55 protein-coding genes, 2 tRNA genes and 2 pseudogenes (1 of these 59 cut by a window edge) are annotated in these 54,520 nt (G+C 66.8%); 26 read left to right on the plus strand and 33 right to left on the minus strand.

The genetic code is table 11. The features are described 5' to 3' along the window. Nucleotides 1-781: 781 nt before the first annotated feature. The 4 genes and pseudogenes from ACIBHY_RS50855 to ACIBHY_RS50870 all read right to left on the minus strand — a co-directional run bounded on the left by ACIBHY_RS50855 (nt 782) and on the right by ACIBHY_RS50870 (nt 5,776). On the minus strand, nt 782-2,446 hold the full coding sequence (locus ACIBHY_RS50855) for a DUF262 domain-containing protein (protein ID WP_397310582.1): 1,665 nt from the start codon (nt 2,444-2,446) through the stop codon (nt 782-784). 10 nt (nt 2,447-2,456) lie between these two features. After that, entirely contained in the window at nt 2,457-3,398 is a 942-nt protein-coding gene (locus ACIBHY_RS50860) for a hypothetical protein (protein ID WP_397310583.1), read from the minus strand. Then, the gene (locus ACIBHY_RS50865; RefSeq protein ID WP_397310584.1) at nt 3,388-4,647 is read right to left on the minus strand and encodes a DUF3696 domain-containing protein; all 1,260 of its coding nucleotides are present in this window, start codon (nt 4,645-4,647) and stop codon (nt 3,388-3,390) included. The genes ACIBHY_RS50860 and ACIBHY_RS50865 overlap by 11 nt, the downstream gene beginning before the upstream one ends. 358 nt (nt 4,648-5,005) lie before the next feature. Then, a pseudogene (locus ACIBHY_RS50870) lies at nt 5,006-5,776 on the minus strand (transposase family protein). Nucleotides 5,777-6,519: 743 nt separating this feature from the next. Between ACIBHY_RS50870 and ACIBHY_RS50875 the strand changes: the two are divergent. After that, on the plus strand, nt 6,520-6,894 hold the full coding sequence (locus tag ACIBHY_RS50875; protein WP_397310585.1) for a hypothetical protein: 375 nt from the start codon (nt 6,520-6,522) through the stop codon (nt 6,892-6,894). 48 nt (nt 6,895-6,942) lie between these two features. Here the strand turns inward: ACIBHY_RS50875 and ACIBHY_RS50880 are convergent. Continuing rightward, nucleotides 6,943-7,010, minus strand: a tRNA-Ala gene (locus ACIBHY_RS50880). A gap of 1,609 nt (nt 7,011-8,619) precedes the next feature. Here ACIBHY_RS50880 and ACIBHY_RS50885 point away from each other — a divergent pair. The 3 genes from ACIBHY_RS50885 to cutA all read left to right on the plus strand — a co-directional run bounded on the left by ACIBHY_RS50885 (nt 8,620) and on the right by cutA (nt 12,428). Next, entirely contained in the window at nt 8,620-9,546 is a 927-nt protein-coding gene (locus ACIBHY_RS50885) for a hypothetical protein (RefSeq protein ID WP_397310586.1), read from the plus strand. Between the two features lie 685 nt (nt 9,547-10,231). Next, complete coding sequence (locus tag ACIBHY_RS50890; protein WP_397310587.1) at nt 10,232-12,058, plus strand: hypothetical protein; 1,827 nt, start codon at nt 10,232-10,234, stop codon at nt 12,056-12,058. Nucleotides 12,059-12,143: 85 nt separating this feature from the next. Beyond that, nucleotides 12,144-12,428 (plus strand): divalent cation tolerance protein CutA, encoded by a 285-nt coding sequence (cutA, locus tag ACIBHY_RS50895; RefSeq protein ID WP_397310588.1) that lies wholly within the window; start codon nt 12,144-12,146, stop codon nt 12,426-12,428. A gap of 5 nt (nt 12,429-12,433) precedes the next feature. On the opposite strand, the gene ACIBHY_RS50900 is transcribed toward cutA, so the two are convergent. Further along, entirely contained in the window at nt 12,434-13,132 is a 699-nt protein-coding gene (locus ACIBHY_RS50900) for an HAD family hydrolase (protein ID WP_397310589.1), read from the minus strand. A gap of 142 nt (nt 13,133-13,274) precedes the next feature. Here ACIBHY_RS50900 and ACIBHY_RS50905 point away from each other — a divergent pair, with 142 nt between their 5' ends. The 3 genes from ACIBHY_RS50905 (at nt 13,275) to ACIBHY_RS50915 (ending at nt 15,392) form a co-directional block, all read left to right on the plus strand. Further along, entirely contained in the window at nt 13,275-14,480 is a 1,206-nt protein-coding gene (locus tag ACIBHY_RS50905) for a helix-turn-helix domain-containing protein (RefSeq protein ID WP_397310590.1), read from the plus strand. A 110-nt stretch (nt 14,481-14,590) separates the two neighbouring features. Then, nucleotides 14,591-15,106: an ATP-binding protein gene (locus ACIBHY_RS50910; RefSeq protein WP_397310591.1), complete on the plus strand. Its 516-nt coding sequence runs from the start codon at nt 14,591-14,593 to the stop codon at nt 15,104-15,106. Further along, nucleotides 15,099-15,392 carry a hypothetical protein gene (locus ACIBHY_RS50915; protein ID WP_397310592.1) on the plus strand — a complete coding sequence of 98 codons (294 nt, stop codon included), beginning with the start codon at nt 15,099-15,101 and terminating at the stop codon, nt 15,390-15,392. Before ACIBHY_RS50910 ends, ACIBHY_RS50915 begins: the two co-directional genes overlap by 8 nt. Before the next feature lie 554 nt (nt 15,393-15,946). Here the strand turns inward: ACIBHY_RS50915 and ACIBHY_RS50920 are convergent. Continuing rightward, a complete protein-coding gene (locus ACIBHY_RS50920) occupies nt 15,947-16,705 on the minus strand; it encodes a GntR family transcriptional regulator (RefSeq protein ID WP_397310593.1) in 759 nt (252 codons plus the stop codon). Between the two features lie 166 nt (nt 16,706-16,871). Between ACIBHY_RS50920 and ACIBHY_RS50925 the strand changes: the two genes are divergently transcribed. The 3 genes from ACIBHY_RS50925 to ACIBHY_RS50935 all read left to right on the plus strand — a co-directional run bounded on the left by ACIBHY_RS50925 (nt 16,872) and on the right by ACIBHY_RS50935 (nt 17,810). Then, nucleotides 16,872-17,222: a hypothetical protein gene (locus tag ACIBHY_RS50925; protein ID WP_397310594.1), complete on the plus strand. Its 351-nt coding sequence runs from the start codon at nt 16,872-16,874 to the stop codon at nt 17,220-17,222. Between the two features lie 6 nt (nt 17,223-17,228). Continuing rightward, on the plus strand, nt 17,229-17,447 hold the full coding sequence (locus tag ACIBHY_RS50930; protein WP_397310595.1) for a hypothetical protein: 219 nt from the start codon (nt 17,229-17,231) through the stop codon (nt 17,445-17,447). A gap of 174 nt (nt 17,448-17,621) precedes the next feature. Next, a complete protein-coding gene (locus ACIBHY_RS50935) occupies nt 17,622-17,810 on the plus strand; it encodes a hypothetical protein (RefSeq protein WP_397310596.1) in 189 nt (62 codons plus the stop codon). 64 nt (nt 17,811-17,874) lie between these two features. On the opposite strand, the gene ACIBHY_RS50940 is transcribed toward ACIBHY_RS50935, so the two are convergent. Continuing rightward, entirely contained in the window at nt 17,875-18,198 is a 324-nt protein-coding gene (locus tag ACIBHY_RS50940; RefSeq protein ID WP_397310597.1) for a hypothetical protein, read from the minus strand. Nucleotides 18,199-18,302: 104 nt separating this feature from the next. Here ACIBHY_RS50940 and ACIBHY_RS50945 point away from each other — a divergent pair, with 104 nt between their 5' ends. The 3 genes and pseudogenes from ACIBHY_RS50945 to ACIBHY_RS50955 form a co-directional block, all read left to right on the plus strand. Further along, the gene (locus ACIBHY_RS50945; RefSeq protein ID WP_397310598.1) at nt 18,303-20,024 is read left to right on the plus strand and encodes a cell division protein FtsK; all 1,722 of its coding nucleotides are present in this window, start codon (nt 18,303-18,305) and stop codon (nt 20,022-20,024) included. A gap of 335 nt (nt 20,025-20,359) precedes the next feature. Further along, the gene (locus ACIBHY_RS50950; protein ID WP_397310599.1) at nt 20,360-20,686 is read left to right on the plus strand and encodes a helix-turn-helix domain-containing protein; all 327 of its coding nucleotides are present in this window, start codon (nt 20,360-20,362) and stop codon (nt 20,684-20,686) included. A 62-nt stretch (nt 20,687-20,748) separates the two neighbouring features. Then, nucleotides 20,749-21,690: pseudogene (locus tag ACIBHY_RS50955) on the plus strand (recombinase family protein); the annotation flags it as partial. 619 nt (nt 21,691-22,309) lie between these two features. Here the strand turns inward: ACIBHY_RS50955 and ACIBHY_RS50960 are convergent. Further along, nucleotides 22,310-22,382 (minus strand) — tRNA-Ala (locus ACIBHY_RS50960). Nucleotides 22,383-22,459: 77 nt separating this feature from the next. Between ACIBHY_RS50960 and ACIBHY_RS50965 the strand changes: the two genes are divergently transcribed. Beyond that, a complete protein-coding gene (locus tag ACIBHY_RS50965) occupies nt 22,460-23,338 on the plus strand; it encodes an RNA polymerase sigma-70 factor (RefSeq protein ID WP_397241618.1) in 879 nt (292 codons plus the stop codon). 273 nt (nt 23,339-23,611) lie between these two features. Here the strand turns inward: ACIBHY_RS50965 and ACIBHY_RS50970 are convergent, their stop codons facing one another. From ACIBHY_RS50970 to ACIBHY_RS50995, 6 genes are all read right to left on the minus strand, one after another. After that, nucleotides 23,612-24,127: a Clp protease N-terminal domain-containing protein gene (locus tag ACIBHY_RS50970; RefSeq protein ID WP_397310600.1), complete on the minus strand. Its 516-nt coding sequence runs from the start codon at nt 24,125-24,127 to the stop codon at nt 23,612-23,614. Between the two features lie 3 nt (nt 24,128-24,130). Then, complete coding sequence (locus tag ACIBHY_RS50975; protein ID WP_379619285.1) at nt 24,131-24,346, minus strand: helix-turn-helix domain-containing protein; 216 nt, start codon at nt 24,344-24,346, stop codon at nt 24,131-24,133. Between the two features lie 33 nt (nt 24,347-24,379). Continuing rightward, nucleotides 24,380-25,207: a metal-dependent hydrolase gene (locus ACIBHY_RS50980; protein ID WP_397241612.1), complete on the minus strand. Its 828-nt coding sequence runs from the start codon at nt 25,205-25,207 to the stop codon at nt 24,380-24,382. After that, nucleotides 25,204-26,454: a CynX/NimT family MFS transporter gene (locus ACIBHY_RS50985; protein ID WP_397241610.1), complete on the minus strand. Its 1,251-nt coding sequence runs from the start codon at nt 26,452-26,454 to the stop codon at nt 25,204-25,206. Before ACIBHY_RS50985 ends, ACIBHY_RS50980 begins: the two co-directional genes overlap by 4 nt. Nucleotides 26,455-26,540: 86 nt before the next feature. Then, nucleotides 26,541-26,921 (minus strand): hypothetical protein, encoded by a 381-nt coding sequence (locus ACIBHY_RS50990; RefSeq protein WP_397310601.1) that lies wholly within the window; start codon nt 26,919-26,921, stop codon nt 26,541-26,543. Further along, a complete protein-coding gene (locus tag ACIBHY_RS50995) occupies nt 26,918-27,280 on the minus strand; it encodes a hypothetical protein (RefSeq protein WP_379619281.1) in 363 nt (120 codons plus the stop codon). The genes ACIBHY_RS50990 and ACIBHY_RS50995 overlap by 4 nt, the downstream gene beginning before the upstream one ends. Nucleotides 27,281-27,342: 62 nt before the next feature. Between ACIBHY_RS50995 and ACIBHY_RS51000 the strand changes: the two genes are divergently transcribed. Beyond that, nucleotides 27,343-27,837, plus strand: a complete 495-nt coding sequence (locus ACIBHY_RS51000) for a DUF523 domain-containing protein (RefSeq protein WP_397310602.1) — start codon at nt 27,343-27,345, stop codon at nt 27,835-27,837. On the opposite strand, the gene ACIBHY_RS51005 is transcribed toward ACIBHY_RS51000, so the two are convergent. Genes ACIBHY_RS51005 through ACIBHY_RS51015 form a run of 3 tightly spaced genes read right to left on the minus strand, consistent with a single transcriptional unit; the run spans nt 27,813 to nt 29,205 of the window. Continuing rightward, nucleotides 27,813-28,166 carry a hypothetical protein gene (locus tag ACIBHY_RS51005; protein ID WP_397310603.1) on the minus strand — a complete coding sequence of 118 codons (354 nt, stop codon included), beginning with the start codon at nt 28,164-28,166 and terminating at the stop codon, nt 27,813-27,815. The two genes, ACIBHY_RS51000 and ACIBHY_RS51005, sit on opposite strands and share 25 nt — an antisense overlap. Nucleotides 28,167-28,201: 35 nt before the next feature. After that, nucleotides 28,202-28,801, minus strand: coding sequence for a TetR/AcrR family transcriptional regulator (locus tag ACIBHY_RS51010; protein ID WP_379619275.1), 600 nt, complete (start codon nt 28,799-28,801; stop codon nt 28,202-28,204). After that, nucleotides 28,801-29,205 carry a hypothetical protein gene (locus ACIBHY_RS51015; protein WP_397310604.1) on the minus strand — a complete coding sequence of 135 codons (405 nt, stop codon included), beginning with the start codon at nt 29,203-29,205 and terminating at the stop codon, nt 28,801-28,803. The genes ACIBHY_RS51010 and ACIBHY_RS51015 overlap by 1 nt, the downstream gene beginning before the upstream one ends. Before the next feature lie 102 nt (nt 29,206-29,307). Between ACIBHY_RS51015 and ACIBHY_RS51020 the strand changes: the two genes are divergently transcribed. From ACIBHY_RS51020 to ACIBHY_RS51050, 7 genes are all read left to right on the plus strand, one after another. Beyond that, complete coding sequence (locus ACIBHY_RS51020) at nt 29,308-29,985, plus strand: response regulator transcription factor (RefSeq protein WP_379619271.1); 678 nt, start codon at nt 29,308-29,310, stop codon at nt 29,983-29,985. Further along, nucleotides 29,982-31,277 carry a sensor histidine kinase gene (locus ACIBHY_RS51025; RefSeq protein WP_397241600.1) on the plus strand — a complete coding sequence of 432 codons (1,296 nt, stop codon included), beginning with the start codon at nt 29,982-29,984 and terminating at the stop codon, nt 31,275-31,277. The genes ACIBHY_RS51020 and ACIBHY_RS51025 overlap by 4 nt, the downstream gene beginning before the upstream one ends. A 51-nt stretch (nt 31,278-31,328) precedes the next feature. Beyond that, nucleotides 31,329-32,321, plus strand: a complete 993-nt coding sequence (locus tag ACIBHY_RS51030; protein WP_397310605.1) for a lytic polysaccharide monooxygenase — start codon at nt 31,329-31,331, stop codon at nt 32,319-32,321. Between the two features lie 237 nt (nt 32,322-32,558). Further along, entirely contained in the window at nt 32,559-33,929 is a 1,371-nt protein-coding gene (locus ACIBHY_RS51035) for a Dyp-type peroxidase (RefSeq protein ID WP_397310606.1), read from the plus strand. A 78-nt stretch (nt 33,930-34,007) separates the two neighbouring features. Beyond that, a complete protein-coding gene (nhaA, locus tag ACIBHY_RS51040) occupies nt 34,008-35,804 on the plus strand; it encodes a Na+/H+ antiporter NhaA (protein WP_397241594.1) in 1,797 nt (598 codons plus the stop codon). A gap of 47 nt (nt 35,805-35,851) precedes the next feature. After that, nucleotides 35,852-36,553 (plus strand): hypothetical protein, encoded by a 702-nt coding sequence (locus ACIBHY_RS51045; protein WP_397310607.1) that lies wholly within the window; start codon nt 35,852-35,854, stop codon nt 36,551-36,553. A gap of 609 nt (nt 36,554-37,162) precedes the next feature. Continuing rightward, on the plus strand, nt 37,163-37,378 hold the full coding sequence (locus ACIBHY_RS51050; protein ID WP_397241590.1) for a hypothetical protein: 216 nt from the start codon (nt 37,163-37,165) through the stop codon (nt 37,376-37,378). Here ACIBHY_RS51050 and ACIBHY_RS51055 read toward each other — a convergent pair. Beyond that, the gene (locus ACIBHY_RS51055) at nt 37,375-37,827 is read right to left on the minus strand and encodes a hypothetical protein (protein WP_397241588.1); all 453 of its coding nucleotides are present in this window, start codon (nt 37,825-37,827) and stop codon (nt 37,375-37,377) included. The two genes, ACIBHY_RS51050 and ACIBHY_RS51055, sit on opposite strands and share 4 nt — an antisense overlap. 45 nt (nt 37,828-37,872) lie before the next feature. Here ACIBHY_RS51055 and ACIBHY_RS51060 point away from each other — a divergent pair, with 45 nt between their 5' ends. Then, nucleotides 37,873-38,841 carry a helix-turn-helix transcriptional regulator gene (locus ACIBHY_RS51060; RefSeq protein WP_397241586.1) on the plus strand — a complete coding sequence of 323 codons (969 nt, stop codon included), beginning with the start codon at nt 37,873-37,875 and terminating at the stop codon, nt 38,839-38,841. Between the two features lie 847 nt (nt 38,842-39,688). On the opposite strand, the gene ACIBHY_RS51065 is transcribed toward ACIBHY_RS51060, so the two are convergent. From ACIBHY_RS51065 to ACIBHY_RS51095, 7 genes are read right to left on the minus strand one after another with little or no spacing between them, the layout of a single operon-like run. Continuing rightward, entirely contained in the window at nt 39,689-40,666 is a 978-nt protein-coding gene (locus tag ACIBHY_RS51065) for an ABC transporter ATP-binding protein (protein ID WP_397241584.1), read from the minus strand. Further along, nucleotides 40,663-41,634 carry an ABC transporter ATP-binding protein gene (locus ACIBHY_RS51070; protein WP_397310608.1) on the minus strand — a complete coding sequence of 324 codons (972 nt, stop codon included), beginning with the start codon at nt 41,632-41,634 and terminating at the stop codon, nt 40,663-40,665. Before ACIBHY_RS51070 ends, ACIBHY_RS51065 begins: the two co-directional genes overlap by 4 nt. Then, nucleotides 41,631-42,458, minus strand: coding sequence for an ABC transporter permease (locus ACIBHY_RS51075; protein ID WP_397241580.1), 828 nt, complete (start codon nt 42,456-42,458; stop codon nt 41,631-41,633). Before ACIBHY_RS51075 ends, ACIBHY_RS51070 begins: the two co-directional genes overlap by 4 nt. After that, complete coding sequence (locus tag ACIBHY_RS51080) at nt 42,455-43,426, minus strand: ABC transporter permease (RefSeq protein WP_379619245.1); 972 nt, start codon at nt 43,424-43,426, stop codon at nt 42,455-42,457. Before ACIBHY_RS51080 ends, ACIBHY_RS51075 begins: the two co-directional genes overlap by 4 nt. Beyond that, on the minus strand, nt 43,423-45,024 hold the full coding sequence (locus tag ACIBHY_RS51085) for an ABC transporter substrate-binding protein (RefSeq protein ID WP_397310609.1): 1,602 nt from the start codon (nt 45,022-45,024) through the stop codon (nt 43,423-43,425). Before ACIBHY_RS51085 ends, ACIBHY_RS51080 begins: the two co-directional genes overlap by 4 nt. Then, nucleotides 45,024-45,716 (minus strand): PIG-L deacetylase family protein, encoded by a 693-nt coding sequence (locus ACIBHY_RS51090; protein ID WP_397241576.1) that lies wholly within the window; start codon nt 45,714-45,716, stop codon nt 45,024-45,026. Before ACIBHY_RS51090 ends, ACIBHY_RS51085 begins: the two co-directional genes overlap by 1 nt. Further along, complete coding sequence (locus tag ACIBHY_RS51095) at nt 45,713-46,654, minus strand: GNAT family N-acetyltransferase (RefSeq protein ID WP_397310610.1); 942 nt, start codon at nt 46,652-46,654, stop codon at nt 45,713-45,715. Before ACIBHY_RS51095 ends, ACIBHY_RS51090 begins: the two co-directional genes overlap by 4 nt. 173 nt (nt 46,655-46,827) lie before the next feature. Between ACIBHY_RS51095 and ACIBHY_RS51100 the strand changes: the two genes are divergently transcribed. Then, nucleotides 46,828-47,709: a hypothetical protein gene (locus tag ACIBHY_RS51100; RefSeq protein ID WP_397310611.1), complete on the plus strand. Its 882-nt coding sequence runs from the start codon at nt 46,828-46,830 to the stop codon at nt 47,707-47,709. 2 nt (nt 47,710-47,711) lie between these two features. Here ACIBHY_RS51100 and ACIBHY_RS51105 read toward each other — a convergent pair whose 3' ends face one another. Next, the gene (locus ACIBHY_RS51105) at nt 47,712-48,464 is read right to left on the minus strand and encodes an SDR family oxidoreductase (protein WP_397310612.1); all 753 of its coding nucleotides are present in this window, start codon (nt 48,462-48,464) and stop codon (nt 47,712-47,714) included. An 18-nt stretch (nt 48,465-48,482) separates the two neighbouring features. On the opposite strand from ACIBHY_RS51105, the gene ACIBHY_RS51110 reads away from it, so the two are divergent. Further along, on the plus strand, nt 48,483-49,016 hold the full coding sequence (locus ACIBHY_RS51110) for a hypothetical protein (protein WP_397241569.1): 534 nt from the start codon (nt 48,483-48,485) through the stop codon (nt 49,014-49,016). Between the two features lie 9 nt (nt 49,017-49,025). Further along, nucleotides 49,026-49,787, plus strand: coding sequence for a sulfite exporter TauE/SafE family protein (locus ACIBHY_RS51115; RefSeq protein ID WP_397241567.1), 762 nt, complete (start codon nt 49,026-49,028; stop codon nt 49,785-49,787). Here ACIBHY_RS51115 and ACIBHY_RS51120 read toward each other — a convergent pair. The 6 genes in view from ACIBHY_RS51120 to ACIBHY_RS51145 are tightly spaced (at most 49 nt apart) and all read right to left on the minus strand, a layout consistent with a single transcriptional unit that may run on beyond the window. Next, entirely contained in the window at nt 49,784-51,112 is a 1,329-nt protein-coding gene (locus ACIBHY_RS51120) for a dipeptidase (protein WP_397241565.1), read from the minus strand. The two genes, ACIBHY_RS51115 and ACIBHY_RS51120, sit on opposite strands and share 4 nt — an antisense overlap. Nucleotides 51,113-51,116: 4 nt before the next feature. Further along, a complete protein-coding gene (locus ACIBHY_RS51125) occupies nt 51,117-51,554 on the minus strand; it encodes a hypothetical protein (RefSeq protein WP_397310613.1) in 438 nt (145 codons plus the stop codon). A 10-nt stretch (nt 51,555-51,564) separates the two neighbouring features. Continuing rightward, nucleotides 51,565-53,028, minus strand: a complete 1,464-nt coding sequence (locus ACIBHY_RS51130; RefSeq protein WP_397310614.1) for an APC family permease — start codon at nt 53,026-53,028, stop codon at nt 51,565-51,567. A 49-nt stretch (nt 53,029-53,077) separates the two neighbouring features. Then, nucleotides 53,078-53,551, minus strand: a complete 474-nt coding sequence (locus ACIBHY_RS51135; protein WP_397310615.1) for an AAA family ATPase — start codon at nt 53,549-53,551, stop codon at nt 53,078-53,080. Nucleotides 53,552-53,570: 19 nt separating this feature from the next. Beyond that, entirely contained in the window at nt 53,571-53,993 is a 423-nt protein-coding gene (locus tag ACIBHY_RS51140) for a HEPN domain-containing protein (RefSeq protein WP_397310617.1), read from the minus strand. A 26-nt stretch (nt 53,994-54,019) separates the two neighbouring features. Beyond that, nucleotides 54,020-54,520: the 3' portion of a helix-turn-helix domain-containing protein gene (locus tag ACIBHY_RS51145; protein WP_397310618.1), read on the minus strand. Its footprint extends 81 nt past the window's final position; 501 of the gene's 582 nt are visible here — the last part of the coding sequence; its start codon lies off the right edge, out of view; its stop codon occupies nt 54,020-54,022.

Genomic DNA, 54,520 nt, shown 5'->3' on the forward strand with positions numbered 1-54,520 from the left:
CGCAGGCTTTTCCACGCGGATCGTTTCGGTCATGTGGTCATCTTCACATGTGCTAGAGCAGAACTAAGAGGTCGCGCGAGGATGAAAAAGGTTCAGTGCCTTCGACGACTTAGCATGCTGGCTGAACGCGCAAGCCGCGCGCCGAAGGCGCGGACAATCAAACGCCCGAGCGCAGCGAGGACCATCGTCCCGGGGCGGGATCCAACTGCCCAACCACCCAACTGGGCAACGGGTGGGGCCCCAGAAGAACGCGTGAAGCACCATGTCCTTGGTCAGAAAGAACGCCCGACCGGAGGGAGGACCTTCAGGGGTCGAGCTTCAGCTCGACTGGAGAAACTCCTGGAACCCATACGCGCGAAGCGCGCTGATGTGAAAGACCTTGCTTGTGGACCTAATTTCCGCTTACTCGAACACGGCGTCACAGGTGGCAGAGCTGCGTCACAAGATCGAACCCTCGGACAGGGCCAATCGCCTCTAGATCGTGCGGCTCGGCGACCCCTTCATTACGAGATTCTCCACGACTGTCCAGGGAGGTCTGCCGCTTACGTCCTGTACTGATCAGGGCGCTCCAACGGGCCTCGGTCGATCCACCGCCGTCCACGACCGTCTCAGACCGTTGTTAGCACAAGCGTTAGCAAGAGCTTGGCCCTCTACCCGGAAATCCGATGGCAAGAGGACCCGTACCGCAGGGTCTCCAGGCCCGAGGAGCGAAAGCCTCGCAGCAGAACACCGATGCAGCCGAGGTCCCCCTATGTACAGGCCATTCGTGGGATATCGGCACTCAGTCAGTATCGATGTCCGTTTCCCCCACACTTGCATCGCCACTTAGTTCAAATTCAGCCATAAAGGCCTGCTCGCGTTCAGCGAGAAAGTAACGCCGCATCTCGATGAATCCCTCGTCATCCCCAGCCGCAAGCCGCACCATGGCCTCCTCAGGGACCCCGTGACTAGCCAAAATGCGCTCACGAATGTCAGCAGGGAGATCGAGCAGGGTACCTCGAACCGAGATGCCTGGTTGCGTTGTCATAATTAGGCGGTTGGCGGGACTCGATGTGGTGGCCACGCCTCGCTTGCTTACAATGTGTCGATATGCAGTCGTGGCACCTTGGGCCAAGATGTCCACTGCTCTGATCCTGCTCCCGTCAGGTCCAAGACGTTCGGGAAGCTCCTTCAGCTCCCAGATGATGAACGCGCGTACACGTGCACTACGTAGATCAAATCGATCCGGGAAGGGACGCGCCTGAACATCAGGCGGCGTGATCGTCCCTTCTTCCTGAGCGAACCGCCTCATTTGTTGGATAGCTTGCTTGATCTGGGTGGTATTGGCTCCCGCAAAGAAACCTGACCAGGAGGTCACCCAGAACCAGCGCGTCAACTCCTCCAACTGGGTTGAACTCGGTTCAGGACGATGATGGAAGAACGTAGTGAGCAGCATGAGGTGTGCATCGTATGGGATCAGCCGCGCAAGTGGCACCCCGATTGTCTCGCGGAGGCAGACAATGGCACAAAGCAACGCTCTTTCCGTATCCATGGCTGCCTGCTCGAGCTTGTCTTGCACGCGCCTTGCCAGCACCGCCCAACGGACTTCCTGAACATTATCCTCGCCAGCCACAGCGAGAACGGCTCGAAAGACCGTGTCGACGGATACCTCTCCAAATCCAGTATCAGCGACCTTTTCCACCATCGTATCCAGTCGCTCCGCAAGGGACTGCTGCCCTTCTTTACGGTAAGTAAGCGCTGACACCATCTGGCTGGGTCTCATTGCCTGGCCGGTGCTATTGACCCGGGAAAAGACCTCCACGGCATCAGTTAGGTCGCCACCAACCAACCGAACGACTGCGATGCGATATGACTTGATACGCTGGGCAACAACTTCAGCCTCTCTGATCAACCGGTCGGGATCCATCCCCTCCGGCGGATCATCGATTAGCTCACGCGAGAAGGTCAGAAAATCACGAGTGCGCAGGGTCGCACGAAGTGGGAAGTAGTTCTTAGGTGGGCGGTCTGCGGACTTCCAGTGCCGATACCGGTTCAGGCTGTCGTCCACTTCACCCAGGACGCGGTAGGTCCACCACATCCAGTCATGTTGTGCCGATGAACGTCGGGCATCAGCCGGGCGTTGCAAGGTTGCATATAGAGCTGACAGGCGCTGGTGGCCGTCTAGTACGTAGGAGACCGGACGGTCCTGCCGGGGAGGCAGGGGCATGGGTAGATCACCGATGCTGTCGAAGGTGGCGTACTCGTCGTAGGTGTCCCAGAACAGCAGGCTCCCGATCGGATATCCACGTTCGATGCTGTCGAATAGGTCGAGAATCTGCTGTGGACGCCAGACGAACGGCCGTTGGTACCGAGGAACGCGAAGTTCTCCCTCGGCGAGAGGGGTTAGAACGTCCTCCATGAGGAGGATCTCCGGCTTGACGAAGATCTTGTGCTCGTCCGCTGCCATAGACATATCCCTACAGGATCTCTCTCAACATCGCGACCAAGCCACGCAGCTCACCTGGCACAGCCTCGCCGACGTCACGAGCAAGGTCCGCTTCGGTGAGCCGGTCGGCAGTGGACTCGAAGACCTTGAGCAGGTCTTGACCGAAGCCCTCGCTAAGTCCGTCGAGGACATCGGACGCTGCATCAGCAAACAGCTGTTGTTGCTGCTCGGGAACACCCTGCGTCTTCTTAAAACCATGCTTCATGTCGAAATATCCACGCTGATCTGGCGTAAGCCTTCTAAGATGGCCGAGCCGCACGGACGACTCCCTATGCGGCCTCACGGCGCGCAGCGTCTTGTTTGGAACGTAGTTTTCAGCTTCACGTAGTGCCAATACATGGATCTTAATGCCGAGGGCGCGGAGCTCCTGAACACGATGCGCATTCTTCTCGGGAGTTCCCGGAGCCCATCTATCACTATCAAGCAATGCTGCCGCACGCTTGACACGGCGAAACGACTCGTATTCTTCTCGTGCTCTTCGGCAGGTGTCGCCGCCGCCTCCGTGCCCGATTATCAGCCACTGGTTCTCGATCGCCTGCAGAATATCCACGGCTCCCAGGATTTTGGCGACGCCTCTGATGAACCGCCTGTCGGAGTCGTTGCTCTCCACGACAAGGACGGCTGGCCGATTGAGGTCCTCCACAAGATCCTCAACGTCTTCGGGTGAGACTTGCTCTATCGGCGGATCTGCTGTAGTCCGATAAGCGTATTGCTGCGCAGCTTTCCTTAAAAGCTGCTTATATATCGACCCGCGATGCGGCAAGTGTCGATCGATAAAAGACTCAGCGACCTCTACAAGCAGCGGGGTGACCGCCCACTCGTGCCGTCCCTTTCGAAAATGATGGAGAAGTAGGATGACCTCCTCTGCATGAGCGTCCAACTCAAGCAAAGCAGGCGTCAACTCAACGCGCATCGTCCATCCGGTCTTCCTGCGCCTCGGCAAGGGCTCGGACTTCTTCAAAGTTCTCTTCGAAGATCCCTTTTGGCCAATAATCCACATTGCCATACTCGTCTATATTAATCTGCTTAATTACTGATGACTCTCCGTCACTGTCTACGAAGTAGAATGCGATCATTTCTGCATTCAATGCTCCTTCGGCGACACGGCGGCGCAGGCGCAGCAAAAAGGTCTCACTATGCGTCTCAACCAGAAATCGGACACGTTCATTGCGAATGGCCCTGATATAGAGGTCGGCTAGCACAGACTGGGCGGATGGATGCAGGTGAAGCTCGGGTTCTTCGATGATCTCCAAAACGTCATGCTTAGGTGGATCGATCTCGTCCTGGGCGCGGCGGACCAGAAACGGAAGAAGCTGTGCAATGCCGGTCCCAGAATCGGTAGCCGCAACCCAGAGCTCGGGATTCTTCCGCGACCGAAGTCCCACTGCATAACCATCGAGGTGCGAGCGAACTTCCAGGTTCCATGCCGGCAACTGATCGCGCAGATATTGATTAATCTGCTTAATCAGACGACCTTTTCGACGTACGTGGTCATAGATGAGAATTTCCTCGGTTCGGCCACCCAATTCATTCTGCTCAGGTTCTCGTGCTGGCAGCCTCACCAAACGTCTTGGCTTCGCACGGAACGGGCCCAAGTAGCGGATGATGTCAAAAGCCGAACGGATGCGGTCCGGATCGTACCAGCCGATGCCGTCATCTTCTGGCAACGCAGTTGGCAACAGGCCCTTGAACTCCATCCATACAGGCTCTGCGACATTGTCTGGCCTCCGGTACGGCTGTTGCTCAGAATCCTCATTGTCCAGCCCGGTGAACCATTCGTACGTGACGCTTTTGGCGCCGGATTGTAGCGACCAGTCACGAATTCGCTGGGTATCCCACTCAACGACATTCTGGATCGTAGCTTGGAGGTCATATGACCGACCGTCAGGACCAACGAGATCGAGACCGACTGAGATGAAACTCAGCTCTAGACGCTGATGGACCAAGTCGATGAATTCTGGCGCGTCCTCACCAAGCTGGACGAGGTCAAGTGGCAGCGAGAAGTTGTTGCGGATCCCAGTGGCCATGACGATGGGTGCCCTGACCAGTGCACTCTTTCCAGAGTGATTCTTACCAAGGATCACAGTGATCGGACGCAGCTCAATCTGCTGCTTCGTCGCGAAGCACCGGTAATTGCGGAGCGAGATGCGCACCATGGCCATGACTGAGACCCTATATCGGGCCCAGCCTCTCCCGCCGACCGATGAGGCACTTTACATCCATCCATCGTAGTTCGCAGCATCAACGCACGGACAGAGCCCAAACCCTGGATTGCATGCTCCTCCGGAAGCTAAGCCTAATCGAGATGATCACCTCGGAGCCTGTGATCCTGGCGGAGGCATGGTCTGATCGCTACCAGCTGCGGCGGCGAACGTGGTGACCTTCAAGCGGATGACCTGTTCGCCGTTCCTGTTCGGCGCGTGGGCGGTGCTGGCCGCGACCGGCCGGAGAGCCGCAGCGCGGCCAGCGGCCGCCCGACGTGCGGCGGGCCGCCCCAGGCGGCACGCCCTTGAGCCTTTTTCATCCTCTCGTGAGCTGGTGATTCTGAAGGACCGCAATCGCCTTACACAGATGGCCGGCCTTGCTGGGGCTGCAGCGGAGCTTGCGGAGGATGCACCAAGCCTTGAGCTGTGCATTGGCTCGTTCGCCGGGGCCGCGAAGGCGGGCGTGTGAGCGGTTGGCCTGCTTTTGGGACTCGGGCTTGTTCCTGCCCTTGTAAGGGGTGCGGACCGGGCCTTCGGCTCCCTGGTAGCCCTTGTCGGCCAAGACGATGATCCCGGCCCGCTCGAACTCGCGCAGGATGCCCCAGATGCGGGCGGCGCTCAGGTCGTGTGTCGTGCCCGGCAGTGCGCCCGAGGTCCACAGGATCGTTCCGTCTGGGGAGGCGATGACCTGGACGTTCATCCCGTGTACGCGGTGCTTGCCGGAGAAGTACGGCCGGTCGGCCTTGATCCGGTCGGTACGGATCAGCGTTCCATCGAGTACCAGGTAATGCAGGCCGTCTCTTCGGGCCTTGCGCAGCGCTTGGCGGAGCTTCGGCGAGCGTGCCGACAGCAGCATCACCGCTTCTTCCACATACCGCCAGGCCGTCGCCGCAGAAAACCCCGAATCCCGCTCCGAGCTCGTAAAACGTCTCGCCCTTGCGCAGGTAGACCAGCACCAGCAGCGCCTGCTGCCCGGCGTTGAGCAGCAGCCAGGCCGAGCCGATCGCCTTGCGGCGCCGGCGGATCAGCCCAGCCACATAGTTCAAGGTTGAGCGCGACAATCGACGGCAGCGCGGTAGAACAGCACCCAGAGCTCCTGGTTGTGACGGGCGTGGTTGTGGTGATCAACCCGTCTACCAGGGGCTCTGCTACGTCATGAGGCAAACGCAGGATGCGCGATCATGCCGTGACCCCGCCCCTCTGCCGCAAGAGGATGAAAAAGGGCTCACTGTTGCGAGAATGAGGTCAGCTTCCGCGTGCCTCCAAGCCAGGCGGACGACCAGCTCGGAATCGTTGACGCATCAAGGCGGAACCGTGTCCGCGGGGTCGTATGTCTCCGACTGCCGCACGGCGTAGCGCGTTGGACGGTGCTCGTCGCGAAGACCGGAGAGCCGCAGCGCGGCTGGCAGACCGGCCGAGGCGCCTTTGACCACCTGGGCCTTCTGCTGGCCGTACCCATCCGATCGTTTCTCCCGATTCTCGACGCTCCTTCAACCGCCGGGCCGAGGAACTGGTCAAAGCGGAGCGTCCGGAGCTCAGCGAGGACGTATAACCTCGGCTGGCGACAAGAACCGCCAGGCTCTCGTCATCGATATCAGGAGTCTGGTGACGATCAATTGGTTCTACGTCCAGAATTGTGGAGATCGAGATGATACCTGGCTCCCGTGACGGAGGCTTGCTATGCCCGCTCTCCCCAGGCGGCCCCACTGGGACTACTTACGCTGGTGGGCAGTTGCGCTCTGCGCTTGTGTTTTGGGCTTTATATCACTCTGGACACCGTCGCTGCTCACTGGCGAGTCGGTCGGGTGCGCAGGCTACAGTCCGCTTCCAATGGGACTCTCAGCTCTCTGGTCCGACCTTGAGACGACCTGGTTGAACCTGCGGCAGCACCTCCAGCTCGTAGATCCGATGGTGGCCTACGCTTGGAACCTTCTGCCATCTGTAGTTGCTCTGCTCGGAAGCGCCCTGAGCGTGCCGTTCGGACGGAGACTCAGCATCGCGATCGGCGTCGTGGCTGCGCTGTGCATCTCGCTCGTCGCAATGGACTGGTTGTTCTGGTCGGTAACGTCGTTCATGATGGTCAACTGCGTTGGGTGGGAAGCCGACGCCGTTTGGGTGCTCTGGAAGACCCTGCCGATGCTCTGCTACGTCACGGCAGCGGGTTTCGTGTTCATGGGGATCAGGGAGCGGCGTCGTACGTCGTGATCGCTGCTGAGGTCCTTCCGGATCATCCAGAAGGGCCCTTTCCTGCGGAGCCGCCTTCGGGATTCGAACCCGAGACCCCTTCATTGCGAGTGAACGGCACCCCTCTGCCCGCAGGCTTGCCTCCCTCTCAAGCATGTGATGGTGACCGGTGTCGAGTGCTTGTTCGTGTCAGGTGCTGTACTTCTACGCTGCACAGCAGAGGCGTGAGGCGCTGCCGTATTCGCACCTTCCGGACGACTATCGGACGCGCGCCTATCTGCTGCCCCTCGCCTTCGAGTCGTCGCGCACGACGCAGCACCGCATGTCGGATCTCCTCCCCCTATGGCGCCTTCCAGACCTTGTTGAACCTTCGGCATTGACCACTGCCGAACTAGTCGGTAACGCGGTCCGCCACGCCATCGGACGGAGCGACGAAGCACTACCGGCACGGCTCCTGAACATCTACGCGGCGCGTACCCTGCGCATCGAGGTACGCGATCCCGACGCGCGCAACCTTCCGGTTCCTGCGCGCGCTCGAGGAACTGGCCACGTTCGGGTACGGCATGCAACTCGTACACGGCCATGCCAACCGCTACGGCGTGTGGGTGACCGATGCCGGCGCGAGCACAGCGTTCCGTGGCCGGGTCAAGGCTGCTCTTACCTCCATCGGTTCGCCTGACGCCATGCCGTACCTGCGAGCGGACGTCAACGACTTCGGCGCCGGATTCGTCGATTTGGGGCCGAGTGACGCCCCAGACTGCGGCGTTGATCGCACGACCGTGCGCCTATGCCCGCCTGAACCAGCGTGAAGATCAAAGCACTCCACCGCTGGTCCAAGATCGTGTCATCGACTCCGCGGCCTCGACGCGGTGATCGTGTACACGACCCACAGAGCATCACCACACGATCACCACATCAAGGGGCTCGCTCGTCCAGAGTCGCCACCCAGGCGGCTGGGAAGGACAGGCGTCCGCTGCATTCCGCCTCATCCGGCGACTACATACCTGCCAAGACGCGCTCCAGCCGACTCAGCCCCTCACCCCACGCGCAAGCCGCGCGCCGAAGGCGCGCCCGATCAAGACGCCCGAGCGCAGCGAGGACCATCGTCCCGGGGCGGGATCCAACTGCCCAACCACCCAACTGGGCAACGGGTGGGGCCCCAGAAGAACGCGTGAAGCACCATGCCCTTGGTCAGAAAGAACACCCGACCGGAGGGAGGACCTTCAGGGGTCGAGCTTCAGCTCGACTGGAGAAACTCCTGGAACCCATACGCGCGAAGCGCGCCGATGTGAAAGACCTTGCTTGTGGACCTAATCGCCGCTTACTCGAACACAGCGCCACACATGGTCGAGCTGAGAGCCATGATGATCAGTGGAGTCTCAACCTGAGAGTAAGAACTCAACCGAGAACACACTTCTGGCGGAGAGGTCTTACCTGATCTGCTCCTACACACCCTCTACGCCAGGGACACACTCGATGGCATCAGCATGAGACCGCGCAGCCGAGACGCGTAATGGCCTATCTCGATCGGCCAACTATCCACTTGGAGACTCAGATCGCCTCAGTAGCATGCGCCTGCTTCGCGGAACCACCCAGAGTCGCATCCGCCTTGATCGAACTGATTTTCGCTTCACAGCGTAGCCGCCATATCGCGCATTGAACCGCAAGCCACAACATGTAACGAATGCCGCCCGAGTGGGTATATACACAGATGTCATGGTTCCAGCATCTCGACGCGGAGGCGACATGGATCTTGATCTTCGGCCCGCGATAGATCCCGGAAATGCGTTTGAACAGACATGCTGGAACATTCTCCGCCGACGCTACCCTCCAGAGAAGCTCGCTTACATACCGGCGGACATGGGCGGCGATTGTGGCATCGAGGGATATTCGACAGACGGCATAGCCTACCAATGCTATGCCGACCGAGATTCTCTTACGCTTCGCGCGCGGACTGATAAACAAAAGGGCAAGCTATATGATGATACCGTAAAGTTGAAGAAATATAGTCGCCGACTTGAAAGCATCCTTAACGGATTAGTGCTTGATCACTATTTTCTCATGGTGCCAGAATATCATGCCGCAGAGCTAGTCGCCTACGCCCACGAACGAGCTTCCGCAGTGCGCAACTACGGGTTGAGCTTTATCAGTGATACGTTCGCTGTCCACATAAAAACACCACTCGACTATCCTGCCGAACTACGCGCAGCCTTAGCGGACGGAGCGGCAAAGGCTTCCATACCGCCACCCTCGGTTGACCTTGGCGAAGTGACACCCTTTCAATCAAACAAACCATATCTTGTATCCACTCTCGAAGGTAAGCTTGCACTCCTCGGGAGAAGCAATCCGAGCGCCAATTTAATGGCACTACGTGACCGATTCGTTCACGCATTCCTTCAAAAGGAAGAAATCATGGCTTCGCTACGCGATTGGCCTGATACCTGGGAAGCCGTCGAGCTTCGCCGACAACTACGCGAAGAGTACCTCGAGGTCGAAAGTGCGCTAAGCCCTGATGACCCTAATTCTCGAGTGCTCGTACTCGTAAAGACATATCAGGCCGACCTCGTAGCCAATGTTGCCGGCCTCCGTGAACCTGATGCTCAAAGGATAGCGATGGGACAGGTAGGCGACTGGCTAATGCGTTGCCCGATGGATTTCCAGGCGGCGCCATGAATGACCATCATATGCAAGATGTGGAAGAACTACTAAACGTCCCATTCCGCTTCACACGACAACCAGACCCGATCTCCGCCATGCTGCGACCGGAACGTCGGGTACCGCTAGCTCTTCTTCTTGTTGGTAAATGTCATGGCTCCGGAGCCAGCTGGAAAGTCTTACAGCTGCTCAGTTGGGCAATCCGGGACGAGAGGAACATTGCGCTCATCGTAGCTCTTCTCAACGGTCGTGATTTACCGGATCGGCCAGTGGTCCGCTTCGAGCCTGCGCTTGATCGAGCTCTCGACTTGGCCGTTGGCAGTGGGTATCTTGAACAGAAGTCTGCACGGAGCTTCAAGCTGACGCCCGACGGGAGGCGATTTGTCCAGGAAATTACATCAACAAGCGCCTTCGCGAAAGAGCGTGAACTGCTTACCTTGATCCCTGGCAAGCTAACAAAGAAGGATGCTGACAGAATATATAATTGGCGTACCGTATGAGCAGACTCCGATTCCGCAATCTCCGACTGCGCGTAGAGACAGGTCGGGGCCGATTCGGCGCCGATATAGCGCTGAACGATGGCCTTATGGTTCTATGGGCCGACAATTCCCGAGGAAAGTCCACTGCAGTACAAAGTCTACTATTTGCACTGGGCCTTGAGCGCATGATAACGACCCGGCCGATGAATGCCGTGACTTCTGCCATGCGTGATCGACTGATCTACGATGCCGATACCAAACAGGAGACGCCTGTACTCTCTTCTTGGGTTAGCGTTGAAATCGAGGGCGATAATCATAAAATCGCGACGATAACTCGCTGGGTAAAACACGAGGAGATCAACTCAAACCTGGTAAGAGTCATCGAGGGGCCAGCTCTATCCTCCCCAGGGAATTACCGGAGCTACGACCTGTACGTTGGTCGTGCCGGCGCCGCAGCAAATCCGCGCGGCTTCCATCATTGGCTCGCTCGATTCATTGGCTGGGAGTTGCCTACGTTGCCGGGGGCAGACGGACGACTTTCCCAACTGTATATGGAGCAGGTATTTCCGCTTCTTTTCGTAGAGCAGCGGCGTGGCTGGGGTGGAATCCAAGCTCAAATGCCCTACTTCACTGGTGTAACCGACGTCAGACGCCGATCGTTCGAGTTTCTCTTGGACCTAGATGTCGGCAAGATCGAGGCCGAGCGTTTGCGCCTGCGTGCGCAAGAGAAAGAGCTTCAGGATGAATGGCGAACTATTGTTCGCGCCTTTAGGGAGCTGGTTCGGGGTAGCGGACTTGTGCCCGTACGCTTGCCGGACGCGCTCACAGTAACTTGGCCACCCGAGGACCCGCCTTTCCTGGCCGAGGGGAGCGAGTCCAAGTGGATTTCGATTTCAGACTTACTGTTGCAGCTCGAGATCGAGCACCGCGACCTAGCAGACGCGATAGTCCCCCGTGTTAATGTCGCCGAACCCGAGACCGAGGAGCGTCTTTCCGCCTCCTTGCGCGATCTTGAAGACTTGCGCGAGACAAGCGGATACCTCAGAGATGACATCCTGCGCGACCGCAATGAGTTGCATTCTCTGCAAAGACGATTGGACGCGTTGAGAGAAGATCTTCGACAGCATCAAGACATCGTGACACTCCAACGTCTAGGGTCTGCGGATATCGATCGCCTGCACGGCGACTGCCCTGTATGCCATCAACAACTTCCAGCATCGCTTATTGGCGCCCCGTCCCCAGTGCATACATTGAGTCCCGAAGATACTGTCAATTATATCAAGCAACAAGTTGAGCTGTTCGAGGCAATGGCGGGAGATACAGAAAGAACATTAAGTGCTAAAGAAGAGCGATGGGCAGCTTTGCGGTCGAGAACATCGGAACTCAACTCGCTCATTCGAGCTCTACGCACAACACTCAATGCGCCCACTGGTACCCCTTCGATTGAACTGATTACGCGCCAGGTCCAACTTCGCGAGCGTATTGATCGTCTTCGCTCCATTAACGAGCGGTTCCTAGAGTTGATGGGCAATCTACATCGCGTGGCCGTAGAGGGGAGGTTGGTGCGCTCCGCTCTCAAAGAGTTGCCTGCGGACCGACTCTCCGCCGAAGACCGCGGGAAATTGAATCGGCTAGAAGCCTCGTTCGTGCAACAACTTCATGGCTACGACTTCGGTTCGTTCTCGGACGAGCGGCTGCGCATTTCTGATGCCGACTACTTGCCGAGGCGCGACGACTTCGATCTGCAGGCAGATATATCGGCTTCCGACTCCATCAGAGTCATTTGGGCCTATCTGCTGGGGTTACTAGAGGTTTCCAAGCAGGTTGACACTAACCATATTGGTCTTCTGGTGTTGGATGAGCCGAGGCAGCAAAGCGCGAAGCAGCTTTCCTTTCGAGCGCTACTTGAACGGGCGTCTGCGGACGCTAAGGATTGTCAAGTTGTTTTTGCAACATCAGAGGATTTGGAATCCTTGAAACGAATGCTTACGGGGCTGCCCCATACTCTAAATGCGATTGAGGACTATGTTCTCAAGCCTGTCACAGAGTAGCATTTCGCTAGGTCGTCATCGAAACCACCAAGTCAAACGGTGGCCGTGCGACGTCCCACCCCCGACCAGTCAACAGGATGGGCAGATGGCGGACGACGTCCAGATCCTTATTACTGCCGAGAGCCGTGAGGATGCGCATGCACTCGCTCACAACCTCATAGTTAACCAACTAGCTACGAGTGTCCAGGTCGCAGGTCCAATTGTGACGATCTTCATGCAGGACGGCGCCATGGTAGAGGCCCAACAATGGCAACTCGTCTTGCGGACAATCACAGCACAGGTAAGCGCAGTGCGAGAGATAGTCCCCGCAGCGGAATTTGTCGTGCTTCCGGTTCTCGGTGGAGACATGGAGCGAAACTGGGCCGATTAGTGCTCTCACTGGCTCATCGAGCTTTCCGATGGGGCAATTGCCCTAACTAGTGCTACGCCATCGGTCAGATCTAGCATCACGCTCTCGGCGCCAGCGTCCTTTAGATCTGTCCCGGTACTCTTGCCTGAGGCGACAGCAATAACGTGCGCCCCGCCTTGGTGTCCCGCGATCACATCTTGTGGCGTATCCCCGATGAGGATCGTCGTCTCACGAGTGAAGCTGTGGCCAAGCTTGCGTTGCGCCCGGTCCTGGGCAATGGACACCAGCTTGGCGCGAACCGGATCATCCTCTCCGTAGCTCCCGATCTCGAGATCGACGAGATGGCTCAGGCTAAAGATTCGGAGCTTGGCCTCCGCTGAGACTCTGGTGTTCCCTGTGAGCACGGATTGGACCACGCCCGGTATCCGACCCACATATTCAAGTGCAGTAGCCGCACCAGGCAATACGCGCCCTCTCAGACGCATCTCATGTGCCCGCTCCCCGTACCCACGTGCCTGTAGCTCGATGAAGCGTTGGAAGTGCTCGTCTGATCGCGGAATCCCGTGCAGATCGAGGGTCTCGCCAAAGATGACCAGTTCGGTTCGGCCGCTGGGGTCGGCCATCTCCTTCATGGGGACGCCTGTCGTCTGCTCGAAGGCGGCGGCGAACACCTCGCGCCCGACTCCCCCTGTCTCGATCAGGGTGTGGTCGATGTCCCAGAGCACGAGCCGGTGTGTGGTCACAGATCCGCCCTTCCCCTGACGAGATTGCGCATGCCAAGGCTCTCACGGGATTCGGCATTCCGGCCTACGGTGGAGAGCGGTGGTTCGCGGGCACGCTGGTGACGACGGATGTGCAGGAGGCCCCGTGGGTTCGGTGGAGATCCCAATCGGTGAGCGGGTTCGCTTTTACCGCACGGCGCAGAACAAGAAGCAAGCCGTCGTTGCCGGCCTGGCGGGTATGAGTGAGAACTACCTGAGTCAGATCGAGCGCGGGGTTCGGACGCCGACGATTGCCATGCTTCACCAGCTTGCCCGTGTGTTGGACGTGCCTGTCGCGGTGCTGATCGGTGAGCCGTCCCTAGAGGATGACAGCGTTCTCCACCCCGTCGCCGGCCAACTGCAACGCGTGCTCACCACCTATGACGCTCCTTCAAGTGAGAGCCTCGACCTGCCCGCGCTGCGAGCGCGGGTCGAGAGCGCATGGGGTCTTTGGCAGGGGTCAACGAATCGCTTCACTGAGGTGAGCACGCTCATTCCGGATCTCACGCGCGATGTCCAGGGGGCAGTACGCGCGCTCCGTTCCTCGACCGACGCCAGTTCGCGGCGGGAGGCGTACCAGATCTCGGCTGACCTGTACTTCCTGCTGAGAACCTTCACTAAGCGAGTGGGGCGGACGGATCTGTCGCTCATGGTCGCCGATCGCGCCGTGACCGCTGCGGAGAACGCGGATGACCCGCTGAGGATCGCCGCTGGCAAGTGGAACCTAGGCCAGATCCTCCTGTCCCAGGGCGAGGCCGAGGGCGCCGAGGACGTCGCGATGCGGTCAATCGAGGAACTGCGTCGCGAGATCCCCGAGCGCCACCCCGACCAAGCGGCTCTTGAGGGTGCGTTGTGGCTGGTGGCTGCCATCGCCTCCGGGCGTCGCCACGATCATTGGACCGCGAGGGAACGCATCCAAGGGCCCGCTACCGACGCCGCTCGTGACTCTGGTGAGGGCAACGTCTTCTGGACGGTGTTCGGGCCGTTGAACGTCGGCCTGCACCTGGTCAGTGTAGAGATGGAGGCCGGAGAGGTGGCCGAGGCTCTCCACATCGCCGACCAACTCGACGTGAACCACTCCCCCTCGCTGGAACGCCGGATGACGTTCGCGCTGGAAGTCGCCCGCTGTTACGACCAGCGCCAGGAGGACGCGGCGGTCATCCTTCACCTCATGAACGCCGAGGCCAGCGGGCCCGAGGACCTGCGGTACAACACCCTTGCACGCGATCTCGTGCGGTCCCTGCTGAAGCGCGCGCGGCCCACGTTCCAGCCACAGGTACGCGCTCTCGCCCGCCGGGTCGGTCTGCTCTAACCACCCGCGCTACCTGCTAACCCGCGCTCAGAGCGCGGGTAGCCGCCTCCATCCCCACCTAGTGTCGAGCGCACTCGACACCGGGTGAAGGGAAGGGAGGTGAAGGCCAGATGCGACGCGAGTTCCGGGTCGTCAGCAACCTTGAGGCGCTGCCGTACACGCAGCAACCGGACGACTATCGGACGCGCGCCTATCTGCTGCCTCTCACCTCCGAGTCGTCGCGTACGGCGCGGCGTTGCATGTCGGATCTGCTCCTCCTCTGGCGCCTTCCGGATCTTGTTGACCCCGCCGCATTGATCACGGCTGAGCTGGTCGGCAACGCGGTCCGCCATGCCACCGGGTGGAGCGACGAAGCCTTACCCGTAGGGCTCTTGGCCATCTACGCGGCGCGTACCCTGCGCATCGAGGTACGCGATCCGGATCCTCGCAACCTTCCGGTTCTGCGCGTCCCTGAGGAACTGGCCACGTTCGGGTACGGCATGCAGCTCGTACACGGCTATGCCGACCGCTACGGCGTCCGTGTGACCGATGCCGGCAAGGCCGTTTGGTGCGAGATCGATCGCCGCAGCGACGCTCCCTTCTCCCGCTCCGATCTGACGACGGAAAGGGGCGGTTCTCATGGGTGAGCTTTCTGAGACGCGCTGGGCAGAGGGGGATCCCGCCTTTCTGCTGGAAGAGGGAGTCGGCTACGTCCGTGAGTGGGCGCGAGCGCAGCATGCGGTGGCAGAGGTCAAGGATGCTCTCGCGGCTACCGGGTGCGTCGAGGCCATGCCGTACTTGCGAGCGGACGTCAATGAGTTCGGCGCCGGGTTCGTCGAGCTGGGACGGGTGACGCCGCAGACAGCGGCATTGATCGCGCAGGCTCTCGCCGAGATGGCCGCGCGCAAGTCTGTCGATGAGCGTGCGGCCTGAGCAGGAGCGTTGCTGTGGATAGCCCCTTGGGAAACACTCCCGCGCTTACGGCTGCGCAGGCGCTCGGGCAGGCTCTCGAACGAGATGGGATCACTGCTGATGTGTACGTCGGCTACGGGCTGGCGCTCATCCTCATCAACACAGATCTTGTCGTGTGGTGCAACGGGCACCGCTTCTGGTGGCGCACCGCGGGGAACGACCGGCGCCGTCGTCCCGTCTACGCTTGGCACCCCGCCATCGAGCCGTTGAAGGCCGCCAGCCGCGTTGCGCGTCAATACACCGGACAGCGAGCTTCAGCCCACGGTAGGGCCAGGTGGTCGCCGTGAGGCACGGGGATGCCTGGAACAACCAGCGGATTTCTGATCAGATCGAAACTGTCGCGTTGGTGCATGCCCAAAAGTCGGTCTGCATGTCCAGGGTGGAGTTCCTGGACTACTTCGACCTGGACATATCCCATGCCCGCACCCTGTACGGCATGTATCTCAGGGCGTGTGCCTATGCTCGCCTGAAACAGAGCGAAGTTCAGAACACTCCCCCGCTCATCAAGGGTCGTGTCATCGACTCCGCGGTTTCGACGCGGTGATCGTGTACACGGCCTCTAGCGCATCTCCGCAGACAACCACTTCGTCAAGGGCGATCGGTCGCTTGTCCAGGGTCGCTACGCGGGTGATGTGGAGGACCGGCGTTCCGGCCAGGGCTTTCAAGGTCTCCGCCTCATCGGGCAAGGGCATGCGTGCCCGAACGTACTCTTGCCAGCTCAGGCGGCCTTGCTGGTCGAAGTAGCCGTAGACCTCTGATGGCGCCGGAAGCGCGGGGTCGTCGGTCCATGGGGTGTCCTGAGCGACGCTGAAGGGCATGCTGAGCCGGCGCATGCGCGACGTCCCTTCGGCCCTCTCCAGCGTCAGCCGTACGAGCATCGGTTCCCCTGGAGGAATCGCGAGGAGTTCGGTCTGCGGGAGCGCGGCGTTGATGCGCAGGTGAGACGGTGAGTCCACTTCCTGCCATGCCGCCTGGTCGCTGTCTTCGTACGCGCCCGAGGCCGTTCGGGTGAGTCCGCGGTGGTCGACCCGTGCCGGGCGCGCGGAGAGCGAACGGACGAACGTGCCCTTCGGGCGCTGCACTTCGACCAGGCCCGCAGCCTTGAGTTCGTTGATCGCGTTGCGGATCGTCGGGCGGGAGAGGCCGAACTCTTCGGCTAGCTGCTGCTCGGACGGAAGAGGCTGTCCGGCGGGGAAGGTGCCGTCGAGGATACGTTCCCTGAGGTATTCGGCGACCTGCTTCCACCGGGAGACCGGCGCTTTGATCTCCACCACGTGTGGCTCCTAGCTGGGGCTTCGCGGCGCCCCTGAGGATTTCTGCGATTTGGGTCCCTGACCCGGTTGACACAACGTACTACGTTGGCCGTACAGTTGTAAACGTGCAACGTAGTACGTTGGCCTAATTGGGTCGGCGCTCCGCTCGCGAAGGGAGCTGATCCCCATGAACCACCTTCAGAACACCGCACGCCGCGCTCAGCTCATCGCGGACCTGCGCCAGTTCGCCAAGTACCTCGAAGAGCACCCCGCGCTGCCTGTCCCGCACCACGGCGTCGTCAGCCTCAGCTTCCATCCGGTCTGCGACACCGATGCTGAGGCGATCGCCGAAGTCGAGCGGGTCGCCGTGCTCCACGACCTTCCGGTACAGCGGCGTTCCGGCCAGCACTTCGCCACGCTCGCGCTGGGCTGCGTCGAGTACACGATCGTGGCCATCGAGCAGGAGGCCGTGGACGCCTACGACGCCCACCAGTCCTACCGCTCGAACTTCCGTCTCCACTACGGCTCAGGGGCGTGAGCGGACATGGACATCCCCCTCTTAATCGTTCTCGCCGCCCTGGTCCTGGCACTCGTCACGCTCGTGCTGTTCCTGATCGTGGTGATCGCCATCCGGGCCGAGGACGGCCGGCGTCACCTCGACCGCGACCAGGCGAGCCACGCCGAGCGGATGACACGACGCCTGATCGGCGCCTACTCCCACCACTGCGACCACCTCCCCGCCCTCTGCCCGGAGAGGAGGTGACTGCCCTTGAAGCCCCTTCCCCGATCACTCGTTGGCGGATGTCCGTGCGGCGCTGCCGTACTCCCTGGAAACCGCGCCTGCGTGAAATGTCGTGCTCGCGCCCGCTGGCGCCAGCGTAAGGCGTACCACGACGGCATCTGAGCCCGTCCAGACCGTGAAAGGAGGTGATGCGCCGTGTCGATTTCGGTTCCACTGGTCCTGCTCATGGGCGTAGCCGTCATCATCGCCCTGCGCTATCTGGGGCTGCGCCTGTGGCAGGCCATCGTCTGCACCCTGTTCGGGTTTCTGCTCGCAGCTACGGCACTGGCTCCCGACATCCGCCACGTGCTGCACGGACTACTCGACCTGACCACCACCCGATGAACCCTCAACCACGACCAATCAGCTCAGCACAGCAAAGGAAGCGCCCTTGGCCCGAACCACCGGCTCAGAGAGGTGATCGCCTATGACCCACCGACACCCATACCCACACACTGACCTTCTGGAGGTTCTCTCCCGCAATCACACCGCCGCCCACCTGATAACCACGCTCGCGCGTGCCACCCCCGCCCACGCTCCCGTCTGGGAACACCTGCACACCGTCCTGGCCGACGCCCGCACTCTGGCCGACGAACTCGACGAGCTTCGCGCCGAACTGGCCGGCATCCGCTACGAGCGTGCCAACCTGATAGCCGCAGCGGAGGCAACCCTGGCCGCTCACCGCGAGGGTGAACGCGACCCGCTGTGGTACCTGCGAGACGAACTCGCTCACCAGTCCCTCCCGCGTGGGGATGGTGCTCCGTGAGCCACCGCCGCACCTCGCGTCACCGGATACGCCGAGATGCCCGCCGCATGCGCCGATACGGCATCCAACCCGTGGCCTCCATCACCGATGACCTCGAATTCGCACCGCTGATCATCACCAGCATCGGGCGGTGGCTGTGGCGCTATCGCTCCGAACTGGCCCCCGTTACCGCGCTGGTCTGGCTTATGGGGGCAGCGCTTGTACTGCACCACATCTACCGGCCCTGGTGGCCTACCATCGCGGGCTCCACCGTCATTCTGGCTGGTGGACTGATCTACGCCGGACGATGGGTCAACCTCACCCGCCCGATCGAACGCTTCTACGCCGCCACCATCACCGTGTTCGCCGGCGGATGGCTCGCCACCGCCACGAACCACGGACCTCTAACCAAGCCATTGGCGCTCGTGCTCGCCATCGGGTGCATGGTGCTGGCCGTACCCTGGTGGGCACATCGCCGCCGCCGTGCCCGTGTACGCGTCGAACGCACCTTGGCCGCATGGCCCGACATCGCCCAGGCCGCAGGTCTGGCAGGCTCCCGCGTGCAGTCCGCGATCGTAGACCTGTGGGGCTACCGCTTCCGTCTCGGGCTTGGACTCGGGCAAACCGTTGAAGATGCCGTCGCCGCCGTACCCCGCCTCGAATCCGCGCTCGGCTCCACCCGCGGCGGGGTCCGTGTCCAGCCTGTGGCCAGTAAGAAGGCTAACCGCGCCGACGTACGGGTGATCGAAACCGACCCACACGCCAACGCCATCACCTGGCCAGGACCCTCCATCACCTCCATCACCCAACCCGCCAAGCTGGGACTCTTCGAGGACGGCACACCAGTCCGCGTCCCCCTGCTACGACGGCATAGCCTGTTCGGCGGCGTGTCGGGCGCCGGCAAGTCCGGAGGCGTAAACATCCTTCTTGGGGAACTGACTGCCTGCCCGGACGTGATCCTTTGGGGCATCGACCTCAAGCGCGGCATGGAACTACAACCGTGGGCCTCGTGCATCGATCGGTTGGCCACCACGCCGCAGGAGGCAGAAGCGCTCTTACGGGACGCGGTGATCGTTCTGGACGGACGCGCCGACGATCTCGCCCAACGAGGCAAACGCGTCTGGGAACCCTCCTCTGACCGGCCAGCGCTCGTGATCATCATCGATGAGTACGCCGAGCTGGCCAGCGAGGCGCCTCAAGCGATCGACCATGCCGACTCGATCGCACGCCGAGGACGCGCCGTCGCCGTGCAACTCGTGGCCGCCACACAACGCCCGTCCAAGGACGCGATGGGCAAGAGCGCGGTCCGCTCACAGATGGACGTCCGGGTGTGCTTCCGCGTACGGGAAGCCCGAGACGCGGACCTGATCCTTGGACAGGGCATGGTCAAGACCGGATGGCACGCTCACAAGCTCGACGCACCCGGCAAGTTCCTGATCTCCTCACCCGACCACGACATCCCCCGCCGCGCCCGCACCTACCTTCTCGACGATGACGGGGTCCACGTCACCGCCGAACGCCACTCCGCCCACCGCCCCGCCCTCGATGCCGTCTCCCTTCAAGCCCTCAAACGCGCGGCTGAGAGGCCCGCAGCAGAAGACACACCGACCCCTTCTCGGGACGCTGAGAAGGTCCTAATAGCCGCTCTCCGGCAGGCTCCCGCAGAAGGCGTCCGGATCAACGATCTGATGCGCGCAACACAGATGCGCCGCACTTGGGTGTACCAGCGACTCCAGGACATGGCCCGAACGCAGCAAGCCGAGCAGGTCAGTCGAGGGTTCTGGCGAGCCACTCCGGAGAAGCACGCTCAGTAATCATCCACGTCCATCGTCCATGTCCGTCCGCGCGTCTGCGCGTAGATATGCGCGACAGATGCGCGGACGGACGAACGGCGGACAATCACAATCCGTAGTTTCGACCATAGATCCCACCACGACGAAAGGACCGCCCCTGGACTCAACCTGAGGAGGTGGTGAGCCCTGGCACGCATCCACGTTCACGGCCGGCAACGCCGAAACATCGACATCGATCTCCTGACGCAAGCACTCGCCGCGATCACCGAAGACCTCGAAACCAAGCCCCACAGAGCCGCTCCAAAATCGGATCAGAAGGCGTATGGTGGAGATCCACCCATGCCACGGAGCACCGCATGACCGAGAGCTTGGGCCGCTACCTCGAGGCCGCCCGCGTTCAAGCCGGACACAGCCTGCGCCATCTGGCCCGTGTCACCGGCCTTTCGTTCTCCTCGCTCTACCGCATCCTCAACGACGAAGTAGAGCGCCCCTCCGCCGCCAACCTCGCGGCTCTCGCTCGCGCCCTCGACCTTCCGGTCTCCGAGGTCTTCGCCCGTGCGGGCATCACCGGGCTTACCGATCTCGACACCCTCCTACGTGTCGAGTACGGCCTGTCCGACCAAGCCATCGCCGAGATACACGCGATCATCGACGCCGACCGCCAGAAGGGAGAACAGCCATGACCCCGAAACCAGCCCCTCCCAAGCGCGGCCTTCTCTACCTGCGCGTCTCCTCGCGCGGCCAGATGGACACCGACTACGACCCCGAGGGAAACTCCGTCCCCGCGCAACGCTCCGCAGGCCACCGCAAGGCCGCTGAACTCGGCATCGAGATCGTTGACGAGTACGTCGAAGAGCCCCGCACCGCCACCACCACCGACAACCGCCCCGCATTCCGAACGATGATGGCGCGGATCAAGGCACGAAAGGACGTGGACTGCATCATCGTCTACGCCCGCTCCCGCATGCACCGCAACACCATCGATTCCGCGATCACCAAGCGTGACCTACGCGCCGCGGGCGTGCACCTCATCTCCGTCATGGACTACACCGAAGACAACGCGGTCGGTGACCTGGTCGGCAACGTGATCGACGCCGTGAACGAGTACCAGTCCAAAGCCCAGGGCGCGGACATCGCCTACAAGATGGGCCAGAAGGTCATCAACGGCGGCAGCATCGGACGCGCCCCCATCGGATACCTCAACGTGCGCGAACGCCATGAAGGCCGCGAGATCCGCACCATAGCCCTCGACCCCGAGCGCGCTCCCTTGGTTCACATGGCGTTCGAGCTGTACGCCACCGGACGGCACGGCTTCGAGGACATCGCCGACGCCCTCACAGACGCAGGCTTCCGCATGAAGCCCACCAAGAGACACCCCACAGGCGCCCTGATCTCCATCCACAAGATCGGCGACATGCTCCGAGACCGCTACTACCTGGGCTTCGTCACTCACCAGGGCATCGAGTACCGAGGCCGACACGAACCCCTGATCAGCGAAGACCTCTTCCACCGCGTGCAAGAGGTCCTGTTCGTCCAACGCGGCGCCGGCACCCGAGCCCGCAAGCACCACCACTACCTCAAGGGCTCCCTCTGGTGCCATCGCTGCAAGGCCAGACTCATCGTCACACCCGGCAGGAGCAAGGCCGGGACGGTCTACTTCTACTTCATGTGCCGCGGCCGGCAGCAACGCACCTGCGACCTGCCGTACCTGCCCGTCCTCGACGTCGAGAAGGCCATCGAAGCCCACTACGCCACGATCACGCTGCCCGCGAGCCTGCGCGAACGCATCACTGTCGGCCTCGACACGACCATGGCGAGCAACGCCGTGACCAGCAAGGCACTCGCCCGCGAGATCAAAAAACACCTGGCAGACCTCGACCGCCAGGAAGACACCTACCTCGACCTGGTCAGCGATCCCGACTGGCCGAAAGAGAAGATCGCCAAGCGACTTCGCGGTATCCGCGACGAGCGGACCAGGCTGGAATCACGGCTCAGCCGCGCCCAGCAGCCCGACCTCGACATGGGCCGCACCGCTTTGGAGAGCGTCCTCGACCTGCTGACGCGCCCACACGACCTCTACACGCTTGCGGACGAGCCCAACCGCCGTCTCCTAAACCAGGCGTTCTTTCACCGCCTCTACCTCGACGCAGACGGCGTAGCAAGCGACGCTCCGACACCACCCTTCGCACCCGTGCTTCACGTCCAACGCAAAAACGGCGGTGTCCCGAAGGACACCGCCGTTGATCAAACCTCCGCGCTACTCGCCACCGCCCTCGAAGGAGGGTGTTCGAGTAACACATCTTGGGTGGAGCTATGGGGATTCGAACCCCAGACCCCCTCCATGCCATGGAGGTGCGCTACCAGCTGCGCTATAGCCCCTTGCGGTACGGCCCAAGTGTATCGGAACTTGGAGGGGCTCATGTCACGCCAAACCCCGTGTGATACGTCTACCTTCTATGTTCGAGGAGTACCGCCATCTGCTGACCGGGGTCGCCTACCGGATCCTTGGCACCATGGCCGATGCCGAAGATGTCGTGCAAGAGGCGTGGTTGCGCTGGTCCGGGGTGGATCAGGCGGCTGTGGAGGATCCCAAGGCCTATTTGATCAGGGTTACCTCGCGGCTGGCGATCGATCGGTTGCGGTGGGCCAAGTCTCGGCGGGAATCCTATGTGGGGCCTTGGCTGCCTGAGCCGATCAGTACTGCGCCGGATGTGGCTGAGCATGTCGAGCTGGCCGAATCCGTTGAGCTGGCCATGCTGGTGGTGCTGGAGACGTTGTCTCCGCTTGAGCGGGCCGTGTTCGTGTTGCGGGAGGCCTTCGACATGCCGTTCGCGGAGATCGCCGAGATCATCGGACGGGCTGAGCCGGCCACTCGGCAGCTGGCTCGCCGGGCTCGTGAACATGTCCAGGAGAAGCGGCCTCGGTTCGCCACGGATCGGGGCGAGCGGCGGGAGATGACCGAGCGGTTCATCAACGCCTCCATGAACGGTGATCTCGACGATCTGATCGCCATGTTGTCGCAGGACGTGACGATGGTCAGCGACGGCGGCGGGAAGGCTCGGGCGCCGTTGCGGGTGCTGCTGGGCGTGGAGAACGTCACGCGCTTCCTCACGTCGATCACCAGTCCGGACGGCATCACGAAGTTCATGGCCTCCATCGGGATGCCGGGGGATGCGGGGGTGGAGCTCCGGATCGAGGAGATCAATGCCGCTCCGGCCGTGGTGCTGACCGTGGGGGGCCGGGTGGTCACGGTGTTGTCGCTGCTGGTCGTGGAGGGGCGGATCGAGACGATCTACCTGATGGCCAACCCGGACAAGCTCCGGCGACTCACCTGACATCACGGCCCCGGCCCCACCAAGGGCCTGCGCGGGCGCGGCCTCACGAAGAGCCTGCAGCGCCCCGGGTCTCACGGAGGACCTGCGCGGTGGGGGTTTCGCGACGCCCCGATGGTGGTCGGGGTGAGTCGGCGAAGACCGATCGGGGCCCGCGAAAGAGGCGGCGGCTACTGCAGTGGCCCATGCGCGGTCACGTGCCGCGAGGAGGTGGTGGTGGACGGGCCGTGAAGGGTTGGGTGTGGGCGGGTTAAGGAGTGGGCGGGCCAAGCAGTGTCAGGAGCGGGTGGGCATGCCGACCTCACTGACCAGTGCCCGCACATTCACCCCGGCCCCCTGCAGATGCCGAGCCGCCCCGTTGTCCCCATCCGCCAGCAACCCCCACAACAAGCTCTCCCCGGTAACAGCCCCGGGCCGCCACATCGCCACCTCGACCACCTTCCGGGCACCCCCGGTCAACGCGATCTCCCCCCGAGGCCCATAGAGGACGACATGGAGGGGCCGCAGCCGGTGCCGGGCCAGCCGCCACTCCCCCACCCCAGGCAGTGCCCGCCCGCGCACCTCGTCTAGAGAGATCCCCAGCCCGGCCAGCAACGCCCGCGTATCCCGAAGATCCAGCCGCTCCCGGAGAGAGGCGGCCGTGGCGGTGAACGACGTCAGCTCGAACGGCCGGGTCTCAGCCAATGCGAGCAACAACATGTCCGTGCCCAGCCGCCCATGCCCGGCCTCCAAGGCAAGCACTCCAGCGGTGACGAAGGCGTGACGAGCGGTGTCGGTGAATCTCGCGAACATGAACTACCTCCCGATCCGCCGGGCGTGCTTGCGATGGGCGGTCTGCCGCCGCACGCCCAGCGCGTCGGCGACCTGCTCCCATGACCAGCCCTGCGCCCTGGCATTGGTGACGTGCACGGCTTCGAGCTCTTCCAGCAGGGTCCGCAGCGCCGCGACGGCCTGCAGGCCGGTTCCGGGGTCGCGGTCGGCGGCGGCCTGCGCCAGCTCGGTGACGTTCATGTCTGTCAGCATAAGCTGACGAAGGAGCAGTTGTCAGCTAATGCTGACACGAGTTTTCATGGCGAGCGACTGCTCCCCCAGTTCCAGCGCCACCGTGACGTCCCCGAGCTCCGAGGTCCGCCGCACGTGCGTGCCACCGCACGGGATCGAGGCCTCCCCTTCGGGCAGCGCGCAGTGCCAGGTGCGCCGGGCCGTCAGCCCAGGCCCCGGCACATCCACCCAGACCGGCACATCGGCCGCCACCCACTCCTTGAGCCGCTCGTTCACAAAGGCCGCGACGGTAGCGGGCTCCAGCGCGTCCGCGGCGAACCCCTTCTTCCGCAACGACTTGCCCAGCCGGTAATCGTCAACGCTCGCGTACGAGGAGATGCGCGAGGACGTGATCGCGCTCTGGTCGAAGTCGGGATGGCCCAGCGCGTCCAGCCGGGGCGCCTTGCGCCACAGGCCGGCGACGGCCGCGTTGAGCGCGAGCGCCGCCAGGTGACACGCCGTGTGCCCGGCCGACAGCGCCGCCCGGTACCCGGCGTCCACGTCGAGCTCCACCTGCGTGCCGACCGGCAGGGGCGTGTCGGTGACGTGGACGACCAGCCACTGCCATCCGTCCTCGCCCCGCCGTACCGGAATGTCGGCGGCTTGGAAAACCTCGCCGGAGGGTGAGCGGGCGGCGGTCACGCAGTCGGCGACCGGCAGGCCGCCGATCAGGCCGCGGTCGGCGGGCTGGTCGGGCCAGGTGTGGTCCAGCGGATGGAAGGGCGTCTCGGCGACGACGAGGCCGTGCCGGTCCCCCGCCGGCACGGTCCCGACGATCTCTGAGCGGCCGCTGACCTGGCCGTTGGGGAAGGTGACGAGCGTGGAGTTCACCTCTTGATTGTCTCAGGCAGGCTCTCCGCGACCGCCTTGGGCAGCCGCTCGTCCTCCAGGTACCGGTTGCGGCCGGCGTACAGGCCCGTGAAGAGCTGCACGACCAGCACCCCGAAGATCAGCGCGTACGGCAGCGCCCACCCGTCGGTCACCTGGTGCAGCACGCCGACGACGAGCGGACCGGCGCCGGCGATGAGGTACCCGGCGCTCTGGCCGAACGCCGACAGCGCGGCGGTCGCCTCCGGCGTGCGGGTGCGCAGGGCCAGCATCATCAGGGCCAGTGGGAAGGAGCCCATGCCGATGGCCACGAACACCACCCAGACCAGCGCGGTCGAGGGCGGCGCGAACCAGAGCCCGGCGAACCCGATGACGTAGGCGACGACCAGGCCGACCACGACGGGCCGCTGGTCGCGGAAGCGGGAGGCGACGGCGGGCACGAACATGGAGACCGGGATGTTCAGGGCGGTGAAGATGCCGAGGATCACTCCGGCCTGCGAGGTCGAGTAGCCGCTGTCGGTGAGGATCGTGGCGAGCCAGCCGAACATGATGTACGCGATCATCGACTGCGTGCCGAAATAGATGGCGACCATCCACGCCAGCCTGCTCCTGAGCAGGCGCTTCGGCCCGGCGTCCGCGGTGCCCGCGGTCCTTTCCGGCTCGCTGCGCAGCAGCGCCAGCCACGGGACGACGGCGATGGCGGCCAGCGCCGCCCAGACGCCCAGCGCCACGTGCCAGTCGCCGCCCGCGGCCCGCTCGATCGGAACGGTGGCCGCGGCGGCCAGCATGGTGCCGGCGGCCAGCGAGGTGGTGTAGACGGTGGTCATGATGCCGGTCTTGGCCGGGAAGTGGCGCTTGATCAGTGTGGGGATCAGCACGTTGCCGACCGCGCCGCCGGACAGCGCCACGGCGCTGGTCAGCAGGAAGACGGGCGCGGAGTCGACCAGGCTGCGCACGAGCAGGCCGAGGCCCAGCGTGACGAGCGCGGCGAGGAGCAGGCGGTGCTCGCCGAGCTTCCTGGCCATGGCCGGGGTGACGGCGCCCACGGTCGCGAAGGCGAGCACGGGCAGAGTCGTGAGCAACCCCGTGCCCACGCTCGTCATGCCGAGGCTTCCGGCGAGCTGGTCGAGCAGCGGCCCCACGCTGGTGACGGCGGTGCGCAGATTCAGCGCCGCGAGGACGATTCCCAGCACGAGCAGCCAGGCGAGGGGTGCGGTTCTGCCTCTGGTCTCTTGGGCTGCCATGCTCATGCGGGGAGAGTCCTCCAATCATGGGACGAATCAACACGCAGACTAACAGGCCCAAAACACCTCTTTATTCCTGGCCGTTACGCAGATCACATCGGGCGGCGGCGCAGCCAGAAGAGCCCGATCAGGGGAAGGACGAGCGGGATGAACAGGTATCCGCGTCCATAGGCCGACCACACGGTGTCGTGCGGGAACGCCGCCGGGTCGAGCAGGCTGGCCGTACCCACGACCAGGACGCCCACGAGCTCGATCAGCAGCGACACCAGCGCCAGGCGACGCGCGCCCCGCCACAACGCCACCGTGAGCAGGACGTAGACCGCCGCCGCGAACGCCGACAGCGAGTACGCCAGCGGCGCCTCGGAGAAGCGCCCGATGATCTGAACCGCCGCCCGCGCACCCGCGGCCAGCGCGAACAACCCGTAGACGGCGATCAGCACCCGCCCCGGACCGGTGCCGAGCGGCGCGCTCACTGCCCCTGCCAGATCTGCTGCAGCCGCGCGGTCATCACCGCGATCGCGAACCCGGCGACGGCCAGGATCCCCGAGCCCCACCGGCTGCGCTCGGCCAGCGCCAGGAACACCCCGGCGGGCGGGATCAGCGCGGCGCCGCCGAGGTAGCCGTAGAGGGTGCCTTTGGAGACGTGCTCCCCCTCGCCGCCGGCGACCGCGGCGATCACGAACCCGGCCTGCACCAGCACGGCCACTTCGAGCAGGCAGAACCCGACGAGCAGGACCATGCCCATGGCCCGGTTGCGGATCGCGCTGATCAGGCTCGCCAGCATGAGCAGGACCGAGAGGGCGATGACGACGGTCGCGACGATGGTGTTCATCGCGCAAAAGGCTACCGCCGCACCCCGCCGCCCCCGGCGACAGGCCGCATAGGATCGAGCGCGTGGAGAGGATCCTGGTCAGCGCGTGCCTCATGGGCAGGAAGGTGCGCTACGACGGCGGCGCCAAGACCAGCGCCGACGCGCACCTGGCCGCCTGGCTCGAAGAGGGCCGCCTGGTCGTCTTCTGCCCGGAGGTCGAGGGCGGGCTGCCCACGCCGCGTCCGGCCGCCGAGATCGAGGGCGGCGCCGGCGGCGAGGCGGTGCTGGCGGGCGCCGCGCGCGTGCTGACCGCCGAGGGCGGCGACGTGACCGCGCAGTTCCTCGCGGGCGCGCAGGCCGCGCTCGCCTTCGCCCAGCACTTCGGGGTACGGCTGGCCGTCCTCAAGGAGGGCAGCCCGTCCTGCGGATCGCTGTCCATCTACGACGGCACCTTCCACGGCCGGCGCACCCCGGGCCACGGCGTCACGGCCGCCCTGTTCGCGCTGCACGACATCAGGGTGTTCTCCGAGGAGCACATCCCCGAGGCCGCCGACTACCTGCGCGCTCTGGAGACGTAGAGCGCGCCGCCCAGGCCCAGGACCAGGACGAGTGCCATGACCCGGTGGTACCAGGTGGTCAGCGGGGTGCCGCCGCCGGGACCGAGCGCCATGGCCAGCACGCCCAGCAGCACCCCGCCCAGCGCGGTGGAGTAGGCGTACACCAGCCAGTCCCATCGTCGGTGTCTGATCGCGCCGTAGCCGCCGATCAGCAGGCCCGTGCCGCAGATGGTCTCCACCACCACGGCGGGCACGATCCTCGGCTCGAACCAGACCCCGCTGTGCAGAGCCGCGAAGCCGTAGAAAACGGCCGCGAGTACCACGGCCAACACACCCAGCGCCTTCCCCATGACTCCAACGCTGCCACTCGGGCCCGGGGAGCGAATCATCCCTCGGATGACGCCGGTGCTACATCAGGAGCCGTAGACAGCATCCGCCGGACCACCGCGATCACCGCGTCGATGGTCACCCGCGCCTCCTCCTCCGACTCGCAGGCCGCCACCTCCCGCCCCGACTCGCCCATCACGGTCGTCAGCAGCACGACCAGCATGTGGCTCTGCCGGTTGTCGGCGAGGCCGAGCAGCTTCTTGTTGCCGCCGATCCAGTCCCAGCCGCGCTGCCTGCGCAGCGTCGTGAACTCCGCCGGTCCGTCGCTCTCCAGGAACAGCCGGGCCACGTCACGCTGCTCCCACGAGCCCTCCAGGTAGGCGCGCGCCCCGGCGAGGAACCGTTCCGTGGTGCCGCCGACCGCCTTGGCGGCCTTGGCGGTGCGTTCCTCCTGGTTGCGCATGAACTGCTCCCACAGCGCCAGGAACAGCCCCGGCTTGCCGCCGAAGTGATGGTACAGGCTGCCCACGCTGATCCCGGAGTCCTCGACGATGTCGGCCACGGTGGCCTCGCCGTACCCCTTGGCCATGAAGACCTTCCTGGCCGTGCCCAGCAGCGCCTCCCGGGTGCCGCTCGATCGGCTCCACTGCCTGCTCATCAGTACTCCCAGGTGTCGGTACGCCGCTCCGCCCCGATGCAGAACACCGCCGAGCCATGCTCGGCCTGCACGAGGTCTACCCGGATCCAGCCGTCGTTCTTGCTCACCTTGGCGGTGTATCCGCTGTTGGGCGTCGCCGAGACGAGGCGGCACCCGGCCGCGCCGATCGTGAAGGCCACCTCGCCGCCCTTCACCGTGACCACCCTGACGTCCCCGCGTGGCTTGGGCGTCTTCTTCACGGTACGGCGGGGCGTGGGCGTCGGCGTGGGCTCCGGAGTGCTGGTGGCCGAAGGCGCCGGGCTGTCCCCCGGCCGGAGCGCGTCGTCGCCGTCGGCGAGCGTGTTCGCCGCCATCGGCTGGACCCGCACGTCCGGCACGAACTCCTCGCGTAACACGCCCCGCACACCGAACCACGAGACCGATATGGCCACAGCGGTCGCACCGCACCACGTGGCAACATATCGAAGGGTTCGCCGCATGGGTTGCATTATGTACGGTTAGGCGCCATGGCGACGGTACTCGTAGTCGAAGACGATGACTTCGTCCGGTCGGCGATGATCCGCGAGCTCGACCGGCGCAACCATGCCGTGCGCAGTGCAGGATGCGCGCTCGACGCGCTCAGGGAGATCTCCCAGCGGCCGCCGGACGCCGTCATCCTGGACCTCGGGCTGCCCGACCTCGACGGCTCCGAGGCGCTGCGGATGGTGCGCGGCATCTCCGACGTGCCCGTGATCGTGGCCACCGCGCGCGACGACGAGGCGGAGATCGTCAGGCTGCTGGAGGCCGGCGCCGACGACTACCTGGTCAAGCCGTTCTCCGGCGACCATCTGGGCGCCCGGCTGGACGCCGTGCTGCGCCGGGCCAGGTCGGCGCCGCCGCCGCAGGTGCTGCGCGTCGGCGGGCTGGTCATCGACGTCAACCGGCGTGAAGCGGCGCTGGACGGCCTCCCGCTGTCGCTGACCCGCCGCGAGTTCGACCTGCTCGCCTACCTGGCCGCCCGCGCCGACCGGGTGGTGGGCCGCAAGGAACTGCTGACCGAGGTGTGGCAGCAGTCCTACGGCGACGACCAGACGATCGACGTGCACCTGTCCTGGTTGCGGCGCAAGCTCGGCGAGAGCGCCTCCAAGCCCCGGTACCTGCACACCGTCCGCGGCGTGGGCGTGATGCTCTCCGCCCCGCGATGAGGCGGACGCTGGCCGTCCTCATGGTGGCCGTCACCTCGATGGTGGCGCTCGCCTTCCTCGTGCCGCTCGCCATGATCGTCAAGGAGACGGCGCAGAGCCGGGCGGTCGCCGACGCGGAACGGCAGGCCTCCTCGCTCGTACCGGTGCTGGCGCTGACCACCAGGACCGGCGACCTCGACCTGGCCATGGCCCGCACCGCGGCCGGCCGCCGCGGCCACCTGGCCATCCACGTCAGCGGAGCGCCCGCCTCCGGCAGCACCCGCGCGCCGGCCGCCGAGGTCGCCAAGGCCGCCTCGCAGACCAAGGCCGGCACGATCGCGCTGCCCTCCGGCTACGTGCTGCTGCGCCCGGTCGCCCTCGACGGCACCAGGAGCGCGGTCATCGAGGTGTTCGTGCCCGCCGCCGACCTCAACCGGGGCGTCTTCTCCTCCTGGGCGGTGCTGACCGGGGTGGCCGTGGTGCTGGTGCTGGGCTCGGTGCTGGTCGGCGACCGGCTGGGCGCCCGCGTCGTACGCGCGGCGCGGCGGCTGGGCGGCGCGGCCACCGCGCTCGGCGAGGGCGACCTGGCCGAGCGCATCCACCCCGACGGGCCGCCGGAGCTGGTGGCCGCGGCCACGGCGTTCAACTCGATGGCCAACCGGGTCGCCCAGTTGCTCGCGGCCGAGCGGGAGATGGCCGCCGACCTGTCCCACCGCCTGCGTACCCCGCTGGCCGGCCTGCGCCTCAGCCTCGACCATCTCGGACCGCAGGCCGAGGCGAGCAAGCAGGCGCTGACCCGGCTGGAGGGCGAGGTGGACGCGATCATCGCGGCGGCGCGCCGGCCGCGGCGCACGGCCACGTTCTGCGACGCGGCCGAGATCCTGCGGGAGCGGCTGACGTTCTGGTCGGCGCTGGCGGAGGACCAGCAGCGGCCGTGGCAGCTCATCGGCGCCACGCTGCCGGTCCGCGTCCCGGTGCCCGCGGCCGAGCTCGGCGCGGTCGTGGACGCCCTGCTGGGCAACGTCTTCCGGCACACCGGTGAGGGCACCGCGTTCAGCGTGACCCTGCATGAGGGCAAGGACACGGTCGGCATCCTCATCGCCGACGCGGGACCAGGCATCAGGGACCCGGAGACCGCGATCGAGCGCGGCGCGAGCGGCGCCGGTTCGACCGGGCTGGGCCTGGACATCGCCCGCCGCCTGGCCGAATCGACCGGCGGCACGCTGCGCCTGGACCGCTCGTCGCTGGGCGGCGCGCAGATTCAGGTATGGCTCAGAACTCGCGCCTTGAAAAAGCCCCTAAGCCGACCTTAACGACGACATAAGTGAGAAATTCGGCCTCTTGCGTGGTCCATGGTGGGCTGCATGCAGATCAACCGCACGGCGATCGCCGCCACCTCCCTGGCCGCCCCCACCCTGCTCGTGCTCTCCCTCTTGCCCGGTACGGCCGGCGCGCACGGCACCATGAACAACCCGCCCAGCAGGGCCATGGTCTGCTACGCGGAGGGCCCAGAGAGCCCCAAGACCGACGCCTGCAAGAAAGCCGTCCAGATCGGCGGCACGCAGCCGCTCTACGACTGGAACGAGGTCAACCTCGCCGCCGCCGCGGGCCGCCACCGCGAGCTCATCCCCGACGGCAAGCTGTGCAGCGCGGGCCGCGACAAGTACCGCGGCTTCGACCAGGCCCGCGCCGACTGGCCGGCGACCTCGATGACCGGCGGCGCCAGGCACTCGTTCAAGTTCCGCGCCACGGCGCCCCACCGGGGCAGCTTCGAGCTGTACCTGACCAAGGACGGCTACAACCCCGCCCAGCCGCTGAAGTGGAGCGACCTGGAGGCGAAGCCGTTCCACACGCAGAAGGACCCGGCGCTGTCCGGCGGCGCGTACGTCATGGACGCCCAGCTCCCGGCGAAGAAGGGCCGTCACCTGATCTACGCCGTCTGGCAGCGCAGCGACAGCCCCGAGGCGTTCTACTCCTGCTCCGACGTCGTCTTCGGCGGCGGCAACGACAACCCCGCGCCCACCCCGAGCGGCACCCCCACCGCCACGCCGAAGCCCACCCCGACCCCGACGCCCACCCCCGGCGGCGGTATCTTCCTGTCGGCCGTCGACGCCGGTGTCGGCGTCTCCCCCGCCACGGTCAAGGTGGGCGCCCAGGTGACGGTGACGGCGGTCTGCGGCGGATCCGGCGTCAGGGCCGTCGCGTCCAACGCGTTCACCCCTGTCCGCGCCAACGCCACCGCGCCCACGACCGCCTGGGCTCCGGTCCTCAAGGCGGCAAGGACGGGCGCCTTTCCGGTGATCGCCTATTGCAAGAACGGCGACACCGCCCGCACGAAACTCACCGTCACCCCGTAAACACGAACCGCCCCGCCGGCTGCCCTGTTTCGACCAATTCAACGGGGCGGCCGGAATCTTTTTCGGGAAATTTGGCTTTTCCGCAACTTCTTGAGGGACTCGGGAGTCGTATTAAGTGGGGCGCGTTAGTGAACGAGGGGAATTGGACTGGCACACAGGCTGCCGCACTGTGGGTGCAATGTCCTGACTGACGCGTTAATTGGGGGCCCCTTCATCACGACGGGGAAAGGATGGGCCATGCCTGTCGACCTGAACAACGCACAACCTCTGGCCTGGGATTCGGCCTCGCTCAACGCCGACACCAAGGCGATGCTCGACAACCTGCAGCCGAACATCCTGCGGGCGCACGTGCGCGAGTACCTGACCGTGTTGTTCGTGCGCTTCAACGACGTGGCAGAAGGCAAGCGATTCCTGCGCCACGTCGCCACCGCCCACATGAAGTCCGCGCGCAAGCACCTTGAGGAAATCCGGGCCTTCAGCCGTGAGCGGCGGCCGGGCAGCGCGTACGTGGGGGTCGGGATCAGCAAGGCGGGCTACCGCGACCTCGGGCACTCCGTCGAGGACGTACGCCGGTTCGGCGACAAGGTCTTCCGCGACGGCATGAAGCGGCGGATCGCCCTGGTCGACGACCCGCCCGTGGAGCAGTGGGAGAAGACCTACCAGCGGGAGATCCACGCCGTCATCCTGATCGGGGACGCCAGGCCGGAGCCGGTCGAGCGGCTGCGCGAGGAGATCCTCGGCGAACTGCCGCAGAGCGCCCGGCTGCTCGGCGAGGAGACCGGCCAGGGCATGCGCAACCCGGCCGGTGACGGGATCGAGCACTTCGGGTACGTGGACGGCCGCAGCCAGCCGCTGTTCCTGAAGGACGAGATCGACCAGGAGCCGAAGGAGCACTGGAACCCGGCGTTCCCGCTCAGCAACATCCTGGTGGCCGACCCGTTCGCGCCGAACCCGGCCCGGCACTTCGGCAGCTACTTCGTCTTCAGGAAGCTGGAGCAGAACGTCCGCGCGTTCAAGGAGATCGAGCGGGACCTGGCCGACGGCCTGGCCCTCACCGGTGCCGACCGGCCGCGGGCCGGCGCGATGCTCGTGGGCCGCTTCAAGGACGGGACGCCGGTGACCAGCAAGCCCAAGGCCACCGGCGGCCCGGTGGCGAACGACTTCACCTTCGACGCCGACGACGGCTCCAAGTGCCCGTTCAGCGGGCACATCCGCAAGACGAACCCGCGCTCGTTCGGCCGCAACGTGCTGATGGCGCGCCGCGGCCAGACGTACGGCGAGCGCGCCGACCAGCCCTGGGACGAGGCGCCGCCGGAGACCAGGCCCAGCGGTGACGTGGGCCTGCTGTTCATGGCGTTCAACTCCAGCCTGCTGGAGCAGTTCGAGTTCACGCAGCAGTCGTGGGCCAACAACCCGGACTTCCAGAACCCGGGCACCGGTCACGACCCGGTGATCGGACAGGGCGGCCGGGACATCAAGGTCACCTTCCCGAAGGTGTGGGGACGGCCGGAGCAGTCCTTGCCGCAGCCGCAGGTCGCCCAGACGGTGACGATGCGCGGCGGCGAGTACTTCTTCATGCCGTCGCTGGCGTTCCTGCGCGGTCTGTAGTCCAGCCTCCGCAGCCTTCCCGGGCCTCCCGGGAAGGCTGTGAGCTGGGGGTTTAAGATCATCTCGGGGGGATCCGGGATGATGCGCGCGTTTCTGAAGACCGAGGCGGGAAGCACCGTCGTACTGCTGGCGGCCACGCTGGCGGCACTGCTGTGGGCCAACTCCCCCTGGGGCGACAGCTACGAGACGTTCTGGCACACCCAGGCCGGGTTCGCCTTCGGGGCCACCGAGTTCTCGCTCGACCTGCGGCACTGGGTCAACGACGGGCTCATGACGATCTTCTTCTTCGTCATCGGCCTGGAGATCTCCTACGAGGTACGGCTCGGCCAGCTGCGCGACCGGCGCCTGGTCGCCGTCCCCGCGGTCGCCGCCCTGGGCGGGATGATCGTCCCCGCCGCCGTCTACCTGGCCTTCAACGCCGGCGGCCCGGCCGCGGGCGCGTGGGGCGTGCCGATCGCCACCGACACCGCGTTCGTGCTGGGCCTGCTCGCCGTGGTCGGCGCCCGGTGCCCGGACCCGCTGCGGGCGTTCCTGCTGACGCTGGCCATCGTGGACGACGTCCTGGCCATGATGATCATCGCGATCTTCTACACGGCCTCCCTGTCGGTGCCGGCGCTGATCGCCGCCGCGCTCCTGCTGGCCGCGATCGTGACGCTCCGGTGGCTGAAGATCTGGCGGGCGCCGGCGTACATCCTGCTGGGGTTCGCGCTGTGGGTGGCGACGCTGGAGAGCGGCGTGCACCCGACGCTGGTCGGGATCGCGCTCGGGGTTCTGGTGTTCGTGTACGCGCCGAGCGACCACAAGCTGCTGCGCGCGGGCGAGGCGGTGCAGCAGTTCACCAGCGAGCCGTCGGCCGGCGCGGCCCGCGAGGCGGCCAGGTCGGTGCAGCGGGCGGTGTCGGTGAACGAACGGCTCCAGCTGCGGCTGCACCCGTGGAGCAGCTATGTGATCGTGCCGGTGTTCGCGCTGGCCAACGCCGGTGTCCGGCTGGACGGGGAGACGCTGCGGCAGGCGCTCACCTCGCCGGTGACCCTCGGCATCGCGCTGGGCCTGGTGCTCGGCAAGTTCGTCGGCATCTCGATCGGCACGTGGATCCCGCTGCGCTTCAACTGGGGCGTGCTGCCGGGCAACCTCGTGTGGGGCCAGGTGCTGGGCGGCGCGGCGGTGTCGGGGATCGGGTTCACGGTGGCGCTGTTCATCGTGGACCTGGCTTTCGAGGACGCGGCGCTCGCCGCCCAGGCCAAGATCGGCATCCTGGCGGGCTCGCTGCTGTCGGCGCTGGCAGGCTGGATCGCGTTCAAGCTCGCCTGGGACCGGGGCGGCGTGTGCGCACCGCCCGACGCGGAGCCGGAGGAGGAGCTTCCGGTGCTGCTGGCCGTACCGGTGGGGCCGGGTGACCACGTGCGGGGGCCCGCGGACGCGACGGTCACGATCGTGGAGTACGGCGACTTCGAATGCCCCTTCTGCGGGCGGATGCACGGGGTGCTGCAGGAGCTGATGGAGCGGGACCCGGACGTGCGGCTGGTGTTCCGGCACTTCCCGCTGCGGAACATGCACCCCCGCGCGGTCGCGGCGGCCCTGGTCGCGGAGTCGGCGGCCGACGAGGGCCGGTTCTGGGAGATGCACGACATCCTGTACGCCAACCAGCGGTTCCTTACCGACGAGGACCTCGGGCACTATGCCGCCGAGCTGGGTGTGGAGCCGTGGAAGGACGTGCCGCGGCACTCGCGGCGGCTCGCCGGAGACGAGCGGTCGGGGCGGGACGGCGGGGTGCGGGGCACGCCCACGCTGTTCTTCAACGGGGTCCGCCACCAAGGTGCGCTGGACGCGGAGTCGATCTTTCGCGCGGTGGAGGAAGCCCGAAAATCCCCATAAGGTCGAGAAGATCTCCTTACCGATAGATATGGGGCATGGAATTGAGCATGATCAACCTCTTGATCCATATCGTGATGTTCATCGCCTTCGGCGCGGGGGCGGTCATCACGGGACTGGCCAGGCGACGGCATGGCAAGGGCGCGTTGCTGGGCATGTTCGGCTGCATCGTGCTGATGATCGACGTGCTGCCGACGGTCGCCACGTCCGTCTTCGCCCCGTCGATCGCCCGGGACCTCGGCTTCTCCACGGCGTCCACGATCTTCGGGCTTCTCGGGCTGGTGAACATGGCGCTGACGCTGGTGGGCTTCGGCCTACTGGTGGCGGGCGTGGTCGCCCACCGCGGGCCCCGTCCGGAACCGCAGGCGCCCGCGTGGAACCAGCCCTCCCCCTACCCCCAGCCCGGGTACGGCCAGCAGGGCTACGGCCGGCCCGGCACCCAGCAACCCGGCTTCCCCCAGCCCGGCCCGGCCCCTCAGCCCGGCTTCCCCCAGCCCGGCCCCACCCCGCAACCGGGCGCCCCCGAGGCTCCGCACCCCGGTGCGGTCCCGCAGCCCGGTGCCCAGCAGCCTGGCGGTCCTCAGTACGGTGATCCGGCCTACGGTGGCCCCTCCTACGGTGGCCCGTCGTATGGTGGCGCTCCGCAGCCCGGTGGCGCGCCTGCCCCGCAGCCGGAGGCCGCGCCCGGCGAGCAGCCTCCCCCTCCGCCCTCCGGCGCTCAGCCGTGGTCCGACCCCGGCCGGCAGGGCTAGCCGCACAGCTACTCCGCCCAGCCCGGGTGATCGTCCCCCCTGGGCCGGGCGGGCCACCCCGCACAGATGTGACAATGTCTGGAAATCATCGGTGCGATTTCCGGGGGAATCATGACTCCACCGCAGCAGGGACCGCAGTATCCCGATCCCGAGGAGACGGTACGCCATCGCTGGCCCCACGCCGGCCAGCAGCCCCCGGACCAGTCAGACCCGCACAACCAGGGACCACCAGGACCACCGCCGCCCCCGCAACAGATCTGGCCCCCGCAACAGCCCGGCCCGAACCCGGCGTGGCCCCCGCAGTACTCCGGCCCCCAGCAACCGCCCCCGAACGGCCCGCACCACCAACCCGGCCCAAACCACCCGCAGACCGGCCCGCAACAGCCCCCGCGCCAACCGCCTGGCCGGCATCAGACCTGGCCACCCCAGCAACAGCCCGGCATACCGCCACACGCCCCGGGACAGCCACCCCACCAGCCAGGCCCGCACCACCCCCAGACCGGCCCGCAGCAGCCGCCCGGCCACCACCAGACCTGGCCGCCGCAAGGGGTTCCGCCCCAGCAGTCCGCCCCGCAGACCTGGCCGCCACAGGGAATGCCACAGCAGGGGATGCCCCAGCAGGCTCGGCACCAGGGTCAGGACGGGCTCGGCGAGGGCACGGTGCGCCTGCCGTACACGCCGGACATGCTCCCCGACGTCGAGCAGTACGAGGCCGCGACCCCGAAGTCGGGCTGGTGGTGGGTGATCGTGGTGGGCGGTCTGCTGCTGCTGGTGGCCGTGGTGGCGGTCGGCGTCATCTTCTGGGTCAGGAGCACCGGCCTCTAGTCCGCCCGGGTCAGCTCCATGATCCAGTTGGTCTCCCAGGTCTTCTCCCCGTCCACCGAGAACGCCTGCTCCCACCGCGCCTCGTCCCCGCTGATCCGGGTCCAGATGAAGCGGGCGCGCACCGGCGTGCCCTGGTGCTGGTCGTCGCCGTAGAACTCGCCCCGGTCCCCCTGCCAGGTGCCGCTCATGGGCGGGTCGAAGCGGCCGGTACGGGTGCTGGCCCAGTGGATGGTCCAGCGCTGCTCGTCCACGTCGAACAGCCGGACGGTCAGCCCGCTGAACCCCTTCGTGGGAAACTCCACCTCGTCGAAGTGCGCGCCACCGGCGAAGTGGCTGCTCGCGACCGACCGGCCGGGGAACTCCTCCCACTCGTCGCTGCCCGCCAGCCATTTGGCGAGCCGCTTGTTGTGGATGTTCCAGGCGCCGGTGAAGAACTCGAATCCGTTCATGGCCTGGACGCTAAGACCGGCTCACTGACATCTATTGTCAGTGGCATGCGCGCTTCCCGCCTGGTGTCGATCCTCCTGCTGCTGCAGACGCGCGGCCGCATGACCGCGCGGGAGCTGGCCGAGCGCCTGGAGGTCTCGGTGCGCACGATCTATCGCGACGTGGAGTCCCTCCACACCGCCGGAGTCCCCCTGTACGGCGACGCCGGAACCAACGGCGGCTACCAACTGCTCGACGGCTACCGCACCCGGCTGACCGGCCTGACCAGCGACGAGGCCGAGTCGCTTTTCCTCGCCGGGCTGCCGGGTCCGGCCGCCGAGCTGGGGCTGGGGGCGGTGGTCACGGCGGCCCAGCTCAAGCTCATGGCGGCGCTGCCGGTCGAGCTGCGCGACCGGGCCGGGCGGGTCCGCGAGCGCTTCCACCTCGACGCGCCCGCCTGGTACCGGGAGCGCGACCCGCTGCCGTTCCTGCCCGCCGTGGCCGACGCGGTGTGGCGCGATCGGGTGCTCGACGTGCGGTACAAGAGCTGGAAGGGCGAGGTGACCAGGCGGCTGGAGCCGTACGGGCTGGTCGTGAAGGCGGGCCGCTGGTATCTGGTCGCCCGCAGCGGCGAGCAGGTGCGCACCTACCGGGTGTGGCAGATCCTCGACCTGGTCGTCCGTGAGGAGGCGTTCAGCCGCCCGGACGGTTTCGACCTGGCCGCGCACTGGCAGGAGTATCTGACCGAGTTCCAGGCCCGCCTGCGCCAGGGCGAGGCCGTGGCCCGGCTGACGCCGCGCGGCATGGACCGGTTGCGGGAGATGATGACGCCGGGCGTGGTGGGCGCGGCGGAGGCGACCGCACGGCTGCTGCCCGACGGCAGGACCGAGGTGACGCTGCCGATCGAGTCGGTGGAGCACGCGCTGGGCGAGTTCCTGCGCCTGGGCGCCGACGTCGAGGTCCGCACCCCGGCGGAGCTCCGCGAACGCGTCATCGCGACCCTGGATGACCTGACCGCCCGCTATCGCGAGACTTAACTGGGGGTATGGGGTGTTATAGCCCTTGAGGAGCCGTCCATGGACCTCCGCGACCACCTGCTCGTCCAGCTCTCCACCCGGGACGTGTACGACGCCCTGATCCTCGGCGACCGGCCGCACTCGGGGCTGGTCTTCACCGGGCAGGCGGCGCACGAGGCGGTGCGGATGGTGCGCAGGCGCGGCTACACGGCTCCGGTCCTCGCCGACCGCCGCCGCTACGCGGGCTCAGGACGGGTCAGGGGTACGGCGGGCCTGTCGGCGCACTGGATCGCCGACCAGGTCGAGGCCCGGGTGACGGTTCCGCTGACCGACTCCGGCTACGTCGGCCGAGGCGACACCGAGGCGCTGCACACCATCCTGGACCAGGCGAGCCAGTGGGGCGAGGTCGTGGCGGTCCTGCCGGTCCACGCCGACTGGCTGGGCCCCGGCCTGCCCGCCCTCACCACCGCCATCGCCACCTACGGCCTGCCCGTCGCCCTGGTCGTGGAGGACGCCGCCCCTCCACCCGCGCGGACCCCGGGGTTACCGTTGCTGTCGGCGGGCGTCGCGGCATTGGGGGCGCTGGCCCATGGCGCGCCCTGGGCGGCGGTGGGGGTTCGCGAGGTGCTGCGGCATCTGTACCCCGAGCCGCATCAGGCCCGCGGCGGCTGGCGGAAGGGCGGGGCCAGGAGCGCGCTGGTGCCGGAGCTGCTGGAGTTCGTGCCGGTGGAGCGGCTGCCCGAGGGCGTGTGCGGCTGCTCGGTCTGTCACGGCCGTCCGTTGCGGCACCTGGCCGAGGCCGGGGAGCTGGAGGTCAACACCCACAACGTCACCGTGCTGCACCGGCTGCACGCCCGCATGCTCCGCTCTACCCACCGGGAACGCTGGTGGGCCGAGCTTCAGCCTGCCAGCAGTGCGTCCACCGTTCCGCGCCCAGCACCGTACGGCCGGGCACCTCGCTCGCACACACCGGCAGCGCCACCGGGCAGCGCGGATGGAAGCGGCACCCGTCCGGCGGTGCGATGAGGCTCGGCGGCTCCCCGCGCGCGGCGAGCTTCGGGACGGGCGCCGAATGGCGGGCGGGATCGGGGGCGGAGTCGAGGAGGAGCTGGGTGTAGGGGTGCCGGGGCGACTGGGTCAGGACTTCGCTGGGGCCGCTCTCGATCAGCCGGCCCGCGTACATGACGGTGATGTCCTCGGCGAAGTACCGGGCGCCGGCGATGTCGTGCGTGATGTACAGCAGGGCCAGCCCGCTGTCGGCCGCCAGCGTCTCCAGCAGCCGCAGCACCCCGAGCCTGATCGACACGTCCAGCATCGACACCGGCTCGTCGGCGATCAGCGCCATCGGCCGCACGGCCAGCGCGCGGGCGATGGCGACACGCTGGCGCTGGCCGCCGGACAGCTCGTGCGGCAGCTTGTCCATGAACTGCTCGACCGGCGTCAGGCTGACCCGTTCCAGCAGCTCGGCGACGAGCTCCTTCTCGTGCGCCGCCGAGCGCGCGTGGCCGTGCAGGCGCAGCGGCCTGGCCAGGTGGTAGCGGACCCGGTGGAAGGGATTGAGGGAGGCGAAGGGGTCCTGGAAGATGAGCTGCACCTGCCGCCGGTACGCGCGGAAGCCGGTCACCTTCCGCCCGTGCAGCAGCACCTCGCCCGACGTGGGCGGGTACACCTGGGCCAGCAGGCGGGCCACGGTGCTCTTGCCGCAGCCGCTCTCGCCGACGAGCGCGGTCGCCGTACCGGATCGCAGGGTGAGGGAGACGTCGTCCACGGCGTGCACGGTGCCGCGGCCGCGGGCGGCCTTGAAGTGCTTGGTGAGGTTGCGCCCTTCGAGCACGATCTCGCTCATCGGACCCCCTTTCCCTCGTTGAGCAGGCAGGAGACCCCGTCGCGCAGGGACGGGGTGATCTCCCGGCAGTCCGGCAGGGCGTGGCGGCAGCGCGGGTGGAAGGCGCAACCGGGCGGCAGCGCGCGCAGGTCGGGCGGGGTGCCGGGGATGCCGAGCAGTTCCTCGCGCGGACCGTGCAAGCGGGGGAAGGAGCGCAGCAGGCCCAGCGTGTACGGGTGGCGGGGCGCGTCGTGCAGGGCGCGGGCGGAGCCGGTCTCGACGACCCGGCCGGCGTACATGATGGCGATCCGGTCGGAGATCTCCATGAGCAGCGACAGGTCGTGGGTGATGAAGACGACGGCGAAGCCGTACTCCTCGCGCAGGGCGCTGATCTCGTGGAGGATGTCGCGCTGCACCACCACGTCGAGGGCGGTGGTCGGCTCGTCCATGATGATGATCTCGGGGTTGAGCGCGAGCGCGATGGCGATCGCGGCGCGCTGGCGCATGCCGCCGGACAGCTCGTGCGGGTAGCCGCGACGCCGGTCGGCGCTGATCCCGACGCGCTGGAGCAGCTCAACCGACCGTTCTCCGCGCATCTTCCTGGTCATGGTGGGCCGGTGGATGCGGAGCACGTCCTCGATCTGCGCGCCCACGGTACTGACCGGGTTGAGCGCGTTCATGGCCGACTGGAAGACGACGGCCAGCTCCGCCCAGCGGAAGGCGCGCAGTTCCTCGCCGCGCAGGCCCAGGACGTCCACGGCACCGCCGTCGGCGCGGTGGTAGGTCACCGTGCCGCCGGTGATCGTCGCGGGCGGGCGCAGCAGGCGGCCGATCGCGTGGGCGAGCGTGGACTTGCCGCTGCCGCTCTCCCCCGCCAGCCCGAGGATCTCGCCCCGCCGCAGGTCGATTGAGACGCCGTCGACGGCGTGCACGGCGCCGCTGTTCGACTGGTAGTCGACGCCCAGGTCGCGGATCTCCAGGACGTTCATGCGCGCGCCTTCCGAACCTTGATCGTACGCAGCCGGGGGTTGGCTATCTCGTCCAGGCCGAAGTTGACCAGCGCGAGCCCGGTCCCGATGAGCGCGATGCAGAGCCCTGGCGGCACGAACCACCACCACGCCCCGATGAGCAGCGCCTGCCCGTTCTGCGCGAAGTAGAGCATGCTGCCCCAGCTCACCGTGGACAGGTCCGCCAGGCCGAGGAACGACAGCCCGGCCTCGGCCAGGATCGCGCCCACGACCGTCGCCAGGAAGCTCGTGGCGATCACCGGCAGCAGCACCGGCAGGATCTCGAAGAAGATGACCCGGATCGGGCCCTCGCCGCCTGCCCGCGCCGCCTCGACGAAGTCGCGCCGCCGTACCGACAGGGTCTGGGCGCGCAGGACCCGCGCGCCCCAGGCCCATCCGGTCACGGCGATGACCACCGCGACCGAGGTGACCCCGCGCTGGGGCAGGTACCCGGCGAGCACGATGATCAGGGGCAGCGCCGGGAGCACGAGGAAGATGTTGGTCAGCACTGACAGCACCTCGTCGACGGCTCCGCCGAAGTAGCCGCCGACCAGGCCCACGGCGATCGCGACGGCGGTAGCGATGACCGCCGAGAGCAAGCCGACGCCGAGCGAGACGCGGGAGCCGTACACGATCTGCGTGAGGATGTCCTGACCGGTCTGGGTCGTCCCGAGCCAGTGCGCGGACGAAGGTCCCTGCAGGCCCGCGTCGCTGGTCGCGGCCGGGTCGGCCGAGATCAGCAGCGGCCCCGCGAGCGCCATCAGCGCGAAGAAGACGAGGATGCCGGCGCCTATGCGGATCTTCATTGGCGCGTCCTTGGATCGAGGAGGACATAGGCCAGGTCGGCCAGGAGGTTCGCGACCAGGACGGCCAGCGAGATCACGAGGAAGATGCCCTGCATGAGCGGGAAGTCCTCGTTCTCGACGCCCTTCAGGAGCATGGAGCCGATGCCCGGATAGGAGAAGACGATCTCCGTCAGGACCGATCCGCCCACCACGAAGCCGAGCGAGAGGGCGAAGCTGGTGATGTTGGGCAGGATCGCGTTGCGGGCGGCGTAGGCCCACATGACGCGGCGGCTGGTCAGGCCCTTGGCCTCGGCCATCACGACGTAGTCCTCGCCGAGCGTGGTGACCATGACGTTGCGCATGCCGAGGATGCGGTCGGCCATCGAGGCGACGACGATCGTGACCGCCGGCAGCGTCGCGTGGTAGGCCACGCTGGCCAGGAAGTCGCCGGTGAAGCCGGGCGTCACCTCCAGCCCGTAGGCGCGCGAGCCCGGGAACCACTGCAGCGTCGAGCCGAAGACGAAGACCAGCACGAGCGCGACCCAGAAGTACGGCACCGCGTGCAGGAAGGTCGCGGCGGGCAGCACCCCGTCCAGCCAGGTGCCGCGCTTCCACGCCATGAGCACGCCGAGCGAGGTGCCGACGACGTAGCTGATCAGCGTGGCCACGCCGACCAGGCCGATGGTCCAGGGCAGGCTGTCGGCGATGACGGTGGAGACCTCGGTGGGGAAGAACGTGATCGAGCGCCCGAGCTCCCCGCGGAAGAGGTTGCCCAGGTAGTCCACGTACTGCGTCCAGAGTCCCGCGTCGCTGATCCCGAACGCCTTCTTCATCGCCTCGACGGCGGCCGGGTCCACGTTGCCCTTGAGCCTGGCCACCAGCAGGTCGACCGGGTCCCCCGGCATCAGCCGGGGGATCAGGAAGTTGAGCGTGACGGCGGCCCAGGCCGTGAGCAGGTAGAACCCGAGCCGCCTGGCCAGGAACCTCACGTGCCCGCTGGCCTCAGGTTGAGCAGCACCACGGCGGCGTCGGGCGAGGTGTACGGCGAGGGCATCGCGTACGGGTCCTGCTCGGAGGGCCAGCCGACGTACTTGCTGGTGCGGAACTGCGCCCAGGCCGGGCTGTAGAACAGCGGCAGCACCGGCTGCTTCTCCACCATGATCGTGCCGAGCCCCTGCGCCGCCTTCTGCTGGGCGGCCAGGTCGTCGGTGGCGGCGTAGTCGTGGATGAGCTTGTCGCTCGCCGCGTCCTTCCAGCGCTGGTAGTTGCCGGTGGCGGCGGTGCCGACGGGCTTGGCCAGCTCGCTGAACAACAGCGAGCGCATCTGGAAGTACGGCGAGGCCCCGGCCGGCGTGGCCCGGATCGACAGGTCGTAGCTGCCCTTGCCCACCTTGGAGACCCAGTCCTGGAAGGCGACGCCGCGGGTCTCGACGGTGATGCCGACCTTGGCCAGGTCCTCGCGGATGAGCTGGGCGGCGTTGACCCAGTCGGTGAACGGCGAGGGCACCAGCAGCTGGAACTTCAGCTGGGCCGGGTCGACGCCCTTGAGCAGTTCCTTGGCCTTCGCGATGTCGACCTTGTAGGCGGCGTCCTTGTAGGCGGGCGGCAGGAACGCCTCGCCGCCGGGGATGGGGATGCCGGTGGGGTGGGCGACCTTGGTGTAGCCGCGCTCGGCCACCTTGACGATCTTGTCGCGGTCGATGGCCAGGCTGATGGCCTGCCGTACCTCGGGCTTGGACAGGACGGGGTGGGTCAGGTTCGGCAGGAGGGCGACCACGCCCTCGGGCGGGAAGTAGTACTTGTTGGTCTCGGGCTTGCCCTGGACGTAGATCTTGTCGATGTCGGGGACGAACGCGCCGGCCCAGTCGATCTCGCCCTGCTGCAGCCCGGTCTGGACGGCGTTGGCGGTGTAGGCGGGGAACCTGACCGTGGGGACGACGGGCTTGCCGGGCTGCCAGTAGCCCGGATTCTTCGTCATCTCGTAGAGCTGGGCGGAGAACTTGGCCAGCTTGTACGGCCCGGTGCCCACCGGCTTGGGGTTGGTGAAGGTGACCGCGTTCTCCTTCTCGAACAGGTGCTTCGGCACGATCGCCGTGCTGCCCGAGATGTTGAAGAGCTTGGCGTAGGAGGTCGACGTGAAGTCGAGCTGAACCTTGTCCGGGGCGAGCGCCTTGGCGCCGGCCAGCTCCACGGCGCTCTTGTTGAGCTCCGGGTGCTTGATCATCGTCTCGAAGGTGAAGACCACGTCGTCGGCGGTGAACGGCTTGCCGTCGGTCCACTTCACGCCCTGGCGGAGGGTGAAGGTGAGCGTCTTGCCGTCATTGGTCCACGCGTGGCTCAGCGCCAGCCACGGCTTGGTCTCGCCCGGTTTGAGCTTGTTGAAGTACTCGAGCGTCTCGTAGATCATCCCGGTGGTGCCGAAGTTGACGCCCTCCAGGTGGAACGGGTTGAAGTTCTCCTGGAAGGTGCCCGAGTCGATCGCGTGCACGACCAGCGGCGGCGCCGCCGCGCCCGGCCCCTTCTGCCCTCCCCCGCCCGAGCAACCGGCGAGCACCAGAGCGACGGCGATGATCGTTAAACGTTTCATCAGAAGGTTCCTCTCACCCGCAGATCACGGGATCCCACCGGGGCGGCGAACGCCTGCGCGCGGCGGAATCCGGCAGGCGCGCCCCGCACGATCGTGAGCGCCCGGTAGTAGTCGACGTAGGGGAAGCCGTAGGTCTCCCCGCGGGCGTAGGCGTAGCCGGTGATCGCCCGCGACCAGATCTCGTAGGCCTCCTCGGCGATCTCGACGAACACGTCGGGGCGGAAGCCCTCGGCGTCCTCCCAGTTGTCGGCGTAGTAGAGCTGGGCGGCCCAGTGCGCGGGCAGGTCGCGCTCCAGCGTCTTCAGCCCGCCGTAGAAGCGGGCGTCCTCGACCACGCGGTGGGTGCGGGCGTGGTCCTTGTGGATCGAGGCGCTCCAGTGGGTGAGGAGCACGTCCGGTTTCAGCTCCCTGATCAGGTCGCCGACGCGCGTCTTGACGTCCTCGTCCTCGGGGAGCAGCCCGTCCTCGTAGTCGAGGAACCTGGCCCGCGCGCCGATCGCGGCCGCGAACGCCTCCGCCTCCTCGCGCTTCTGCGCGGCGTAGTCGGCCACGGACATCCGGGGGTGACCGCGCTCGCCGAGCGTGAGGTGCAGGAGCGTCGCCTCGTGCCCCTCAAGGACATGCTGCGCGAGTACGGCTCCCGCCGTCAGATCCATGTCGCCGGCATGCGCGCCGATGGCCAGGATGTTCACGCGCTCCACCTCATGACGTGGAAACGCCTGGTCACCTCGTAGCCCGCCTTGGTGTAGAGCACGCCGGCCGGGCTGGCCTCGCCGGTCCACAGGAACCACGAGGAGTGCAGGCCCTCGGCGCGCTTGGCGGTCATCGTGAGGTGGAGCAGGATCTTGCCGAGGCCGGTGCCGCGTTCGCCCGGGTCGACGCCGAAGGGGCCGAAGCGCTCGGGGATGCCGCGGTAGGCCGCGTAGAGCGCGAAGCCCACGATCTTTTCCCGTTTTTTCGCGATAATCATACGTTCGACGGATTTATGGTGGCGGATCGCCTCGCCCCAGTCGGGGTTGAAGACGTCGGCCGCGAAGCGGATCAGCTCGGGCAGTTCGCCGGCGGTGGGGTGGCGGAAGCCGTACCCCTCGCTCTCGCGCTTCTCGCGCAGGGCGTGCACCTCGGGCGGGGTCGCGTAGCCGACGAGCGTGCGGTCCATCGCGACCGGCGAGTACAGCGTGGTGAAGCCCATCGCGCCGAGCAGCGTGAACGCCCGCGGGTAGAGCTCGGCGTCGACGCCGGGCAGGACGTAGTTGGGGGTGTAGGAGGCGAAGTCGACGCGGGTGCGCCCCTGATCGCGCAGGAACGCCAGCGCCTCGCCGAGCAACCGCCGGCCGAGCCCGGAGCCCCGGTGACCCGGGGCCACGAAGAAGAACGGGATCCACCCGGTCTCCGGCTCCAGGTCGGTGCCTGGCGCGAGGGGCGTCTGGCGGCGTACCGCGTAGGCGCAGCCCACCACCCGGCCGTCCGCGACGGCGACACGCAGCCCGTCGGGGTCGAAGTTGGGGTCGAGCAGGACGCAGTCGCGAAACCACGTCGCGGTCGTCGGGTCGGCGGGCAGGCTCTGGTTCCAGCAGTCGATCAGTGAGGGCTCATCCCCCGCGACGAACGCGCGGACTGTGACCGTCATGAACAAGAGCTTTCCGACTGGTAAGCGCTCTGGTCAATAAGTTCGGGAAGAAATTTTCTCTGTGCCCGAACCTCTAGAAACTTTCCTTCGCCTCCGGTAAGTATGGAACGTTGCCCGACTGATTAGGCATGACAACCGACACACGCGGCGCCGAGCCGTCTAGCGTCAGGTGTATGGACCCAGACGAACCTGACATCCTGGGAACCCCCGGCTACGACTTCCGCGCCCACCAACTCTGGCGCTGGACCGACTCCCCGTGCGACGCCGCGATCCGCGCCGCACTCGACACCGGCCTCACCTCCGCCCGGCTCAGCCTCGACGACTTCTACGTGCTCATCACCTTCGCCCGCCGCTGCACCCTCGCCGCGGCGAGAACCGCCGACCCCAGCCACGTGCGGTACGCCTACGCCGCCCTGGCCACCCTCGACCTGAAACGCGTCGACTGGCGCGACGGAACCTGGGCCGCCAACCTCGTCACCTGGGCCGCCCAGCGCCTCGGCCTGGACGCCCCCGCCCTGGCCGCGACGGCCGCCGAACACGCCAGCCCCGAGACCGGCGAGGTGCTGGTGCGCTCCACGACCCAGCACGTCGACATCAGCGCCGACTGGGGCTACCTGCCCTGGCAGACGCCCGGCGGCCTCGTCCTGCTCAGCACCGAGCACGAGCCGTACTCCCCCGACGCCGACCTGGCCGCGGTCGGCATCGCCATGGCCGTCGAACTGGAGAACGCCGGATACCTGGTCGGCGAGGTCACGGTCGGCAGCGACCTGCCCGCCGTCTGGGTGGACGACCGCGAGAAGCTCACCAAGAAGCTGGCCGGCTGCGCCTATCTGCGCGGGGAGCAGTCGGGCGTCGACGACGGCGTCCTCGTCTTCTTCGCCGAGGCGCGCGGCCCGTCACGGGCCAGGGCGATCGTGGCGGCCGCGGGCGCCTACGAGCACGCGCTCGCCTTCGCCGAAGGGAAGATCGCCACCATTCTCATCGCCCAGCCCGGCCACACCCTGCCGCTCATCCACTTCGAACCGGCGCTCAGAAGGGCTCTGGAGAGCGCGTGACCTCAGCCCCGGCCGACGAACGGCATCGTGGTCGCCATCACGGTCATGAACTGCACGTTCGCCGCCAGCGGCAGCCCCGCCATGTAGAGGACGGCGCTCACCACGTGCTCCACGTCCATGCGCGGCTCGGGCGCCGTCGTCCCGTCCGCCTGCAGCACGCCCTGCGCCATCCTCACCGTCATCTCGGTGGCGGCGTTGCCGATGTCGATCTGCGAGCACACGATGTCGTACGGCCGGCCGTCCAGCGACAACGCCTTCGTCAGCCCGGTGATCGCATGCTTGGTGGCGGTGTAGGGCGCGCTGAACGGCCGCGGCGCGTGGGCCGAGATCGACCCGTTGTTGATGATCCGCCCGCCCCGCGGATCCTGCCGCCGCATGATCCCGAACGCCTGCCTGGCACACAGGAAGGAGCCGGTGAGGTTGGTGTCCACCGCGGTACGCCACTGCTCGACGTCGAGCTCGTCCACGGGCACCGGAGGCGTACCCGTGCCGGCGTTGTTGAACAGCAGGTCGACCCGTCCGAACCGCTCCCGCACGGCCCCGAACAGCGCCGCCACCGACCCCTCGTCCCGCACGTCGGCGGGGACGACCAGCCACCCGCCCTCGTCCGGCGGGCCCGCGGTCTCCCGCAGCGTCTCCTCCCGCCGCCCCGCGGCCACCACCGCGTAGCCGGCCCCGCGCAGCCCCCTGGCGACGGCCCGCCCGATCCCGGACCCCGCCCCGGTGACGACGGCGACCTTGGATGCCTTGGTCATGCCCGGCAAACTACCATCATGACCTGGGACGAGTACCTCTACGAGACCCACACTCCCGAGCAGTTGCACGGGTGGGCGAACAGCCTGGCGTACTTCCACTTCTGCCGCGCCTACGGCGGCCACTCCAACGACGGCGACCGCCTGCTGGCCGCGCTGCGCACCGAAGACCCGGCCGGGATCCTGACCGTGCTGGGCCTGCCGGTCAAGCGCATCCCGCCCGGCACCCCGCAGGCAGTGCCGGGCCAGGGCTACACCGTCCAGGAGTACGCCCTGTTCCCCAGCCCGATCCCCGGCCACCCCGACCTGGACCAGCCCGGCTGGGTCACCCTGGCCGGCCACCCGGCCCACGTCTGGGCGACGGCCACCACCCTCACGATCAGCGTCCACGACGCCACCGACGTCTACACGGTCACCGAGTCCGCGGTGACCGCCGCCCGCGCCATGGAAGAGCTCCTCACCCCGCTCTCGGCCCACGTCATCGACCCACCCCAGAACGACCGCAACTGCATCTGCCTCCATCGTTCGACCGCGGGTGAAGTGTCGGGTTCCTAGGCTGCTTGTGTGACATTTGGGGAAATGCTGGCCGTGTTCGGCGCCGGCGCCGGGGCGGGGGCCATCAACACCGTCGTCGGCTCCGGGACACTGATCACGTTTCCGGTCCTGCTGGCCACCGGCCTGCCCCCGGTCACCGCCACGGTCTCCAACGCCCTCGGCCTGATCCCCGGCTCGATCAGCGGCGCCATCGGCTACCGCGAGGAACTGCGCGGCCAGCGGCGGCGCATCCTGCGGATGAGCGCGGGCGCGCTGGTGGGCGGAGTCACCGGGGCGGCGCTGCTGCTGGTGTTGCCGGCCGCCGCGTTCGAGACGATCGTGCCCGTGCTGGTGGGCCTCGCGCTCGTCCTGATCGTCCTACAGCCCTGGATCGCCAAGGCGGTACGGCGCCGCCGGGACCGAAGCGCCGACCCCGACGGCGGCCCGGTGCTGCTGACGGGACTGACGCTGGCCAGCGTGTACGGCGGCTATTTCGCCGCCGCCCAGGGGATCATCTACATGTCCCTGATGGGCATGCTCCTCGACGAGGACATGCAGCGGCTCAACGCCCTCAGGAACGTCCTGGTCGCCGTGGTCAACACCGTGGCCGCGCTCTTCTTCCTGCTCGCCGCCGACTTCGACTGGACCGCCGTGGGCCTGCTGGCAGTGGGTTCCGCGATCGGCGGCCGAGCGGGGTCGGCGCTGGGCCGCCGGCTCAGCCCCGCGGTGCTGCGGACCCTGGTCGTGGCCGTCGGCACCGTGGCACTGGTCCAGTTGCTGGCCCGCGCCTAGTACCTCTGCAGGAAGAGGGCCTCGGTGAGGGCCATGCGGGCGATCTCGTCCGGGTCCACGCTCTCGTTGGGCGCGTGCATGAGCGTGAGCGGCTCCTCGACGCCCATGAGGATGATCTCCGCGTCCGGGTAGGTGTCGCGGAAGACGTTGCACAGCGGGATGGATCCGCCCTGGCCGAGGCTGACCGACTCGACCCCGTAGGCGTCCTTCATCGCGCCGCGCAGCGCGGTGTAGGCGGGCCCGCCGGTCTCGGCCAGGAACGGCTGGCCGGAAGCCTCCCGCTCCACCGTCACGCGCACGCCCCACGGAGCGGCCGCCTCCAGGTGCGCGATCAGCGCGTCCTGGGCCCGCACCGGGTCCGTGCCGGGCGGCACCCGCAGGTTGAGCCGGGCCTTGGCGTGCGGCTGGATGGCCGAGGCCGAGCCGACGACGGGCGGGCAGTCGATGCCGAGCACGGTCAGCGCGGGCCGCGCCCACAGCATGTCCGAGACGGTCCCGTCGCCGAGCGGCGTCTCGCCGTTCAGCATGTGCGCGTCGGCGGCGAACTGCCCGGCGGGGTACGGCGCGCCACTCCACGTCTGCGTGTTGTCCAGGCCGTCGACGGTCGTGTTGCCCTGGGCGTCACGCAGGGACGAGAGCATGTGGATGAGCGCGGCCAGCGCGTCAGGGGCGGCGCCGCCGAACATGCCGGAGTGCATCTCGCTGCTGAGCGCCTCGACCGAGACGACCACGTTGGCCAGGCCGCGCAGGCTGACGGTGAGCGCGGGCCGGCCGACGGCGGCGCCGCCGGTGTCGCAGACCAGGATGGCGTCGGCGCGCAGCAGGTCGGCGTTCTTGGGGACGAAGTCCTCCAGCCCGCCGGTCCCCTGTTCCTCCGAGCCCTCGACGATGAGCTTCAGGCCGACCGGCACGTCGTCGCCGAGGGCGCGCAGCGCGGTCAGGTGCATGAGGATGTTGCCCTTGCAGTCGGCGGCGCCCCTGCCGTACCAGCGGCCGTCGCGCTCGGTCAGCTCCCAGACCGGGCTGTTCCAGGCGTCCTCGTCCAGGGGCGGCTGGACGTCGTAGTGGGCGTACAGCAGCACCGTCTTGGCGCCGGGCGGGCCGGGGCGCTCGCCGTACACGGCCTTGCTGCCGTCGGCGGTCTCGGCCAGGCGCAGGCCGCTGAAACCGACCTGGGCGAACGCGTCCAGCACCCACTGGGCGGCCTTCTCGCACTCCTCCGGCGGGAACTGCCGCGCGTCGGCCACCGACCGGAACGCCACCAGCTCGGCCAGATCCTTCTTCGCCCGCGGCATCAGCGCGGCGACGCGCTCACGCAACTCCATCGGATCACCCTTCGAGGTGGAGCCCGGCCAGCGCCTGGGCGAACTGTTGCTGCTTGTCCGGGCAGTACACCTTCACCGCCAGCCCGGCCCCCTCGATCAGGCGCTGCCCGGCGATGATCGGCCGCTGCCCCGGCCCGGCGGCGCCGCTGGTGAGCGCGGCGACCTTGGCGACCGTACCGGCGGGGTCGGCGCACAACTGACCGCCCTTGGTGCCCAGCGCCTTGGTCAGGACGTCGGGATCGACCGGGTTCAGCCCCGCCGCGACGAGCTCCTCGTTGAGCTGCTTGGCCTTGCTCTGCGCGGTGGCCGTGGCGTTGGCCGTGCGGGTGCCCCACATGATGGCCATGATGATCAGGACCACCACCACGAGCAGGCCGGTCGCGGTGTAGGTGATCCACCGGCTGCGCCGTTCCCCGTCGGTGACGCGCGCGTGTGCCCCCATGACGTTCCCCTCACTCGCCCTCTGCGGCGGCCCGCCCGGGGTCACGCCAGGAGGGCCTGCTGAGCTTGATGAGCAGGTACGGCACCGCCAGCCCGACCAGGATCAGCCCGCCGCCGACGATCAGGACGTAGACCAGCGGGCTCCCGGAGCCGAACTGCGACGGCGGCACGAACCCGATGATCATCGCGGCGGCCGAGGCCAGGAAGCCGACCACGCAGAGCAGGCCCAGGGCCGGGGCGCGGAAGCCGCGCGGGTGGTCGGGCTGGGTTCTGCGCAGCCGTACCGCCGCGACGAACATCAGCAGATAGACGATCAGGTAGATCTGCGTGGTGATCACCGACAGGATCCAGTAGGCGCTGGAGACGTCCGGGATGAACGCGTACAGCAGCGCGATGACCGTCGTGACGACGCCCTGGGCGACGAGGATGTTCTGCTGGATGCCGTGCTTGTTGAGCTTCTGCAGCGACGGCGGCAGCCAGCCCTCCTCACGGCTGATCATCAGCACGCCCTTGGAGGGCCCGGCCAGCCAGGTCAGCATGCCGCCCAGCGACGCCGCGATGATCATCAACCCGAAGACCGGCGTCAGCCACTGCACGCTGAAGTGGGCGAACATGGTGTCGAACGCCTGCATCACCCCGGCGGTGAGGCTGGTGCTGTCGGCCGGAACCACCCAGCTGATCGCCAGCGCGGGCAGAATGAAGATCACCAGCACCAGCCCGACCGCGAGGAACATCGACCGCGGAAAGTCCTTGGCCGGGTTCTTGAGGCTGGAGACGTGGACCGCGTTCATCTCCATGCCCGAGTACGACAGGAAGTTGTTGACGATCAGCACCAGGCTGGCGATGCCCGCCCACGGCGGCAGGATGTGCGCCGCGTCCATGGGCGCGGCCGACGGGTTGCCCTGGCCGAGGAAGACCATCCCGAGCAGGATCAGCACCGTTCCGGGGATGAGCGTGCCGATCACCAGACCCGCGCTGGACAACCCGGCCACGGTCTTCGTCCCCTGGCTGGACACCCAGACGCCCGCCCAGTAGACGACCACGATCACGATCGCCGTGTAGAGCCCGCTACCGGCCAGCTCGGGGTTGATGACGTACGCGAAGGTGCTGGCCACGAAGGCGAGCAGCGTCGGATAGTAGAAGATCGTCATCGCGAACTGGCACCACACGGCCAGGAACCCCAGGGGCTTCGACAGTCCTTGGCTGACCCAGTTGTAGACCCCTCCGCTCCAGCCGGAGGCGAGTTCGGCCGAGACCATGGCCGTGGGCAGCAGGAACACGATCGCCGGAACCACGTAGAGAAAGATCGCCGCCAGCCCGTACACGGCCATGCTGGGCGCGGAGCGCAGGCTGGCGACCGAGCTCGTGATCATGAATGCCAGCGCGACCCACGAGATCCACGCGGTGGCGGGCTTGGCCGCGACCGCCGCCTTCGGCGCCGCTCCCGAATCCCCCGGAACATCGACAGAGCTCATTCGACTACCCCCCACCGTGACATAACCATCACAATGGGTAACCAAACTCCTAGGGACTCCGCGGCATGTCGAACAGGGCGCGTTCGTCCTGACCGGGCGCCTCGAACTGGCCGGCCCACTGCCCGATCATGGCCTTGGTGATCACGACGGTGTCCGGCGTTCCCGTGCCGTTGCGAACCTCCAGACGCCGCCACAGCTCATCGAGCGGCACGTCCAGATACCGCAGTTCGACCCCGGCCCCGACCGCGCGGGCCCGAAGCCGCACCTCGTCCCTCTCCTCGCGAGCCCAGAACCCGAACTCCAGGATCACCGTCTGGCCCAAACTCAGCAGCTCATACGCGTGCTCCCGGAAAAGCCCCTCAAGACGCTCCCGGGCACCCTCGTCATAAAGATCGATGCCCAGCCTCGCCAGCCACTCATCCGGACACAGGCGAACCGCGGGCCGTTCGGCGGCCAGCCGCTTGGCGAGCGTCGTCTTTCCCGAACCTGGCAGGCCGCACAACACGATCAGCAGCGCCTTCATCTCTCCTCCGGGCACCGCATCAGAAGAGAGACAGGCTGGGCAGAAGCTTGCGCGCCGCGTCGATCAGCCGTTCCGCCGTGGCGGTCGCCGCCTCGGCCTCGTCCTGTTCGACGTCGTCGCCGGGCCGTACCGGATACTCGATCTCGTTACGGCGGCGCCGCAGCGCGCCGAAGTCCCTGAAGGCATGGCCGAACTGGGCCCGCAGCACTTCCTCCACCACGTAGTGCCCGCCCGCGGTGGTGGGCCGGAGGCCCTGGTGTGCCAGCACAGCCGTGCAGGCGTGCCGGGCCGCGTCGTAGGAGAGGATGAAGGCGCTGTCGGGGTCGTCGGCGATCCCGTGGGCCGTTCTCAGAGTGCGCCCGGCGCGTTCCACCCACTCGGTGCCGTCAGCGGCGGAACCCGTGACCTTCTGAAGCCGCCCCTCCGCGAGAAGCCGCTCCACCACCGCCTCCCCTTGGTTCCACCGCATCACTCCGCCTCCCGAACCCAGACCAGCGGCGAAGCCCGGACCTGGTCGGCAAGCGGATCAGCGGCCTTCGCCCAACGCTCACGCGTCATGAGAACCGGATTGACGGAAATCCCCAGCCCGTCCTCCACCCGCTCGGCGGCCTCATAGACATCAGCCCGGGAAGCCGCGCCCACCACCAGGACATCGATGTCGTTCGGCGGCGGACCCGGCTCACCGAGATACCGGCTCGCCCAGGACCCGAAGATGGCCACCGCGTCCACGCCGGAAAGCCCGGAGAACTCCCGTTCGACGAGAAGGTGCGGCCCGAACGCCAGCGTCAGGAGCTCGGTGAGCGGCCGGGCATAGCGCCCCGGCACCGTGGCCCGAATCAGATGGGCCCGCCCAACCTTGCGCCCGCGCAACAGCCCGGCCTCCAGCAGCCGCCCCACTTCCCGCTGCATCGTGGTCAGCGGAACCCCGATCTTCCCGGCGAGCTCGGTGACGGTGAACTCACGGTCGGG

It is taken from the genome of Nonomuraea sp. NPDC050547, from assembly GCF_044457345.1.
GTDB lineage: Bacteria > Actinomycetota > Actinomycetes > Streptosporangiales > Streptosporangiaceae > Nonomuraea.

Excerpts from the sequence above, each read along its gene's own strand:
- ACIBHY_RS51110 (WP_397241569.1), top strand. The coding sequence starts at position 48,483 with ATGACCTGGGACGAGTACCTCTACGAGACCCACACTCCCGAGCAGTTG.
- ACIBHY_RS50855 (WP_397310582.1), bottom strand. The coding sequence starts at position 2,446 with ATGGCAGCGGACGAGCACAAGATCTTCGTCAAGCCGGAGATCCTCCTC.
- ACIBHY_RS51125 (WP_397310613.1), bottom strand. The coding sequence starts at position 51,554 with ATGGGGGCACACGCGCGCGTCACCGACGGGGAACGGCGCAGCCGGTGG.
- ACIBHY_RS50915 (WP_397310592.1), top strand. The coding sequence starts at position 15,099 with ATGGGTGAGCTTTCTGAGACGCGCTGGGCAGAGGGGGATCCCGCCTTT.
- ACIBHY_RS51010 (WP_379619275.1), bottom strand. The coding sequence starts at position 28,801 with ATGAGCAGGCAGTGGAGCCGATCGAGCGGCACCCGGGAGGCGCTGCTG.
- ACIBHY_RS51070 (WP_397310608.1), bottom strand. The coding sequence starts at position 41,634 with ATGAACGTCCTGGAGATCCGCGACCTGGGCGTCGACTACCAGTCGAAC.
- ACIBHY_RS51120 (WP_397241565.1), bottom strand. The coding sequence starts at position 51,112 with ATGGAGTTGCGTGAGCGCGTCGCCGCGCTGATGCCGCGGGCGAAGAAG.
- ACIBHY_RS50885 (WP_397310586.1), top strand. The coding sequence starts at position 8,620 with ATGGATCTTGATCTTCGGCCCGCGATAGATCCCGGAAATGCGTTTGAA.
- ACIBHY_RS50865 (WP_397310584.1), bottom strand. The coding sequence starts at position 4,647 with ATGGCCATGGTGCGCATCTCGCTCCGCAATTACCGGTGCTTCGCGACG.
- ACIBHY_RS51135 (WP_397310615.1), bottom strand. The coding sequence starts at position 53,551 with ATGAAGGCGCTGCTGATCGTGTTGTGCGGCCTGCCAGGTTCGGGAAAG.
- cutA (WP_397310588.1), top strand. The coding sequence starts at position 12,144 with ATGGCGGACGACGTCCAGATCCTTATTACTGCCGAGAGCCGTGAGGAT.
- ACIBHY_RS50930 (WP_397310595.1), top strand. The coding sequence starts at position 17,229 with ATGGACATCCCCCTCTTAATCGTTCTCGCCGCCCTGGTCCTGGCACTC.
- ACIBHY_RS51050 (WP_397241590.1), top strand. The coding sequence starts at position 37,163 with ATGCCCCAGCAGGCTCGGCACCAGGGTCAGGACGGGCTCGGCGAGGGC.
- ACIBHY_RS51075 (WP_397241580.1), bottom strand. The coding sequence starts at position 42,458 with ATGAAGATCCGCATAGGCGCCGGCATCCTCGTCTTCTTCGCGCTGATG.
- ACIBHY_RS51045 (WP_397310607.1), top strand. The coding sequence starts at position 35,852 with ATGATCAACCTCTTGATCCATATCGTGATGTTCATCGCCTTCGGCGCG.
- ACIBHY_RS50985 (WP_397241610.1), bottom strand. The coding sequence starts at position 26,454 with ATGAGCATGGCAGCCCAAGAGACCAGAGGCAGAACCGCACCCCTCGCC.
- nhaA (WP_397241594.1), top strand. The coding sequence starts at position 34,008 with ATGATGCGCGCGTTTCTGAAGACCGAGGCGGGAAGCACCGTCGTACTG.
- ACIBHY_RS50875 (WP_397310585.1), top strand. The coding sequence starts at position 6,520 with ATGGGACTCTCAGCTCTCTGGTCCGACCTTGAGACGACCTGGTTGAAC.
- ACIBHY_RS51035 (WP_397310606.1), top strand. The coding sequence starts at position 32,559 with ATGCCTGTCGACCTGAACAACGCACAACCTCTGGCCTGGGATTCGGCC.
- ACIBHY_RS50965 (WP_397241618.1), top strand. The coding sequence starts at position 22,460 with ATGTTCGAGGAGTACCGCCATCTGCTGACCGGGGTCGCCTACCGGATC.
- ACIBHY_RS50950 (WP_397310599.1), top strand. The coding sequence starts at position 20,360 with ATGACCGAGAGCTTGGGCCGCTACCTCGAGGCCGCCCGCGTTCAAGCC.
- ACIBHY_RS51095 (WP_397310610.1), bottom strand. The coding sequence starts at position 46,654 with ATGACGGTCACAGTCCGCGCGTTCGTCGCGGGGGATGAGCCCTCACTG.
- ACIBHY_RS51105 (WP_397310612.1), bottom strand. The coding sequence starts at position 48,464 with ATGACCAAGGCATCCAAGGTCGCCGTCGTCACCGGGGCGGGGTCCGGG.
- ACIBHY_RS51085 (WP_397310609.1), bottom strand. The coding sequence starts at position 45,024 with ATGAAACGTTTAACGATCATCGCCGTCGCTCTGGTGCTCGCCGGTTGC.
- ACIBHY_RS50890 (WP_397310587.1), top strand. The coding sequence starts at position 10,232 with ATGCGTGATCGACTGATCTACGATGCCGATACCAAACAGGAGACGCCT.
- ACIBHY_RS50925 (WP_397310594.1), top strand. The coding sequence starts at position 16,872 with ATGAACCACCTTCAGAACACCGCACGCCGCGCTCAGCTCATCGCGGAC.
- ACIBHY_RS51025 (WP_397241600.1), top strand. The coding sequence starts at position 29,982 with ATGAGGCGGACGCTGGCCGTCCTCATGGTGGCCGTCACCTCGATGGTG.
- ACIBHY_RS50910 (WP_397310591.1), top strand. The coding sequence starts at position 14,591 with ATGCGACGCGAGTTCCGGGTCGTCAGCAACCTTGAGGCGCTGCCGTAC.
- ACIBHY_RS51055 (WP_397241588.1), bottom strand. The coding sequence starts at position 37,827 with ATGAACGGATTCGAGTTCTTCACCGGCGCCTGGAACATCCACAACAAG.
- ACIBHY_RS51060 (WP_397241586.1), top strand. The coding sequence starts at position 37,873 with ATGCGCGCTTCCCGCCTGGTGTCGATCCTCCTGCTGCTGCAGACGCGC.
- ACIBHY_RS51030 (WP_397310605.1), top strand. The coding sequence starts at position 31,329 with ATGCAGATCAACCGCACGGCGATCGCCGCCACCTCCCTGGCCGCCCCC.
- ACIBHY_RS50970 (WP_397310600.1), bottom strand. The coding sequence starts at position 24,127 with ATGTTCGCGAGATTCACCGACACCGCTCGTCACGCCTTCGTCACCGCT.
- ACIBHY_RS51020 (WP_379619271.1), top strand. The coding sequence starts at position 29,308 with ATGGCGACGGTACTCGTAGTCGAAGACGATGACTTCGTCCGGTCGGCG.
- ACIBHY_RS50860 (WP_397310583.1), bottom strand. The coding sequence starts at position 3,398 with ATGCGCGTTGAGTTGACGCCTGCTTTGCTTGAGTTGGACGCTCATGCA.
- ACIBHY_RS50975 (WP_379619285.1), bottom strand. The coding sequence starts at position 24,346 with ATGAACGTCACCGAGCTGGCGCAGGCCGCCGCCGACCGCGACCCCGGA.
- ACIBHY_RS51065 (WP_397241584.1), bottom strand. The coding sequence starts at position 40,666 with ATGAGCGAGATCGTGCTCGAAGGGCGCAACCTCACCAAGCACTTCAAG.
- ACIBHY_RS51005 (WP_397310603.1), bottom strand. The coding sequence starts at position 28,166 with ATGGGGAAGGCGCTGGGTGTGTTGGCCGTGGTACTCGCGGCCGTTTTC.
- ACIBHY_RS51130 (WP_397310614.1), bottom strand. The coding sequence starts at position 53,028 with ATGAGCTCTGTCGATGTTCCGGGGGATTCGGGAGCGGCGCCGAAGGCG.
- ACIBHY_RS51100 (WP_397310611.1), top strand. The coding sequence starts at position 46,828 with ATGGACCCAGACGAACCTGACATCCTGGGAACCCCCGGCTACGACTTC.
- ACIBHY_RS50995 (WP_379619281.1), bottom strand. The coding sequence starts at position 27,280 with ATGAACACCATCGTCGCGACCGTCGTCATCGCCCTCTCGGTCCTGCTC.